We start from the raw sequence: 54,797 nt of genomic DNA on the forward strand, positions 1-54,797 counted from the left end.
TGAGCGTCATCGCCGGATCGAGGCCGACCAGCGCGACACCCGAGCGCGCCAGCGCGGCCAGCTGCGTCGCGTTGCGAATCGCCGCCTTCTCGAATGCGCGGAGAAAGCCCTGTACGTGCAGCGCCTTGCCGTTCGGCGCGAGCGGAGCGAGCCACACCTGGAAACCCACGCGCGCCGCCAGCTCGATCAGCGTCGCCAGTTGCTCGGTATCGAAGTAGCGCGTGAACGTGTCCTGCACGATGACGACGCTGCGCGCGCGCTGCGCATCGGTCAGCGCCGCGAGCGCCTGCGGATCGGCAGGCCGCACGCGCCATTGGCGAATGACGCCCGCGAGATCGAAGCGGCTCAACAGCGGGCTGTCGACCATGCCGACGTGCCGCTCGAGCACCGTGCGCACCCAGCCGGCGCGCATCAGCCCGTTGTACAGCGCAGGCACGCGCGCCATCCACGGCATCGTGTATTCGAGCGAGCCGATCAGGTAGTCGCGCAGCGGCCGCAGATAGCGCTGGTGATACAGCTCGAGAAAGCGCGAGCGGAACTCGGGCACGTTGACCTTGACCGGGCACTGCCCCGCGCACGACTTGCAGGCGAGACAGCCGGCCATCGCGTCGTACACCTCGTGCGAGAAGTCGGCTTCGCCGTTGCGCGCGGCACGGCTGTTGCGCCAGCGGGCCATGAGCCCGCTCACGAACGGCTGCCGCGCACGCGCCGCCGCGACGACGTCCACGCCGGCCTGTCCTTGCAGGCGCAACCATTCGCGCATCAGCGACGCGCGCCCTTTCGGCGACTGCACGCGTTCGCGGGTCGCCTTCCATGACGGGCACATCGCGTCGTCCGGATCGAAGTTGTAGCAGGCGCCGTTGCCGTTGCAATGCATCGCCGTGCCGTAGCTCTGCCACACGCGCTCGTCGATCTGCCGGTCGTGGTCGCCGCGCGTGGGCACCTCGTCGATCTTCAGCAGCCGCATCGTGTTGTCCGGCGGCGTCGCGATCTTGCCCGGGTTGAACTGGTTGTGCGGATCGAATGCGGCCTTCAGTTGCTGCAGCGACGGATACAGCTCGCCGAAGAACGCCGGCGCATATTCGGAGCGCACGCCCTTGCCGTGCTCCCCCCATAACAGGCCACCATGGCGCTGCGTGAGCGCGGCCACCGCGTCCGACACCGGCCGCACCAGCGCGGCCTGCTTCGGGTCCTTCATGTCGAGCGCCGGGCGCACGTGCAGCACGCCGGCGTCGACGTGGCCGAACATCCCGTACTGCAGCCCGTGGCCGTCGAGCAGCGCACGGAATTCGGCGATGTACGCGGCGAGGTTCTCGGGCGGCACCGCGGTGTCCTCCACGAACGGCTGCGGACGCGCCTCGCCCTGCACGTTGCCGAGCAGGCCGACCGCGCGCTTGCGCATCGCATACACGCGCTTCACCGCATCGTCGCCGCTCGCCAGCGTATGGCCCAGCCGCTCGACGCTCGTATCGATGCGCAGATGGTCGACGAACGCGCGCACCTGCGCATCGACCTCTTGCGCGTCGTCGCCGCTGAATTCGATCAGGTTGATGCCGAGCGTCGGACGCTGGTCGTCCTGCGGGAAATACTCGGCGACGCTGCTCCACACGAAGTCCTTCATCGCGAGCATCAGCACCTTCGAGTCGACCGTCTCGATCGACAGCGGCTTGAGTTCGAGCAGCGCGCGCGCATCGCGCAGCGCGTCCATGAAGCCCGCGTAGCGCACGTTCACCAGCACCGCGTACTTCGGGATCGGCAGCACGTTCAGCTTCGCTTCGACGACGAAGCCCAGCGAGCCTTCCGCACCGCACAGCACGCTGTTCAGGTTGAAGCGGCCATCCGGCTCGCGCAGGTGCGCGAGATCGTAGCCGGTCAGGCAGCGGTTGAGTTTCGGAAACTTCGCGTCGATCAACCCGGCCTTCTCGTCGCTGATGCGGCGCGCGGTGCGATACACCTTGCCGACCCGGTCCTGCCGCGCGCAGCGGCGTTCCAGTTCGTCGTCGGCCAGCGCGTCGCTGTGCAGCTGCTCGCCGCCCATCAGCACGAAGTCGAGCGCGAGCACATGGTCGCGCGTCTTGCCGTACGTGCAGCTGCCCTGCCCGCTCGCGTCGGTGTTGATCATCCCGCCGACCGTCGCGCGATTCGAGGTCGACAGCTCCGGCGCGAAAAAGAGGCCGTGCGGCTTCAGCGCGGCATTGAGCTGGTCCTTGACGACGCCCGCCTGCACGCGCACCCAGCGCTCGTCGGCATTGATTTCCAGGATCCGGTTCATGTTGCGCGACAGGTCCACGACCACGCCGTCGGTCAGCGACTGCCCGTTGGTGCCGGTGCCGCCGCCGCGTGCCGCCACCGCGACGTCGCGATGCGCGGGCTCGGCCAGCAGCCGCGCGACGAGCCGCACGTCGTCCGCATGCGCGGGACAGATCATCGCCTGCGGCAGCCGCTGGTAGATCGAGTTGTCGGTCGCCAGCACGGTCCGGTTCGCGTGATCCGCACGGATTTCCCCGGCGAAGCCGGCGGCCTGAAGGGCAGCGAGAAAATCGCGGTAACGGCTTTCGGGCTGGCTGGCGGGACGGGGCAACGGGGCGATCGACATGGGATAAACGCGAAATGTGGGGGAGCCGGTGCGCCACCTCGGCCAAAACATGAGTTTTGAGCAAGATTCCACGCACGCCGGAAATCCAGTATCTTGCTAATCAGCGCGAGAAACAAACGAATTCTCCTCCGGCAAAACTTGCATAAAACTCATGAATTACCGCCACCTGACCCCGTCCATGTCGCTGCTGCTGGTGTTCGAGGCCGCCGCGCGGCATGAGAGCTACACGCGCGCGGCCGACGAGCTGTCGCTGAGCCAGAGCGCGATCAGCCGGCAGGTCCAGACGCTCGAGGATCAGCTCGGCGTGGCGCTGTTCCGGCGCGAGGGCCGCTCCGTGAAGCTGACCGAAGTCGGGCGGCGCTACTGCGTCGAGCTAAGCGGCGCACTGGGGCGCATCCGCGGCGCGACGCTGCAGGCCATGTCGCACCAGGCCGGGGCCGGCACGCTGCGGCTGGCCACGTTGCCGACCTTCGGCTCGAAATGGCTGCTGCCGCACCTGCACGACTTCTATGCCGCGCATCCGGGCGTGACCGTGCACCTGCATTCGCGGATCGGCGGCATCGATTTCCATACCGACGATCTCGACGCGGCCATTACCGTCGGCGCGGGCGACTGGCCCGGCCTGCACGCGCACCGGCTGTACAACGAGTTCCTGATCGCGATCGCGAGCCCCGACGCAGGCGGCGGCCGCGCGGCCGACCTGCATGCGCCGGCGTGGGCGGCCGGGCAAACGCTGCTGGGGGTGACGAGCAATCAGCATGCGTGGGCGGAATGGTTTGCGCATTTCGGGCTCGATCATCGCGAGATGCGGATCGGCCCGAGCTTCGAGCTGACGTCGCACCTGATCCAGGCCGTGCGCGCCGGAATGGGCATCGGCCTCGTGCCGAAGGTGCTGGTGGAAGACGAGCTGAGCCGCCGCGAACTCGTGACGATCGGCGACGCGATCACGAGCCAGCGCAGCTACTACCTCGTGTATCCGCCGGAAAACGACACGCTGCCGTCGCTCGTCGCGTTCCGCGAATGGCTGCTGAAATCCTGCTGAAACGCGGTCGCCGACGGGCCGCTCAGGTGCGCCATTCGCCCAGAATCTGCTCGGCCAGGTAGTCGCACGGCGGGCGCGCGGACTGCGCGCTGCGCGCGAGCACGACCTCCATTTCGCCGAGCGGCGGCAGCCCCTGGCTTTCCGACAGCTGCACGAGATGATCGGGAATGCAGCAGCGCGCCAGCGGCGCGACCGCGAGCCCCGCCTCCACCATGCTGAGCAGGCCGAGGTGGCTCGGGCTTTCGTACGACATCCGGTACGGGATCTTCCGCCGGTTCAGCGCCTTGACCGCGTGATCGCGCGCCATGCTGCCGCCGTGCGTGAAAAAGGCCACCGGCAACGGCCGCTCTTCCCATACGTTGCGCTTCGGCGACCCGGCCCAGACGAGCGGTTCGAGCCGGATCAGCTCGCCGGTCACGCCCTTGATGCGCGTGAGGCACGCCAGGTCGACGGTGTTGTCCTTGAGCATCGGCACGAGCGCGCTGCTCGGCTGGCCGATCACGCGCACTTCCACGCGCGGATGCATCGCGGCGAACTTGCCCAGCACCTGCGGCAGCAGCGACGAGATGTAGTCGTCGGGCACGCCGATCGTCACGCGGCCGCTGATCTCCGGGCGCACGACCGACGCCCACGCCTCGTCGCGCATCGCCAGCATCCGGCGGCCGTACTCGGCGAGCATGCGGCCGTCGTCGGTCGCCGTGACGTTGCGCGTATCGCGGATGAACAGCGGCTTGCCGAGCGCGTCTTCCAGCGCCTTGATCTGCATGCTCACCGCCGACGGCGACCGGTGCACGGCCTGCGCGCCCTGCGCGAACGAGCCGGACTCCGTCACGGCCACGACCATCGCCAGCACATCGAGATCGAGCTTTTTCATTTTCCTCAGAAAATCTGATCAATCGATTCAGTTTATCCCGTTTTACTGTTCGCCTCCATGATCGGACAATGAATCCCATCGACGTTCATTGCAGGAAACGGCAACCATGCACACCTCAGGCTCGCTCTACGGATTCCTGGTTATCGGCGGGATGCTCGCGGTCACGCCGGGGCCGAACATGGTCTACGTGATGTCGCGCTCGATCGCGCAGGGGCGCACCGCCGGATTGATCTCGCTGGCGGGCGTGATGGTGGGCTATCTGTTCTACATGTTCGGCGCCGCGTTCGGCATCACCACGCTGTTCCTGAGCGTGCCGCATGCGGGCACCGTGCTCGGCGTCGTGGGCGCCGCGTATCTGCTCTTCCTCGCGTGGCAGGCCGTGCGGCCCGGCGGCCGTTCGCCGTTCGAGGTGAAGGCGCTGCCGAGCGAGCAGCCGATACGGCTGCTCGCGATGGGCGCGACGACCAGCGTGCTGAATCCGAAGCTCGCGATGCTGTTCGTGTCGCTGCTGCCGCAGTTCATCGACTACCGGCAAGGCAGCGTGTTCGGCCAGTCGCTCTTTCTCGGTTCGCTGCTGATCGCCGCGTTCGCGTCGGCCAACGGGATGGTCGCGATCTGCTCGAGCGGCATCGCGAAGTTCCTGCACGGGCGGCCGGCGCTGCTGCTGGCGCAGCGCTGGGCGATGGGGATGGTGCTGGGCGGCCTCGGCGTCGAGATGCTCGTCGATGCGTCGAGGATGGCGGGCGCGGCGTGATGCGCGGCGGCGCCTCGCGCTTCTGCGATGCGGATTGATGGATAGCGGTCACGCCGCCTCACCGCGATTCGTTCGCGGTGGTGGGCGGTGAAACCGCTGCGAAGCGCGATCTCGTCGCAAAAAACGAAAGGCGAAAGCAGTGAGCAGTGAGCAGTGAGCGATCAGCAAACCGCGTCGCCGCTCACCGCCCGGTGCACCGCTACTTCCCGACGCCGCCGAGCGCGCCGCCCAGCAACGACGTCACCGGCGCGAGCGGATTCGCCGCGGAACCGCCGCCCGCCGCGCTGCCGAGCGTGCCGGTGACCGTCGACACGAGGTTCGTCACAGGCGCCAATGGACTCGCCCCACCCGCGCCGCCAAGCGTACCGGTCACCGTCGACACGAGGCTCGTCACAGGCGCCAACGGGCTCGCCGCGCCGCCACCGGCCGCGCCGCCGAGCGCGCCCGTCAGCGCCCCGACCGGCGTCGATCCAGGCCCCGACAGCAAGCCGCCCAGCGGCCCCGCCGCGCCTGCATTGCTCGGCGCACCGACCGGCGGGCCGTTCTGCACCTTCCCGACCGACGCACCGGCGATGCTCATGATCAGGCCGGGAATCGGCGCGATGCCGTTCGGGCCGTTGTAGTCGACGAGTCCGCCCGCGTTGATCACCGTATTGCCGAGCGCACTGACGACCCCGCCTGCCGCACCGGCAAGCAGGTTGGCCGGCCCGGGGGACGACTGCGCCGGGATCCCCAATCGCCAGCCCGCCTCGACTATCGCACCGCCGACTTGCCCGAGCAGCCCGGCCACCGGTTGCCCGAGGCCCGTCGTCGCGCCGATCTGCTGCGTGGTGCGGCCGGCCGTGAGCACGAGCGGCGCGACGGCCGAGCTGATCTGCTGCGTGACCTGCTGCACGGGGCTCGACGACAGCGTCGAGCCGACGGTACTGCCCGCCGCGCCGAGGCCGCCGGCCACCGTGTCGAGCACCGCGCCGACGGGTGTCGTGACCGGCGCGAGCGGCGCCAGCGGCCCCGAGCCGAGCGCGCGGGCCGTCTGCGCGAGACCCGCCACCGGATTCGCGGTCGCGCCGACGACGTTGCCGAGCTCGGCCACCGTCGTGCCGACCGGATTGGCGCTCGAGCCGATCTGCCCGAGCCCGTCGCTGAGCGCATTGGCGGCCGCGCGCGTGACCGTGCTGACGCTGGCAATCGCGTCGCCGGCGCTGCGCGTCGCGCCATTGCCGAGCCCTGGCACCGTCACGCCGCCGACGGTCGAGCCGAGGGCCATCGCGAGGCCGCCGGCCGTATTGACGACGCCGTTCGTGCCGGGCGCGCCGCTCGTGCCATAGCCGCCGCCGGCCACGCCCGCGCCGGGTTTGTTGTCGGTCACGCTCGCGCCGCTGCTGGCCGCGCTCGATGGCGCTGCGACGTCGCTGCCGCCACAGGCGGTCAGCACGCCGGCCGCGGCCAGCACCGCGGCGGACGTGAAGATGCGGGTTCGATACATGGTGGTCTCCTCGCGGTCCGGGCGATGGAATGTTCGAAGCTGGACCGAAGGATCAAACAGCATTTTCCATGCCATTCGCACGCGCGAATGCGCGTCGCGCCCGCCAGGCCGGCCTCCGCACGCGCGGGCGCCGTCTGGCCGCGCTCCTGGCCCACGCGTTTCGGGCCCATGAGCGGCGCCGTTGCCGTTACATTCGTGCTACGAATGCATCGATGTTACGTAACGCCGACTGTGTGGCGCACCGTTTTCGAATCGCGCCGCCTACCATCCACAGTACGTCGCCCGGCCGGCACCGCACACGTGCCGCCCGGCTCCGTCCCACCGTCAGGAACCGTCGTCATGAAAAAGCTCGTGAACCGCCCGTCCGATGTCGTGCGCGAAATGCTCGAAGGCATCGCGCGGCAATCGCCGCATCTCGCGATCCTCGGCGACGAGCACGTGCTCGTCCGCCAGCCGCTGCCCGAGCCGTCGGAGCGCCCCGTCGCGATCCTGTCCGGCGGCGGCAGCGGCCACGAACCCGCGCATGGCGGCTATGTCGGCGCAGGGATGCTGAGCGCGGCCGTCTGCGGCGAGGTGTTCACGTCGCCGTCGACCGACGCCGTGCTCGCCGCGATCCGCGCGAGCGCCGGCCCGAACGGCGCGCTGCTCGTCGTGAAGAACTACACCGGCGACCGCCTCAATTTCGGACTGGCCGCCGAACTCGCGCGCGCCGAAGGCATTCCGGTGGAAACGGTGATCGTCGCCGACGACGTGTCGCTGCGCGGCCGCGTCGAGCGCGGGCAGCGCCGCGGGATCGCGGGCACCGTGCTGATCCACAAGCTGGCCGGCGCGGCCGCCGCGCGCGGGCTGCCGCTGGCCCGCGTCGCGGCAATCGCGCGCGACGCAGCCGCCGAACTCGGCACGATGGGCGTCGCGCTCGACGGCTGCACGCTCCCCGGCGCCGACCAATCGGGATTCAGCCTCGCCGATCACGAGATCGAGCTCGGCCTCGGCATCCACGGCGAGAAAGGCGTCGAGCGCACCGCGCCGCTGCCGGCCGACGCGCTCGTCGAGACCCTGCTGTCGAGCATCGTCGCCGATCTCGTACTCGATCGCGGCGAACGCGTCGCGCTGTTCGTCAACGGTCTCGGCGCGACCCCGGACATGGAGCTGGCCATCGTGCTGCGCGCCGCCTACGACAACCTGAGCCGGCGCGGCATCACCGTCGCACGCGCGTGGGCCGGCACGTTCCTGTCCGCGCTGAACATGCCCGGCTGCTCGATCTCGCTGCTGCGGCTGAACGACGAACGCGCCGCGTTGCTCGACGCGCCGACGCAGGCGCGCGCATGGCCGGGCGGCGGCGCCGTGAACGCACGGATTCGCGCGGAAGCAACCGCCGTGCAGGATCAACCGCTGCCGCCGCTCGACGCAGCCGGCCGCGCCTGGGCCGCCCGGTTGCAGCCGGCACTGCACGCGGTCGCACAGGCGCTGATCGACAACGAAGCGACGCTGACGGAACTCGACACCGCGGCCGGCGACGGCGATCTCGGCGCGAGCATGCATCGTGCCGCGCAGGCGATCCTCGAGTTGCCGGACGCCGCGTACGGTACGCCGGCGGGCATGCTCGCCGCGCTGGGCGCGGCATTGCGCCGCGCAATCGCGGGCAGCTCGGGACCGTTCTATGCGACCGCGCTGCTGCGCGCGTCGCGGCGCCTCGCCGAAGCCGCCGATACCGCCGAACCGTCGGCGCGCGACTGGGCCGCGGCGTTGCGCGGCGCGGTGGAGGCGATCGGCGAACTGGGCGGCGCTCGCGCCGGCGACCGGACGATGCTCGACGCGCTGGTGCCGGCCGCCGCTGCGTTCGACCACGCGCTCGATCACGAGCGCGACCACGCGAGCGCATGGACGGCCGCGGTGGAAGCGGCGGAACACGGCGCACGGCAAACGGCCGGCATGACGCCGCGCGCGGGCCGGGCCAGCTATCTCGGCGAGCGCGCGATCGGCACGCCGGACGGTGGCGCGGTGGCGGTCGCGTACTGGCTGCGCGCGTTGGTGCCGCACGTACGGTAAGCGGCGGTTCGTGCGATGCGTCGCCGTGCATGCCGGCGCATCGCCATCGCCATCGCCATCGCCGGCAAGCGGGCGAGCGGGCGAGCGGCGCCGCACATTCCACATTCCATTCGGAGACCTGATCGCTGCGCCGCACGATCGCGCAAGCGGGCGCGGCAACCGCCCGGGAGCGGCCACGCAATACCGGACAATCACGTGCGTTGTGCATCGCGAACCGGGGCATGAACAGGCGCGCGCGTCGACTTGCCGGGCCATCGCGCCACCGCGCGCCCCTTCCCCGCACGGGGAAAACCCCGATCCCCACATCGTCCTATGACATCGGGCATCGCCAATTGGCGGGATTACTTTGATCCTCGTCGGCGCCCGCCCGGGCGCATGCTGATAACGAGGACCCCTCATGCGATACGTGCCATCGTGGACTTCCGTTTCCGCCGCCGCGTCCGTTCCGGACGAGACGGCTTCCCGCGGCGACGAGCCGCACAGCCTGCCGCGCGTCGCGATCGCGGCCGCCGCGCTCGGCAATGCGACCGAATGGTTCGATTACGGCATCTACGCGTACGGACTCGCGTACATCTCCGCCGCGCTGTTTCCCGGCAACACGGCCAGTGCGACGTTGTTCGCGCTCGGCACGTTTGCGATCTCGTTCCTGATCCGCCCGCTCGGCGGCCTGTTCTGGGGCCCGCTCGGCGACCGCCTCGGCCGCAAGCGCGTGCTCGCGCTGACCGTGCTCACGATGTCCGGCGCGACCTTGCTCGTCGGCGTGCTGCCGACCTTCGCGACGGCCGGCTGGCTCGCGCCGGCGGCGCTCATCGTGCTGCGCATGGTGCAGGGCTTCTCGACCGGCGGCGAATACGGCGGCGCGGCGACCTTCATCGCCGAATACGCGCCGGATTCGCGACGCGGCCTGTGCGGCAGCTTCCTCGAATTCGCGACGCTGGCCGGGTTCTCGCTCGGCGCGCTGCTGATGCTCGGCTTCGCGCTGCTGCTCGGCGACTCGTCGATGCACGCATGGGGCTGGCGCCTGCCGTTCCTCGTCGCGGCACCGCTCGGGCTGATCGGTTTCTATCTGCGTTCGCGTCTCGAGGAAACGCCGGTGTTCCGCGAACTCGAGGAGCAGGCTCATCGGCGCGAGCAGAGCACCGCCGCCACCGCGCTGCCGATCGGTCAGTTGCTGGTCCGCTATGCGCGGCCGCTGCTGTTGCTCGGCGGGCTCGTCGTCGCGCTGAACGTCGTCAACTACGTGCTGCTCGCGTACATGCCGACCTACATGCACAAGGAACTCGGCGTCAGCGAGAACATGTCGCTGCTGATTCCGCTGATCGGCATGCTCGCGATGATGGTGCTGCTGCCGTTCGCCGGCTGGCTGTCGGATCGCGTCGGCCGCAAGACGATGTGGTGGATCTCGCTCGTCGGGCTGTTCGTCGCGGCCGTGCCGATGTTCACGCTGATGACGCACGGCGTGCTCGGCGCCTTCGTCGGCTTCGCGGTGCTCGGGCTGCTGTATGTGCCACAGCTCGCGACCATTTCCGCGATGTTCCCGGCGATGTTCCCGACCCATGTGCGGTATGCGGGAATGGCGATCGCGTACAACGTGTCGACGTCGCTGTTCGGCGGCACCGCGCCGATCGTCAACGACTGGCTGATCGGCAAGACCGGCAACACGATGATTCCCGCGTACTACATGATGGCGGCGTGCGCGGTCGGGCTGGTGGCGCTGGCCGGTGTGATCGAGACGCGCGGGTGCTCGCTGCGCGGGGAAACGGTGCCGGGGAAAGCGGGCTGATGCCCAAGGGGACGGTGATTAGCGTCCCATAAATGGCATCCTTTGCATCGCCCGCCGTCCGGCAACGGATCGCGGGCGATGGGTGTGGCGGAGGCGGTGCACGTCGGCCGCGCGTGGCTGTACGCAAGTGGACGGCGAAGCGCATGCCGAAGATCGGACATAGGGACGCGGAAACGGATTCTTCGGAAACCCGTGGCGCATAATCTGGGTTGACCGGCGTTCCCTTCGGTCGCCGGACGCGATGCAAGCGGTGTTTTCCTTGCGTATCACGTTGACGGATTGATGAAAATCCTTGATGTGCAGGAGTCTGAAAATGATGCTCAGCGGCACGGCGGCACGCGAACCCATCATCATTGGTCAGTTGAGCATTCAGTACCTGATAGATGGGACTGCTACAGGCGGAATGGGTGTTTTTGAGCTGACTGTCCCCCCTGATTCGCAAGTTCCGCCACCACACAGCCATACACGTAACGAAGAATGCGTCTATGTCCTTGACGGCGTGCTTCGGTACACGGTCGATGGGATAGTCCGGGACCTGGCGCCAGGAGAATGGATGTTCACCGCACGAGGATCGGTCCATCACTTCAGCAATCCGCACAATGGCACAGCCCGCGCATTGATCGTCCTTACGCCCGACATTGGTGCTCAATATTTTCTGGATGTCCAGGCAATCGTGAATGCTGGCGGGCCGCCCAGTCGCGAGAAACTTGTCGACGTCATGTCCAGGTACGGGCTCGTGCCTGCGCCGCCACAATGAACGACGGTCGTCCACCTCCACTCGATGGCATCGATTCGTACGATCAAACGCTCTTCGCCCGCCGAGCCCAGCGGCACCGCTGGGACTCCGCGCGTGCCACCTCGGATCGCTAGCGGCTACCGGTGGGAAACGGCCACGCAGCAGCAGGATTGAGTGCCGTTTTCGCACTTGCGGCTGCTGGTTCAGCTACTTCTTCAGACTTCTTGGCCACCGTGGTCTGTTCCACGGTCGGTTTGGCAGCCGCGGCTCCTTTGGCTATCCGCGTACGCTGTTTCGGAGCATTCACCTCAGCAGACTGAGAAATCAGATGGACAACGTCCTCATTTTTTCCCTGGACGAACTCGGCGATTTTCACCCACGGCACGTTGCCGCTTTCGACGAGCGACTGAGCGCTGTAATCGAGAATGCTCAGTCGGAAAGCGTGCGCTTCGCTTTGGACGAGTGCATGCGCCCTCTCGGATGAAGCCAGGCGGCTGAGCGCGATGATGCGGACCGACTCCGCCATCAGCCATGGGCCGAGCCATTCCTGCTTGCCTTCCGTGATTCGGTTCTTTGCGTAAGCGATCAGCTCCATGATGCGCGATACCGCGGGCCCCAACATGGCATCGTTGTCGAACTCGAAAGCGAAGTGAACCGACTTCACTTGGGCCGTGAGCAGCTCCAACTGGTCGCGTTCGAGCTTGTCGATAATCGTGCCGACGATGTTCTGAACCGCCCCATCCAATTTTCGCGCGACGTCGTCAACCGCACTTGCGAGCCTTGCATTCGCTTCCGTCGATGCGGCCGCAACGGTTACATTCATCTCGTGACTGCGCGCGCCGTTCTCGCGCAAGTAGGAGAGGAAATCTCCCGCAAGGTTCAGACCTTTATCCAACAAGCCGGCATACCAGACCATGTGTGCTCCCAATTTGAAAATCCCCGCGGGCCGATTGAGTCGACCCGGGTCGTCCATTGGTATATCGGCAATTCTCGCCAGCAACTTTATGGGGATGCACCATGAAATGTGAAGGCTGCCAGGGCCATGGCTATCGCCAGCGCTGTTTCGCCGTCCGGATTCCCGGCACCTGCCCGGGCGCGGCCCGTGCGATGATGTGCCATGACCGACATGAGAGATGGAATGACCACACCGTTTGACGCGGCAACCACGGCCGCAATCGCCGCGTTTGCCCAACTGGATTTCTACACGGCTGTGCAAGCGATGCGCGCCGAGGCCGATTACGACCACGAACGTGACCAGTGGATCTCGCGCTATATCGACGAGCGCGGCGGCGCGGACGATGCAGAATACGACGCCTTGCACGCGCAGGCCCAGGCATCCCCGGAATACGCGCAGTTCGTCGATGCGATTCGCCGGGAAATCCTGGAATACTTCGGCGTGACCGACGATCAACTGGACGGGATGGTCATGCTGCGCAGTGACGACAGCGATGAGCTTTGGGCGGAAGTGAACCGGCAGCGGAGCGCGCTGGGAACGGGGGAAGTGCGCGGAGACCTCTGACCATTGCTTGCCATTGGGGTCTCAAGTCGTGCCGGGTGCGGGGCTGGCGTCAGGTCAGTCACGTGGTGCGCAGGGCTCCAGGTTGCTGCAACCGATCCGCCAACGGAGAACAAGCTCTCGGATCTTCGGAACGCGTGATCGTTGTGCTCTGCGGATCCAAACCGTCGAGGCAACGGCTCGAATGGCAGCAAGGGGGCGGCTACCGACACCCACGCCCGCCGAATAAGCCCGAAACGATGCGCCGCCGCACGCCCGTGCGACGGCGTCACGTCGCGCGCCTGCGCGCGCATCAAGACCGCAAGCACCTCAGGCGACGCTCGAAAGATTCCGTTCCGCCACCTCGTCCACCGCTTCCTTCACGATCCCGACGATCTCGTCGGCTTCCGCGCGCGTCATCACGAGCGGCGGCGCAAACCCGAGAATGTCGCCGTGCGGCATCGCACGCGCGATCACACCGCGCTGCAGCGCCGCGGCCGATACCTGCGCGCCGATCTTCAGCGCCGGATCGAACGGCGTGCGCGCGTCCTTGTCGGCCATGAACTCGAGCGCGGCCAGCATCCCGACGCTGCGCACCTCCCCGACGAGCGGATGCGTGCCGAACGCATCACGCAGCTTCGCGCCGAAATACGCGCCCACTTCCGCGGCGTTGCCGACCAGGTTCTCGCGCTCGAGAATCGCGAGGTTCGCGAGCGCGGCGGCCGCACATACCGGGTGCCCCGAATACGTCCACCCGTGCCCCATCGGCCCGTGTTCCTGCGAACCTCGCGCGATCACGTCCCACACCTTCTCGCCGACGATCACGCCCGACAGCGGCGCATACGCGCTCGTCAGCCCCTTCGCGACCGTGATGAGGTCCGGCTGGATGTCGAAGTGCTGCGCCCCCATCTTCGAGCCGAGCCGCCCGAACCCGCACACGACCTCGTCCGAGATCAGCAGGATGTCATGCTTGCGCAGCACGGCCTGGATCGCGGGCCAGTAACCGGCCGGCGGCTCAATGATGCCGCCCGTGCCCATCACCGGTTCGGCAATGAACGCGGCGATCGTGTCGGCGCCTTCGCGCGCGATCAGCTTCTCGAGCGCGTCGACGCAGTACGCGACGAACTGCGCTTCGCTCATGCCGACCGGCGCCTTGCGATACCAGTGCGGACACACCGTGTGCTTCACGCGATCGATCGGCAGATCGAAATGCTGATGAAAACTCGGCAGGCCCGTGAGGCTGCCCGTCACGATGCCCGAGCCATGATAGCCGCGCTCGCGCGAGATGATCTTCTTCTTGTTCGGGCGGCCGAGCACGTTGTTGTAGTACCAGACGATCTTGACCTGCGTCTCGTTCGCGTCGGACCCCGACATCCCGTAGTAGACCTTCTTCATCCCGGCCGGCGCCCAGTCGATGATGCGCGACGACAGCTCGATGATCGCATCCGACGCGTGGCCGACATACGTGTGGTAATACGCAAGCTGCTTCGCCTGCGCGTACATCGCATCGGCCACTTCGGTGCGGCCGTAGCCGATGTTCACGCAGTAGAGGCCGGCGAACGCATCGATATAGCGCTTGCCCTCGTGATCCTCGATGCGGATGCCTTCGGCGCCGCGCACGATCCTGCCCGGCAGCGCGCCGGTCTCGTGGTCGTACGCGTGCGTCGACGGATGCATGAAATGGGCGCGGTCCTCGCGCAGCAGTGCGTCGATCGATTGTTTCATGATGAGCTCCTTTGAATGAGTCAGGCCGTCGCCGCGACGGGCAGGCCGAGATTGCCGAGGCAGAAGTACTTGGTTTCGGTGAACGGTTCGAAGCCTTCGGCGCCGCCTTCACGACCGAGGCCCGACGCCTTCATCCCGCCGAACGGAATCGGCGCACCGGTGAATTTCACGCCGTTGACCGACACCATCGCGAAATCGAGCCGCCGCACGAGCTGGAAGATCGTGTCGATGCGCGTCGCGCAGACGTACGCGGCAAGGCCGTATTCGGTGTCGTTCGCTTTTTCCACGACTTCGTCGAGCGTGTCGAACGCGCACACCGCCGAGATCGGCGCGAAGTTTTCCTCGTCGACCACGCGCATGCCGGGCGCCGCGTCCGCGATCACGGTCGGTTCGTAGAACCAGCCGCCGAGCGCATGCGGCCGGCCCCCGGCGACGATGCGCGCACCGCGCGCACGTGCATCGTCGACGCGTGCCACCGTTGCGTCGAATGCAGCCTGGTGCATCAGCGGACCGACGTCGACGCCCGGCTCGAACGCGGGGCCGGTCTTCAGTTCGCGCACCGCATTCGCGTAGCGGCCGACGAATGCGTCATACAGCGGACGGGCAACGAAGATCCGGTTCGCCGCGCAGCAATCCTGCCCGGAGGTCTGGAACTTCGCGCCGACGGCGATCCGCACCGCCTGGTCGAGATCCGCGTCCTCGGTGACGATGAACGGCGCGTTGCCGCCCAGTTCGAGCGCGATCTTGCGAATGCCGGCCTTCGCGGCGGTTTCGGTGACGAGCCGCCCGACGCGCGTCGATCCGGTGAAGCTCACCGCACGCACGCGCGCATCGCCGACGAGCGTTTCCATCGCCATCTGCGGTTCGCCGAGCACGACGTTGAACACGCCGGCCGGGAAGCCGGCCTCGTCGGCGAGCTGCGCGAGTGCGAGCGCCGAGAACGGCGTCTCGTGCGCGGGCTTCACCACCACCGCGCACCCTGCCGCAATCGCGGCCGCGGCCTTGCGCGTGATCATCGCGGCCGGGAAATTCCACGGCGTGATCAGCGCCGCGACACCGACCGGCTCCATCACCGTGCCAAGATGCGCGCCGTCGATATGCGTCGGGATCGTGCGCCCCGCGACGCGCTTCGCCTCGTTCGCGAACCATTCGACGAAGCTCGCCGCATAGCGGATCTCGCCGCGCGATTCGGCGAGCGGCTTGCCCTGCTCGAGCGACAACAGCGCGGCGAGATCGTCGAGATGACGCAGGATCAGCGCATGCCAGCGCAGCAGCGCGGCGCTGCGGAGCGCTTGCGGCGTCCAGCGCCACGTGTCGAACGCACGCTGCGCGGCGTCGACGGCCGCGACGATCTGCGCGCGCTCGAGCATCGGCACATGGCCGATCACGGCCTGGTCGGCGGGGTTCACGACGGCGACCGTCGCGGCACTGTCGCTATGGATCCAGCGACCGTCGACATAGCACGTCGACTTGAACAGTACGGGGTGTCCGGGCAACATCCTGCGTCTCCTCGTTTGGGTGGGCACGAGCTTCATTCTGGCGTGCCGCCGGGCGCGGAAATTTCGGTTTCGGCGCCCGGTTCTTGCGGTTTTTTCCGTATTGCCGCGCGTTCGCGCGAAGTTTCAGAGCCAGTCCGGCGCGCCGCCCGATTCGCACTTCACGACCTTCGTCACGATGTACGTGAAGTAGCGCTCGATGCCGAGGTCGTCCATCAGCAACGCATCGATGAAGCGCTGGTAGTGATCGATGTCGCGCGCGACCACGTGCAGCACGTAATCGACGCCGCCGCCCGTCGCATAACACTGCGCGACTTCGGGCGCCGCGCTCACCCGTTCCTCGAAACGCCGCATGTCGGGCGCGGTATGACGCGACAGCGTCACCTCGACGACGATGCGGCTGCCCGAGAACGCGCCGATCCAGTCGACGTCCGCGCGATAGCCGCGGATCACGCCGCTCTCCTCGAGCTTGCGCACGCGCTCCCACGCGGGCGAGATCGACAGGTTCACGGCCTCCGCGAGCTTCGACTTCGTGATGCGCCCGTCGCGCTCGAGGAGGCGCAGGATCGCCAGGTCGTATCGGTCGAGCTTGATCACGGCGTGCGCATCCTCATGCTGCCACCGGCATGTTGCGCTCGACGATGTCGGCGACCACCGCGATCGTGTCGCCGGCCTGCACGATGCCCGGGAAATGCCGGGCCGCGAGCAGCCCGCGCCGCCGCGCGACGTATTCGACCGGCGCGACGCCCGTGCGATCGATGTCGTGCACGCGCGCGAGCACGTCGCCGGCGTCGACCTCGCTGCCGAGATCGCGGCACATCTCCAGCAGCCCGCGATGCTCGCTCGTCGTGAAGCACGAGCCGTCCGGCATGTCGAGCAGCGTCGTCGTGCGCGGCGCGGTGCGTGCGCCGCCGCCATCGTCACGACCGTCGCCCTTCGCGAGCACGCCCGCATGCGCGAGGAACCCGCGCACGCCGCGCTCGGCGATTGCAACGCTCGCGGCCGTCGACGATCCGCCGCCGCCCAGCTCGGTCGACACGAACACCTTGCCGGCCGCCTCGGCCGCGGTGTCGAACAGCCCGACGCTATCGAGCTCCAGCATGCGCATCGAGTACGGTGCGCCGAATGCACGCATCGCGCGCTCGCAGCGGGCTTCCTGGTCGCGATCGTCCAGCACGTGGATCGCCGCGAACGGCACGAAGTCGAGCGTGCGGCCGCCCGCGTGAATGTCGAGCACGTGCGTCGCGAGCGGCAGCAGATGACGCTGGAAATAGTCGGCGATCTTCTCGGTGACGGTGCCGTCCGGCCGCCCCGGAAAACTCCGGTTCAGGTTGCCCGCGTCGATCGGCGACGTACGGCAACCGGCGCGGAATGCCGGGTAGTTCATGAACGGCACGACGATCACGCGGCCGGTCACGTCGGCCGCCTTCAGCGAACCGGCAAGCTTCGACAGCGCGACCGGCCCTTCGTATTCGTCGCCGTGGTTGCCGCCGGTCAGCAACACCGTCGGCCCGTCGCCGCGCTTCACGACGCTCACCGGAATCATGATCGCGCCCCACGCGGAATCGTCGCGCGAGTAAGGCAGCTTCAGAAAACCATGCTGTTCGCCGTCCGCGTCGAAGTCGACGGTCGGCGTGATCGGAGAAGCACGCATCGCCCTACTCCTTCACGAACAGCTTGCGCGGCGTGTTGCAGAACGTCTCGACGCCGGTTTCGGTGATCAGGATGCTTTCCGTGATCTCCAGCCCCCAGTCGTCGAGCCACAGCCCCGGCATGAAGTGGAACGTCATGCCGGGTTCGAGCACCGTGCGGTCGCCCGGGCGCAGGCTCATCGTGCGCTCGCCCCAGTCCGGCGGATAGCTCGCGCCGATCGGGTAGCCGCAGCGGCTGTCCTTCTCGATGCCCGCGCGGCGCAGGACCGCGAAGAACGCATTCGCGATGTCCTCGCACACGTTGCCGGGCTTCGCGGCCGCGAGCCCCGCCTCGATGCCCTCGACCACCGCGCGCTCGCCTTCGATGAAGTGCGCGGGCGGCTTGCCGAGATAGACGGTGCGCGACAGCGGGCAGTGATAGCGGCGGTAGCAGCCGGCGATCTCGAAGAACGTGCCGGCGCCGCGCGCGAACGACGTGTCGTCCCAGGTCAGGTGCGGCGCGGCCGCGTCGGCACCGGTCGGCAGCAACGGCACGATCGCCGGATAGTCGCCGCCGAAGCCGTCCGCGCCGCCGATCCCGGTCGCATAGATCTGCGCGACGAGGTCGCTCTTCCTCATGCCCGGCTCGATCGTGTCGACGATGTGCGCATGCATGCGCTCGACGATCCGCGCGGCGATCCGCATGTACTCGATTTCGCGCGGCGACTTCACCGCGCGCTGCCAGTTCACGAGCGCCGTCGCATCGACCCAGCGCGCGGCCGGCAGATGCTTCTGCAGCGACGCGTAAGCTGCCGCGCTGAAGTAGTAGTTGTCGAGCTCGACACCGATGCGCAGCGTGCGCCAGCCGCGCGCGGCGATCACTTCGGTCGACAGGTAGTCCATCGGATGACGGGCCGTCGACTGCACGTAGTGATCGGGATAGCCGACGATGTTGTCGTGCGCCATGAACACGGTGCGCTTCGCGCCGTTCGCGTCCTGGCCGCGGCCGTACCAGACGGGCTCGCCGTCCATCGGCAGCAGCACGCACTGGTGCACGTAGAACGACCAGCCGTCATAGCCGGTGAGCCAGGCCATGTTGGTCGGGTCGGTGACGATCAGCAGGTCGATGCCGGCCCGCTGCATCGCCGTGCGCGTCTTCGCGATGCGCGCAGCGTATTCGCTGCGCTCGAACGCGAGACGCGGCACGGTTTCGTGGGTTTCGATGACTGCGGACATCTGTCTCCTCTCAAGTCGTGAGGTCGTTGTGGAAAATCGTGCCCGCCGCTGCCGCGCGGGCGCGCCGCAGCGCGAGCACGGCAATGGCGGTGTCCTGCGCGCCGGTGCCGGTCAGGTCGCAGATCGTGATGTCGTCGCGATGCGTGCGGCCGTCGCGCTGCCCGGCGATCACCTCGCCGAGTTCGGGAAACACGGCGTCGGCCTCGACCGCACCGGCAGCAATCGCATGCGCGAGTTCGCCCGCCACGCGAGTCTGCTGCAGCCGGTCGCAGAAGTAGCGCGCCGCGCCGAACACGGACGGCGCGAGCTCGGTCTTGTAGTCGGCGTCGGCGCCCATTGCCGTGACGTGCAGCCCCGGATGCAGATCCTCCGCATGCACGAGCGGCGCGCGGCTCGGCGTGGTCGTGACCGCGATGTCCGCGTCGGCAAGTGCCGCATGCACCGAGCGCGCGACGATCGCATCGATCCCGTGCGCGGCCCGCACATCGGCCGCGAACCGCGCCGCGCGCCCGGCGTCGCGCGCCCAGACCGTCACATGCGTGATGTCGCGCACGAGCATCAGCGCGTCGAGCTGCAGCCGCGCCTGTTCTCCCGCGCCGACGATGGCCGCGCGGCGCGCATCGGCACGGGCGAGCCGGCGTGCGGCCACTGCACCGGCCGCTGCGGTGCGCACGGCCGTCAGGTAGCCGTTGTCGAGCAGCACGGCCTCGGTCAGCCCGGTGCGCGCGGATAGCACGAGCATCAGCCCGTTCAGGCTCGGCAGTCCGAGCGACGGGTTGTCGAAGAAGCCCGGGCTCACCTTGATCGCGAAGCTGTCGAAGCGCGGCAGGTACGCGGTCTTCACGTCGACTTCGCCGTGACGCGCCGGCAGCGCGAGATTGAGGATCGGCGGCATGACGACCGCATCGGTCGCGAGCGACGCGAACGCGGCTTCTACCTGGTCGATCGCGGCGAGATCGAGCGGAACCAGCGCACGCAATTGCGCCTGCCCGATCAGCGTGACGGGATAATTCATGTCAGTTCTCCGAAACGATCCGCCGATGCATGGCCATGTCGATGTTCGCGCCGCTCACGACCACGACGATCGGGCCGCCGCGATCGCGGCGCGCGATCCGTTCATCGAGCAGCGCGGCGATGCCGACCGCGCCCGCGCCTTCCACGACGAGGCGTTCGTCGCGATACGCATGTGCGATGCCGCGCGCGATCGACGGCTCGTCGAGCAGCACGACGTCGTCGGCGAGTGCACGCGTCATGTCGAACGTGTAGCGGTTGTCGAGGCCAATGCCGCCGCCGAGCGAATCGGCGAGCGTCGGCTGTTCGTCGACGTCGACCGGGCGCCCGGCCGCGAGGCTCGCATGCATCGCGGCGCCGCGCGTCATCGACACGCCGATCACTTCGATCGCCGGCCGGATCGCCTTCGCGGCGAAGGCAACACCGCTGAACAGCCCGCCGCCCGACAGCGGCACGACGAGCGTGGCCGCGTCGGGCAGCGCTTCGAGAATCTCGATGCCGATCGTCGCCTGCCCCGCGATGATCCGCGGATCGTCGAACGGCGGCACGTACGCATAGCCTTCGTCGCGCACGAGCCGCCGTGCCTCGGCCTGCGCATCATCCTGACTGTCGCCGGCGATCACGACGCACGCGCCGAGCGCGGCGACCGCATCGACCTTGTTGGCCGGCACGCGCGACGACATGCAGACCGCGGCGTCGATGCCGAACGTGCGCGCCGCGTGCGCGACCGCACGGCCGTGATTGCCGGTCGATGCGGTGACGACGCGCGTCACGCGCTGCGCGGCGAGTTCCGCGAGCGCGTGGGTAGCGCCGCGCAGCTTGAAGCTGCCGGTCGGCTGCAGCGTTTCGAGTTTCAGATGGACGGGTGCACCGGTGCGCGCGGACAGCGCGGCGGATGCGACGAGCGGCGTGACACACGCATGCCCGGCGATGCGTCGGCGCGCGCGGTAAACGTCGGACAGCGACAGGAAGGACATGGAACACACGCCTCATTGATGTGGTGCGATCCAGTCTAATGTTCCAAATTGCGCTTTCGAATGTCCTGATACATTGTGCGTCGCGAACGCGACGCCGATGGCGATTCAGTGAAAATCGTGCACGTGCGGATACTGCTCGAACACGCCCGCGATCGTCTCGAGCGCGGCGTTGCATGCGGCATCCGTCGTCTCCGCGCCGATGCACACGCGCACCGCGTTCGGCCGCTCGGTCCCGCCGACGAGAAACGGATCGGGCGACGTCACCGCGATCTTGCGGGTCCGCAACTCGCGCACGAGCCGGTCGGCCTGCCAGTAGTCGGGCACGCGCAACCACGCCGAAAGCGCGTTCGGATGCGCACCGAGCACGTAAGGGCCAAGCGCGGCCTTCACCATCTCCTGGCGCGCCGCGAGCCGCTGCCGCTGCAGTTCGACGAGCCGTCGCGCGGTGCCGTCGGCGATCCAGCGCGTCGCGATCTCCGCGATCGGCGACGTCGCCATCCAGCTGCTCACGCGCAGCACGCTCTCCACCCGCAGCGCGAGCCGTCTCGGCATCGCGAGATAACCGGTGCGCAATCCCGTCAGCACGGATTTCGTCATGCTCGTGCAGTAGAAGCCGAGCTCCGGAATCAGGCTCGCGATCGGCGTGGCCGTCTTCGCGGGCAGCGGGCCGTACACGTCGTCCTCGATCACGTACACGCCATAGCGCGATGCGATGCGCGCAATCGACTTGCGGCGCGAATCGGACATCATCGATACCGTCGGATTATTGAGGGTCGGCGTGCAGACGAGCGCGCTGATCTTCTCGCCGTCGCACATTTCCTCGAAGTGTTCCGGACGGATCCCGTGCTCGTCCATCTCGAGCCCTTTCAGCGTAAACCCGAGCACGTTCGCGGAGCCGATCACGCCATGGTCGGTCAGGCTCTCGCACAGCACGGTGTCGCCCGGCCCGACGATCGAGGCAAGCGCAAGGAAGATGCCGTGCGCGGCACCATTCGTGATCAGCAGCGACTCGGGATGAACCGGCAGGTTCAGCGAGGCGAGCCAGGCGGCGCCGGCCTCGCGATGCGCATCGAGCCCGGCGATCGGCCGGAACGAGCGGATCCACGGCTGATCGTCGGCGACGGCCAGCGCCGCACAGACGGATCGCCACGCGGCGTCGTGCTCCGGCGTATGCACGATCCGCGCGATCGAAAAGTCCACCAGTTCGCGCTCGGCCGTATCGAGCATGTAGTTCGACATCGATTCGGTCACACGCGCGGCGACGAAGCTGCCGCGACCGACTTCGCAGCGGATCAGGCCCTGTCTTTCGAGTTCCTTGTACGCGTTGGTGACGGTCTGCACGCTGACGCCGAGGCTCGACGCGACGTCGCGCTGCGGCGCGAGCCGCGCGCCCGGAGCGAGCGCGCCGCTTTCGATGTCGGCGGCGATTGCCTTCACGAGCCGCTTGTATTTCGACTCGATGCCGTGCACCGCGCCGATCGCGTCGTGCCAGCGCGCCGATACCTCGGTCCGTCCCATCTCGATGTCTCCGTCGTTGCTTTCGCATGGTCGCTCAGAAAGACACCCGGAAATTATTGTCCTAGTGCAATCGCGTGCGTAAGCAGGACGATGCGGCGCGCATGACGCGCTACATTCATTCGGCGTGGCCGATGTGCGCCCGTCCAAAGTCGGCACCGCGTCGATTCTTGCAACGACCCTACACTTCTGGCCCCGACACCTCGCACACGGATCGGCCAACCGCCCACGGCGATTTCCATCGTCCCGACCCGACCGTATTGTCCGATCCGATCCGCCGCGCGTTCACAACCTTACAGCTTGACCGGCCCCGCACCCGCCGCCTAAATTGCTCGTTGAAGGTCGGCGCCCCGGCGTGCACAGTGACACCCGGGTAACAAAATCCGATAGTTTGCTATCGAATGTTTTTACCCTATCATCTCGCCCATGACCCATCTGCACGACCTTCGCCTCGCCGTCAGCAGCCTGCTCGTGCTCACCGCCCGCAAATGGCGGCGCACGAGCGATGCGGTGCTGACCGCGTACAACGTATCCGAAGCCTGCGCGACACCGCTGCTGATCGCCGGCCGCCTCGGCGAAGGCGTGCGCCAGGGTACGCTCGCCGAGCACGTCGGCATCGAGGGGCCGTCGCTGGTGCGCCTGCTCGACCAGCTGTGTGCGGCCGGCCTCGCACGCCGCGACGAGGATCCGCACGATCGCCGCGCGAAAACGATCTCGCTGACGGCCGCCGGCCGCGCGGTCACCGCGAAGATGGAAGAAGACCTGCGCGTGCTGCGCGCCAGGGTGCTCAAGGGCGTCACGCGCGCCGATCTCGAGGCGACACTGCGCGTGCTGAACGCGTTCAACGCGGCCGATGTCCCGCATCCGGCGTCGCGTTCGTCCCACCCCGCCGATTCCGCATCATGACCTACCCGAGCCTTCGCGACTGGCTGTTCTCGGGCAAGACGTTCGCCGCGTCGATGCTGGCGCTGTACCTCGGCCTGTATTTCCAGCTGCCGCGTCCGTACTGGGCGATGGCGAGCGTCTATATCGTGTCGAACCCGTTCGTCGGCGCGACGCGCTCGAAGGCGCTGTATCGCGCGCTCGGCACCGCGCTCGGCGCCGCCGCGGCGATCCTCTTCGTGCCGCCGTTCGTCGAAACGCCGTTCCTGTTCAGCATCATCGTCGCGACCTGGTGCGGCACCCTGCTCTATCTCGCGATCTCCGACCGCACCGCGCGCAGCTACGTGTTCATGCTCGCCGGCTATACGATGCCACTGGTCGCGCTGCCCACCGTCACCGATCCGTCAACGATCTTCGACGTCGCGATCGCACGGACCGAGGAAATCGTGCTCGGCATCGTGTGCGCGAGCGTGGTCGGCAGCGCCGTGTTCCCGAACCGGCTCGCGCCGACGCTGATCGAGCGCACCGACGCATGGTTCAGGGATGCCGCGTTCTACGGCCGCGAGACGCTGTCCGGCCACCTCGCGGGCAAGGCGCTGTCCGCATGCCGGCAACGCCTCGCCGCGACCATCACCGGCCTCGAATTCCTGCTGAGCCAGCTGAGCTACGACCACGCGCACCCGCGCGTGCTCGCGCGCGCGCAGGCGCTCGCGGGCCGGATGCAGTTGTTCCTGCCGCTGATGTCGGCGCTCGCCGATCCGCTGATCGCGCTGATACGCGACCTGCACGTGCGCCCGCCGGCGCTCGACGCGCTGCTCGCCGACACCGCGAAGTGGTTCGACGCGCCGCTGCCGGCCGTGACGGCCGGCAGCGACGGCGCGATGACCGACGACCCCGTCGCGGACAACCTGCGCGCGCGCATCGCGTCGCTGCAACCGCCCGACAGCGCGCTGACGAGCTGGGACGGCGCGCTGCTGTCGAACGCGCTGTGGCGGCTGCACCAGGTCATCGACATCTGGCAGGACTGCCGCGCGCTGCGCGCGCTGATCGCGAACGAGTCGGGCGTTTGGCAGCCGCGTTACCGGCACTGGCGGCTCGGCGGCACCGAGCGCTTCTTCGATCGCGGGATGATGCTGTTCTCGACGTTGACCGTCGTCGGCGCGATCGTGTTCGCGTGCTGGCTGTGGATCCAGTCCGGCTGGCACGACGGCGCCGGCGCCGTCACGCTCGTCGCGGTCGCGTGCAGTTTCTTCGCGGCACTCGACGAGCCCGCGCCGCTGGTGTTCAAGTTCTTCCTGGCCACCACCGCGAGCGTCGTGTTCGCGGGGCTGTACCTGTTCGTCGTGCTGCCGCACGTGCACGACTTTCCGATGCTCGTGCTGATGTTCGCCGGCCCGTTCATCCTGATCGGCACGCTGCTGCCGCGCCCGCAGTTCAACATGGTGACGATGCTCGTCGCGGTGAACACCGCGACCTTCGTCAGCATCCAGAGCGCGTATGAAGCCGATTTCTTCGTGTTCCTGAACAGCAATCTCGCGGGCGTCGCCGGGTTGTTGTTCGCGTACGTGTGGACGCGCGCAACGCGGCCGTTCGGCGCCGAACTCGCGGTACGGCGCCTGCTGCGCTCCGGCTGGGAGGATGTCGCACGTTCCGCGTCGACGCAGCCGCTCGACGATCAGCGCAACCATGCATCGCGGATGCTCGACCGCGTCACGCAGCTGCTGCCGCGCCTCGGCGCGTCGGACGACCACCGTCATCCGTCGATCGAGAGCTTCCGCGACCTGCGCATCGCGCTGAACGCACTCGACCTGCGCCGCACGCGCCGCAAGCTGTCAGGCGACGTGCCCGACGCGATCGATCGCGTGCTGGCCGGTGTCACCGATCACTACACGCGCTGCGCGGCCGCGAACGCGCGCCAGCCCGCGCCGCCGGCGCTGCTCGCGTCGATCGACGACGCGCTGCAGCGCGTGGCCGGCCGCAATCTGCCCGGCGCTTCAGCGGCACCGTCACCGGCGGACGACGGCACGACGCCGGCCGCTCCTGCCGCGCCGGCCACGCCCGCGACGCACCGCCGGCTGCGCGACACGCTGCACGCGCTCGTCGGCCTGCGGCTGTCGCTGTACCCGGCCGCGTCCGCGCAACCGCCGCAAGCCGCACCGGACGGAGCACGCGCATGACCCCGCTTTCCAACCTGTCTTTCCGACCGCGACCATGATCGGCGAAATCGACATCTTCGGCGTATTCGTGCCGGCTCCGCTCGTGCTGATGCTGATCGCCTACCTGATCAACATCGTCGTGCGCGCGCTGCTCGAGCGCGTCGGCTTTTACCGCCTCGTCTGGCACCGTTCGATCTTCGACCTCGGCATCTACGTGTTCGTGTTTGCCGCCGTCGTCATCGTCTCTCACCATCTCGTGGCTAGCTAACCGTGAAAAAAACCTGGCTCTCGGCAGGGCAGATCCTGCTCACCCTGATCGTCGTCGTCGTGGCCGCCCTCGTGCTGTGGCGGATCGTCAACTACTACATGTTCTCGCCGTGGACGCGCGACGGGCACGTGCGCGCCGACGTGATCCAGGTCGCACCCGACGTGTCGGGGCTCATCACCGCGGTGCAGGTCGCCGACAACCAGGAGGTCAAGCGCGGCCAGGTGCTGTTCGTGATCGACCAGGCCCGCTACACGCTCGCGGAACGGCTGGCCGAAGCGACGCTCGCGCAACGCCGCGCGACACTCGCCCAGGCGAAGCGCGAATACGCGCGCAACCTGCAGCTCGGCAACCTGGTCGCCAGCGAACAGGTCGAGGAAAGCCGCACGCGGGTCGAACAGGGCGAAGCCGCCGTCGCCGATGCGCAGGTGTCGCTCGACACCGCGAAGCTGAACCTGCAGCGCACGACGATCGTGAGCCCCGTCGACGGCTACCTGAACGACCGCGCGCCGCGCGTCGGCGAATACGTGCCGGCCGGTCGCGCGGTGCTGTCGGTCGTCGACCGCAATTCGTTCCGTGTCGACGGCTACTTCGAGGAAACCAAGCTGCGCGGCATTCATATCGGCCAGCCGGTCGACATCGTCGTGATGGGCGAGCCGCATCCGCTGCGCGGCCACGTGCAGAGCATCGTCGCCGCGATCGAGGATCGCGATCGCACGCAGGGCGCGAACCTGCTGCCGAACGTGAACCCGGCCTTCAGCTGGGTGCGGCTCGCGCAGCGCGTGCCGGTGCGCGTCGTGCTCGACGAGGTGCCCGACGACTTCCGGATGATCGCCGGACGCACCGCGACCGTCGCGATGCGCACCGACACGCGCCGCGACGACAAGACGAAGCCGGCCGCCGGTGCGTCCGCGGCAATCGTGCCAGCCTCGTCGGCGGCGACGGCATCGGCACCCGCGGCCGTCAGCGCCACGGGAGCGTCGCAATGAAGCGGCACGGCCTGCGCCTCGCGGCGGCACTTGCGCCGCTCGCACTCGCACTCGGCGCGTGCAAGTCCGTTGGCCCCGACTACACGCTGCCCCAGCAGGCGTATGTGAACTCACCGCTCGCGAACCATGCGCTCGACGACGCGAACGGCACGCTCGTGTCGCGCGGCGCGGTGCCCGGCAACTGGTGGCAGCTGTACGACGATCCGGTGCTCGACGAACTCGTGCGCGGCGCGCTGAAATCGAACACCGACCTGCGCGTCGCCGCGGCCAATCTCGCGCGTTCGCGCGCGGCGCTGGAAGTGGCGAACGAGCAGGGCGGCTTCTCCGGCAGCGCGGAAGCGGCCGTGCAACGTGCGCAGGAATCGGCCGAGCAATATCTGCTCGAGAACAAGCTGCCGGTCGTGAACGAAGGCACGGTCGGCATCAGCGTGTCGTATGAACTCGACCTGTTCGGCAAGTTGCGGCGTGGCGTCGAAGCCGCGCGCGCGGACAGCGAAGCCGTACAGGCGGCCGCCGACCTCGCGCGCATCACCGTCGTCGCCGATGTAGTGCGCGCGTACGTCGAATCGTGCTCCGCGGGCGACGAGCTCGCGATCGCGAGGCAGTCGCTCGCGCTGCAGCAGCAGCGTGTCAGGCTGTCGCAACGGCTGCGCGACGCCGGGCGCGGCAACCAGACCGACGTGACGCGCGGCGTCACCCAGGTGCGCACGCTCTCCGCCGACATCCCGCGTTTCGAAGGCCGCCGCAAGATCGCGCAATACCAGCTCGCCGCGCTGCTGGCGCGGTCGCCGGCCGACCTGCCGAAGGCGGTTGCCGAATGCGAGCGCCTGCCGAAGCTGCGCCAGCCGATTCCGATCGGCGACGGCGCCGCGCTGCTGCGCCGCCGCCCCGACGTTCGCGAAGCCGAGCGTCAGCTCGCCGCCTCGACCGCGCGGATCGGTGTCGCAACCGCGGCGCTGTACCCGTCGATCAGCATCGGTGCGTCGGCCGGTTCGGTCGGCGTCGCTGCCGACCTGTTCTCATCCAACACGAATCGCTGGTCGTTCGGACCCCTGATCAGCTGGTCGTTCCCGGTCAACGGCCAGCGTGCGCGCGTGCGCGAGGCCGAAGCCGCGACCGGTGGCGCGCTCGCGCATTTCGACGGCGTCGTGCTGAATGCGCTGCGCGAAACGCAGTCGAGCCTCGCGACGTATGCAGCCGACGTGCAGCGCACCGACGCGCTGCGCACGGCCTACGAATCGGCGCGCAGTTCCGCGGATGAAACGCACCGGCTCTATCAGGCCGGTCGCGAGTCGTTCATCTCCGATCTCGATGCGACGCGCACGCTGACCAGCGTGCATGCGCAGGTCGCCGCGGCCGAAGGGCAAGTCGCCGCCGACCAGGTGAAGCTGTTCCTCGCGCTCGGTGGCGGATGGGAAGGCAGTGGGGCGCCCGCGGCATCGCAGCAAACGTCGACGGCCGACGCACCGGCCGCTGCATCGGCTGCAGTCAAATAGGCGCACGCGGGGCGGCCACGCGCATACGACACGCCTGCTGTCTCGCACCATCGTGCGCGGTCTCGCATGCCCGGTATGCCAACGCCGGCGTCGCGCTGCACCTGCGTTGCCGGTACACTCGTCCGTGGTTTCCGTCGTTCGCTCGCTGCCCGTCGGGCGGCCCCTTTTCCCGGAGAGTCATCATGCGAACCAGTGCCCGTAATCAATTCGCCGGCCAGGTCGGCACCGTCAAACCCGGTGCCGTCAACGACGAAATCACGCTGCGCACCCAAGACGGCCTCGACATCGTCGCCGTGATCACGCACGGCAGCGCCGCATCGCTCGGCCTCGCGGCCGGCACGAAGGCGTTCGCACTCGTCAAGGCATCGTCGGTGATCGTGATGGTCGACGTCGACAGCAGCAAGGTGTCGGCGCGCAACTGCGTCGCAGGCACCGTGTCGTCGATCGCGAAAGGCGCGGTCAATTCCGAAGTCGTGATCAAGGCGGCCGGCGGCGCCGAGATCGTCGCGATCGTCACCAACGACAGCGTCGATCGTCTCGGCCTCGCGAGCGGCAAGGCCGCGTCCGCGATCTTCAAGGCGTCGAGCGTGATCATCGGCGTCGAGTAAGCATCCGGTCGATTGCAATGACACCCCATCGTTCGCCGCGCCCGCACGCGGCGCGCCACGCTCGATCGGCGCCGGCGGGACAGCGCGCACGATGACGTCCGCGCTCGGGAAGTCGCCGTCTCGCTCGGCCTGCCGCCGGGCCCCGCCCGCGGATGTCCGGGCTGCGAGGATTTCGGGTTCTGCTTTCCGCGGGAACGATAGTCACGGCGACAGCCGGTGCGGCTTGCCTGTGCCCATCGTTTGACCAACGCATGCGCGACATGCGTCCGCGCCCGTTTCCGCGGATTCGTTCGATCGCATCGCCCCTCGAAGAAGCCGCCTTGACCGACCTCGCCGGCCCCAATCTGCCGTCGCGCGATTTCGAAGCCACGGCGCTTTTCTACGCGAAGCTCGGTTTCATCGAAACCTGGCGCGACGACGGCTGGATGATCCTGGGACGCGGCGACCGGCTGCCGGAGTCCTTTCCGCACCCCGGTCTCGATCCGGCCACGAGCGGGTTCAGCCGCTGTTTCCGGCGCGCCGACGTCGGCGCGTTTTTCGATGCCGTGCGCGCGGCCGGCATTCCGGAGCAAACGACCGGCTGGCCGCGCGCGCATCAGCCGAAACGCGAGGCACGGGGCGGCCTCGTCGGCGCGCTGGTCGACCCGAACGGCGCATTGATTCGGTTGATTCAGACGGAAGACTGAAGCCGTTGCCGGCTGCCGGAAGCGCCGAGCCGATAGCCGGGGCGCGCTCGAAACGACGCACCATAAACGGTTACCTTGCGATGCGCATTGCGCAGGCGATGCCGCCTCGATTCGCGGTGCGTTCAGTGTCGATGGCGGTGGTGAATGTCCGGGAAATGCGCGTGACTGTGCGTGATCGGCAGATGCACGTGCGGATGCGTGTGCGGCTCATCGCCGTCGTACGGAAAGTCGTGCGTGTGCTGATGATGTTCATCGTGCCGATGCCGGTGCGTATGCTCGAGCCGCTCATGCGCGTGCTCGTGTTCGTGCCGTTCGCGCACATGCAGCCAGATGCCGAGCGCCATCAGCGCGGCCGCGATCCAGAACGTGACGGACGGCAGCGCCGGCCAGATCAGCAACGACAACACGACGCCGAACAGCGGCGCCACGGAAAAATAGGCGCCCGTGCGCGCGCTGCCCAGATGACGCAGCGCGACGACGAACAACACGAGGCTGACTCCGTAACCGCCGAGGCCGGTCAGCATCGCCGCGGCCGTGACCGGGACGGCGGGCAGCGCCGCGCCGGTCGCGAGCGCGATGCCGATGTTCACCGGCCCGGCAACGAGGCCTTTCACGCACGCGATGACCATCGCATCGCTCGCGGCGACCTTGCGGGTAAGGTTGTTGTCGATGGCCCAGCACAGGCATGCACCGGCGATCAGCAGCGCACCGACCGGCACACCCGCGCGCCCCGGCACCCACGACAGCAGCGTGCCGCCGGCGACGATCGCAACCATGCCGAGAAACACCTGCAGATCCACGTTCTCGCGGAACACGACCCACGCGATGACGGCCGTCAGTACGCCTTCGAGATTGAGCAGCAGCGCGCTCGTCGCGGCCGGCGTGCTCGACAGCCCCAGCATCAGCAGCGCCGGGCCCGCGACGCCGCCGGCCGCGATCGCGCCGGCGAGCCACGGCAGATCCGCGCGTTGCATCGGCGCGGCATCCTCGGCCGGCGCGCGGCGATTGCGCAGTCCGCGCGACAGGATCCCGATACCGAGGCCGATACCGCTGCCGAGATAGAACAGGCCGGCGACCATGAACGGCGACATCGTACCGATCAGGGCCTTGGCGAGCGGGGTCGCCGCGCCGAACAACGCGGCGGCGGCAAGTGCGACGAGAATCGCGGAATGTCTCGGGTTCATGATGCGGTCTTTGCGCAGGGCTCGGGGTGTTGGGCTTCCGGAATCGGCAAACTTCGCGCGATGCCGTCGCGCGCAGGTTGGCCGGCTCCTTTCAGGATTGAGGATTGAGGATCGTGGGCCGAGTCGCGTCGGCTTTCAGCGACCTGTCGCGTGATACGTTGCCGGCATGGTCGGCCCGGTCATTCCGACTGCGGAGATTATCGCGTTTGTGTTACGGCTCGCCAACTGATGTGCTGGCACGCGCCGATCTCGCGGCTGCGGCTGCGGCTGCGGCTGCACTTCGTACCTGGCAACGGCGCTCGCGAAACATACAGGCGTGCGTGTGAATCGGGCGTTTCATCCGCAACCCTGCCACATTAGGAAAACGAATTATTTCGATTGAGCGAAAGCGGAGGTGCATCGGCGTACAAGATCGATGTCGGTTGCATCCGACGTCTGCCGTCTGCCGTCCGCCGTCTGCCCGGAATGCGACGCCCGTCCGCGAACGGTTCGCCGGCGGGATGGCACCTGTTCGATATTCCGTTGCCATGCTCGCTCGACCCGAGCGATGCATGGCACATGCCGTGTGCGCCGACGCGCGTTCCTCGTCGGATCGATTCGGCAGTTCGAGGCGGATTGGAGGGTGACTGACTGGCGGTGTCGCCGACAAAGGCAGTCCCGACCTGCCCCGAGCGGGGACAGGCCGGTCTGTCATCTGATGCGCTGCGTGCACAGGGCAGGCAGGCCGTCGCCGCGCGATCGCGCGGCGACGCATCGCGTGTTACTCGCTTGCGGCCGTTTGCTGTTCGGCCTGCGGTGCGGCGTCGGCCGGTGCTTCCGCGTTCGCCGGCTGCGGCGCGGCGGCTTCAGCCTGGGCTTCCGCCTTCGGCTGCTGCGGGGCTCCCTTGGCTGCTTGCGCGCCGCCCTTGTTGCCCGGACGGCGCGACTTCAGCCGGCGCGCACGCGCCGCGTCGTCGTGCGTCACGCGCCCGGCTTCGTTACCTTGCAGATCGACCCGCACCGCGTCTTCGACGAGACACGACCAGTAACGATTGCCGCGGCACCACGTGGACATCGCCTCGCGCAGCTCGGCTTCGCTCAGGCCGACGGCCTGCGCCTCGCGAGCGAGGTCGTCCCAGATACCGACCTTCAGCGGCACCTTCGGGGCCGGATTCTTCGGGAACGCGAGCGGGAACCGGCGCTGCAGCTTGCCGATCGCGACGATGACCGGATCGACAGGCGCCGACGGCTTCGCCGAAGCCGGCTTGGTATGGGCGCCCGACGGCGCCTTGCCCCCGGTACCCGATTTGGCCCCACGAGCGGGCCGGTCGCCGGACTTCGGCTTCGCGCCGGCGTCCGGTTGCGTAGCCGGTCGCTTCGCGTTGCGCTCCTGCTTGGCCTTGGCTGCGAGCTGCGCCCGCAATTCGGCAAGTTGTTCAAAACCCATAAATTCAATCCACCAGGAATATAAGGTGTGGTTCGTGCAGCCATTCCGCACGTCGGTGTTTCGCCGCATCGCCTGCGGCTTGCCGCCACCGATGCGAACCTTGCGGGGCCGCATCGCCACCATCACTGTTTCAGGCACCCGGCCACGATGCCGGACAAAGGCAGGAGTGGAAGTATACCGGTACGCGCGGCAGTCGGTTGACTCACCGGTTCGCATTTGACGGATCCGGTGAGCAGGCAATGCGTCCGCGCGGTCGTGCTGCGCATTATGGCGGCGTTTTCGGATGGCATCGACACACGCGTTACGTAGTGTCGCTTTCCGTACGTTCGGGCTTCCGTGCGGCAGGTCGTGCAATGCTGCGGCTATTCCACAGTACGGAAGGGGCAGCGACGGGACGGGTAAAGAAGACACCGGCCTTTGCGGATTTGCCCGGTCGGCAAGCGCGTGCCTTCGCACATAATCCGCGCGGCGCGGCCGAGCGGGCGTGGATCACCGCCGGTGCCCTATTAGTTGCGGCCGCATCGATCGTCGATCGTACGCCGGCACCGGAAAGTGCGTAGTATGGCCGGAGCGACAGCGTCGGCCGCCTGTCGTGGCCGGTTTCGCTACGTGCCGCCTGGCCGACGGCGTCGTTGCTGAATGCAACAAGACCCGGTTGTACGGAGCGACCTATGCATCCCCGACACGACTTCCCGCACGACGGCATGACGCGCGAAGAGATTCACCATCGGCAGATCGACATGCGCGGCTATCGGCGCAGCGACGGCCTGTTCGAAGTCACGGCCTGTCTCGCGGACCGCAAGACGAGCGATTTCACCCCGCCGGGCGGCACGCGCACGGTCGCGGCGCTGGCCCCGATTCACGATCTCGGCGTGACGCTGGTCTTCGATGCCGACATGATCGTGCGCGCGGTATCCACGTTCATCAGGTCGCATCCTTATGCGCAATGTCCGGGCGGCGGCGATACGCTGCAGGCGCTCGTCGGGCTGCGCATCGGTGCTGGCTGGAACGGCGAGGTTCGCAAGCGCCTGCCATCCTGCGACACGTGCACCCATCTGAAGGAAATTCTCGGTCCGGTCGCGACCACGGCCTATCAGACGATGGTCGGCATACGCCCGTCGTCGCTGAATACCCGCGACGGCGACGGAAAGCCGCTCAAGATCGACAGCTGTCATGCGTATGGTGCTTCGCGCGACCTCGTGAAAAGCCTGTGGCCCGAATATCATCAGCCACCGGTGTCGGGAAAGGGTGACTAGGGCGTCGAGATGCGATCGGCGGCGGTGCGTGTGGTGCGTGTGGTGCGTGTGGTGCGTGTGGTGCGTGTGGTGCGTGTGGTGCGTGCGGTGCACAGAAAGGTGGCGCTTGCGAAGTGCGCGTTGCCTGGCGCTTGAATTTACGGCAACCGGGCGCCGCATGGCTGGTGTCGCACTCCGATTCCTGCGTGCGGATGCGGCGGCGCTTCGCGCCGGCTCGATCGCAGATGAGCAGATCAGAACACGCCGAGCGCAAGCCCCGCGGCGAGCCCTGCGCCGATCTCCGCGCAGCGTGCGAGATCCTCGCTGCCGAGCGTCTTCGGCGCAAGAATGCGCTCCGGCGTCTGCGCATGGGTGCAGACGATCAGGCCTGGCGCCACATTCCTGAGCCGCCAGCCGGTCGCGATCCGGTCGATCTGGCGCAGCGCGTTCTGTCCGTCGCTGCCCGCGCAGATCATCGCTGCGTACGGGCGACCGTTCACGCGATCGAGCGCCGCGTAGTAGCAGCGATCGAAAAAATCCTTCATCAGCCCGGACATCGCGGCGAGATTTTCCGGCGTCGCGAACAGGTAGGCATCGGCGGCAAGCACGTCGTCCGCGCTCGTCGCGTCCGCACGCTGCAATCTGACGTCGACGCCGGGTTGCTCGCGTGCAGCATCCGCCGCCGCTTCGGCCATCTGCTGCGTGCCTCCGGTCATCGTGTGATAGACGATCAGCAGCGTCTTCATCGGTGTTCGCTCGCGTTGGGTTTCGTTTGACTTCGTTGGGTTTCGCATGCGCCGACGGTACGCATCGGTGCGGGTCAGACGGATTGCGTCGACCGATGTGCCCGGCTCTGCATTCGCCCGTTGTCGACGGGTCGGTTCTTGCCATTTCTTCAAGGTTCCGAGTAACGCACACGAGCCCGCTCCGCGTCGCGCTTCGCACGATGCGCCATCACCCCTGTTCGGCACCCGACGCAGTCGCATGATTCGGGCGCGCGTAGTACGCGAGAAACATGTCGGCGGCCGCTTCCGCGACCTTCTGCTGCTCCTGCACACCGAGCGGCGGCTGGCCCATCGTCACTTGCGGCCAGAACGCGAACGCTTTCACGATGCCATGCAGTTGATGCGCGGCGAATACGGGATCGGTCGCCGACAGACGGCCAGCCGCCGCCGCGGCGCGAATCCAGACCGTCACGTCTTCCTCGCGCTCGCCCATGCGTTCGACCATGTCACGCGCACGCTCCGGCGAGTGGATGGCCGCGCCGATCGCGACACGTGCGAGCGCGAGAAATGCTTCGTCGTTCAGCAACCGCAATTTGCGGTCCAGCAGCGCGAGCAGTTGGTCGCGCAGCGGCACGCTGGCGCAATAGGCCGGCGCGCCGGCGGTAAGCGTCGCATCCCACAGCTGATGCAGGATCGCGGCGAACAATGCTTCCTTGCCCGGGAAGTGGTTGTAGACGGTGCGCTTCGACACATCCGCGCGCGCGGCGATGCGATCCATGCTGGTCGCGTCGTAGCCGGCCGCGAGAAATTCCTCGATCGCCGCGGCGAGAATGGCCGCGCGCTTTCGATCGGTCAGGCGCTGTGGGGAAGTGCTCGTATCCATACAAAAATTTTACACCGCCGAGTTTACTTTTCCCAGGGATAAACTACACTGCGCGGTGTACTTTCAATTCCGGACACATCGACATGGCTTCGCCGCTCGTCTTTCTTCATCGTGTATTGGGTTTCGCCGCCGCAAGGCGTGGTCGCACGCTGTCCGGCGAGTCGCCGCAGCACAACGGCGAGCGCTTCAGCAATGTCGCGCCGCGGCCGGTCGAAGGTTTCGGCAAGACGCTCGGCATTGCGTGGAACATGCTCGTCAACAAGCCGCGCAACACGGTTCCGACAGGTATATTGCCCATCGATTCACTCACTCGCGAACAACTCGACGCGGCCGCCGATCGGAGCCTGTATCGGCTCGGACATTCGACGCTGCTGTTGAAACTGCGCGGCGAATTCTGGCTGACCGATCCCGTATTTGCCGAACGTGCATCGCCGTTCCGGCACATCGGACCCAAGCGCTTCCATGCACCGCCGATCGCGCTCGAGGATCTTCCACCGTTGCGCGGCGTGATCCTGTCGCATGATCATTACGATCACCTCGATCGTGACACGGTGCTCGCACTTGCGGCCACCACGGGCGTATTCGTCACCACCCTCGGCGTTGGTGACCGCCTGATCGACTGGGGGATCGACGCGAAGAAGGTTCGGCAGCTTGACTGGTGGCAGAGCATCGATATCGATGGCCTGACGCTCACCGCGACACCGGCCCAGCATTTTTCGGGACGTAGCCTGTTCGACGGCAACAGCACGCTGTGGGCGTCATGGGTCATCGTCGACGACGATTTGCGCGTGTTCTTCAGCGGCGACACCGGATATTTCGACGGCTTCCGGACCATCGGCGAGCGTCTCGGGCCGTTCGACGTGACGCTGATCGAAACCGGAGCATACGACCCGCAATGGCCCTATGTGCACATGCAGCCGGAAGAAACGGTGCAGGCTCACATCGACTTGCGCGGCCGCACGTTGATGCCGATTCATAACGGCACGTTCGACCTTGCAATGCATCGTTGGCAAGAGCCGTTCGAGCGCGTCACCGCATTGGCAATGGTACGTGGCATCGAGCTGTCGACGCCCAGGATGGGCGAGCGACTCGATCTGAATCAGCCGCAGCGCGGCGAGCGGTGGTGGCGAACGGTCGACGAATCCGTGAAAACGCCCGCAACGAAGGCGCGCTGGTGGCAGCCGTGCGCATCGCAGCCCACAAAGTAAGTTGGCGGACCTCCGCGATTTCTTGCCGGAAGCGTCAGGGCGATGGTGGGCCAGGTTGCCTCCATCGTGCGATGGACTGCGGCCGATGCTTCGGGTGACGACCAACGATGACGATCGACCGGCCCGGAAGCCGACATTCAGTGCCCGTCAAGATACAAACGGTTAGTCCAACGATCGTAATGCGCTTGGCATCCTCGGGCCAGATTCCATGGATTTCCCGATCCGGACACGCTGCGACAGGCACAGGCTGTACCGGACGATCCCCGTCCATCGAGAGCATCGCCTTTCGTCCAATGCCGTCTTCGGCACCCTGTAGACTCAAAGTCGACAGGCGCCCGCTTCACTTTCTCCCAACATCCGGAAATTCGCAATCCAGGGCGCCAGCGTTGCGCGTTGTCACGTGACAACTGGCGACGAAGTGACGCGGAATCCATTGGATTTTCCGTCGATCGGGTTGGCACGATGAATCCAATCGCAATCGTAACGATCCGCCCATTTTCCGTGCTCACTCAAAAACGTACCAATTACTACATAATACGTTCTATATGATACGAATTTGGGCCAAGCATCGTTATTCCACGCCGATCCTCCATTCGAGATTCATGCGCCCCCATTTTGCCAGCCTCTCTCTCGCATTTCGCGTGAAACAACATGAAGAATGGGGCGCAACCCATTGCCAGACAAGGGTTTACGAAGACGTCCCTTTTTTCGAATATGTTTCACGGCCGTGCATATTCTGGTCGACACATAGCTTCGAGAACCCGAATTCGCGCCGATCGCCATAGCGTCGCATGTGCAAGCAAAGAATGTCGACATCCACGCCCATCTAGTCACTCACCACGCAAGAGAACACCGAGTATCAATCTACCCTCCCCCGCCATCGCTATGACAACGGGCCGGCCGACTTGTCCTATTTATTAGGGTCATATCAAGTGTCCTCAGACCGAGCCTGGATGCTGCGTTGAAGTTGAACACGCTCCGCCGTTCTGTTGTTCCAAGAGAAGGCCCAGGCCGGCCCAAATATTCCGCGGCCTGCACATTCCAGATCTGCGCACATATCCTTTCCCGGTGCCCGTCAACGTGTCGCATCGTTATGAGATTTCCCGACCGCTCAAGAGGCCACTGCGGTTGTCACGTGACAACCGCTCAACGCGAGCCGCATGCCAATCGAAGTCTTGACTCGATTGACCTTCACCATCCGGCATATCGCGCGAATTTCATCGCATTAGGTGTCTCGACAGTGGGCCCTTGAGGGCGTCGAGACCGGCAGTTACCGTCCAGCCTGATACTGATGTGGATTGTCACGTGACAACCGATTCCGAGCAGTCGCAGTCGCAGTCGCAGTCGCAGTCGCAGTCGCAGTCGCAGTCGCACCTGCACCTGCACCTGCACCTGCACCTGCACCTGCACCTGCACCTGCACCTGCACCAGTCGTCATATTCGAACGCAGATCGCCATCTTGAAGACGGCGGCATCACCGACATCGCGGTTGAATATCAAATTCGAACGTTCCCACGGACGCGTAATAGTGGGCCTCATCCAACATATCGACTTGTCACGTGACAACCGCTGAATTCGACTTCAATTGGGCCTCGAAGCCGTCATCAAATTGCGCAAGCACGTCCAAATCGATAGCGAATCCACGTCCAGGATCAGAGCTGTAAGTTCATGACGCGAAAGCAGCCAGAGTCGATCAGAGCGTCCCACTCGAATGAAATTGCCATCATATTTTATTTATCACTCGACTTAAGATACGAATAACTTGCTAGCCGTTTGGCCTGCTTGTCACGTGACAACAACATCCTCCGTAATTTCATCTTTTCATCGAATGCTTTTTCTGGACTTTTCAACAACAACTGCATATATTACGCAAAACTCCTTGGAGGAATTTAATGGCTTTCAAGATCGCCGTCAGCAATCAAAAAGGTGGTACGGGAAAGACGACCATCTCGGTCAATATCGCGGCGGCCTTTGAGGCAGGCGGCAACAAGGTCGCCTTGATCGATGCCGACCCTCAAGGCACTTCGGTCAGGTGGGTCACGAGTGGAGAAAACACGCTCCCGATGACGGTCCTGTCACTCGCCCCTGCGGGCCGCGGTATCGGCGGCGAGATCAGGAAGCAGGATGCGAATTTCGATGTGATCGTCGTCGACTGTCCCGGCAACCTCGAAGACCCTCGCATCGCGTCCGTGCTAGAAGTCGCCGATTTCTGCCTCGTGCCGTTGTCGCCGTCGCCGGCCGACTTGTACAGCACGGTTGCGATGATTCGCATGATCGAGTCGATGCGTGCCGTTCGTAACCCGAATCTTTCTTCTGCGCTGATGCTGAATAGTGTCAATGGAAAAACTAAAATGCGTGAAGAAATTTTAAAAATTCTAAGGGCAGAAGAAATAGGGGAGCATCTGCTCGACAGCCAGATCGCCCAGCGCGAGGTCTACCGGCAGACGTTCGCCCTCGGCACCACGATCCATCATCACAATCGATACCTGAAGGGGCTGAAGGAGGCCCGCGCGGAAATCGAGAGACTGGTCACCGAAATGGCCCAATACATCGCGTCGACGCGCGCAACCGGAGCCGCTCATGGCTAAGGACACATCGAAAGAGAAGAAGCCGACCGGCAACCTGCATCTTGCGGCCGGCTTGCTGCGCGGGCTCGCGCAGGAAAACGCGGCGCTCGAAACGCGCCTGCCCGAGCCGACACCTGCATCGAATCCTGCCGCCGAAGCGTCAGCCCCCATCGCGGCCACGCCTACCGACGCGCTCGATCTCGGCGCGCCGCAAAAGGTCGCCGTCAAGGACTGCATCCCGAACCCGTTCAACCCGCGCGTGTTCTATTCGGAGTCGAGCCTGCACGAGCTCGCGCTGACGCTGAAGCGGGAAGGGCAGATCGAGCCGATCAAGGTCACGCGGCTCCCGGATTTCCCCGGCAAGCTCGTCGTCATCGACGGGCAACGCCGCTTGCGCGCGACGAGCATCAACGGCGACGAGACGATCACCGCGACGTTCCGCACGGACCATACGCCCGAGCAGCTCTATACGATCGCGTATCGCGCCAACCACGACCACGAACGCCAGACGATCTTCGACGATGCCGTCGCGTGGAAACGTCTTCTCGACGAAAAGGTCTTCCCCGACCAGAACACGCTCGCGGAGAAGATCGGCAAGGACAAGGCATCGATCAGCAAGACGCTGTCGCTCAACGCACTGCCGAACACGCTGCTCGAACGGATGGCCAACGCGAACGACGTGGTCGGACTGCAGGCAGCCTATTTCCTGAAGCTGATTTTCGAGCGCCTGGGTGAACCGGCCGCCGATCGTCTGCTCACGGCCGTCATCGACCGGAAAAAGTCGGTGCGCGACCTCGAGAATTTCCTGCGAGCGCAGAGCGACGGCAACAAGAAGACGGGACGCACGCGCTACAGCGTTCGCCACGATTTCGCGCTCGAATCGCGCGCGGTGGGTCAGTTGAAAACCTATCCGGACGGGCGTCTGGATCTGCAACTGAAGGGCGTGGACGCCGCTCATCAGGAAGCGCTCGCCGATCAACTCAAGACGGTGATCGACGCCTACGTCGCGGAGCTGGCGACAGCCGCGCAAAAGTAAGCACCAAAAGCAAAGGCCTCGCAACCGGATCGCGCCGCGCAGCCGGATCAAATCCGGCGCCCGACGCATCTCGGGCTGCGAGGCCTTGATCAGTCAGCTCGTCGCGAGGTTGCTTTTCAGCAGGAATTCCAGCAAGTCGTCCGAGGTCGGTTCGCCCCAGGTATCGAGTGCCAGCCACCGGAAGAAACTGGTTTGCGCCAGCTTGCTCGCCTTCTTCTTCGGCGACAGCGTGAGATCCTTCGAACCGGCCACTGTCTCGTTGTAGCGCTCGATCAGCGTGGTCTGGTCGTCGATCTCCAGCTCGCGGAAATAGGCACCGGCTTCGTCGACCTTCGCCGCCAGGTATTTGTCGCGGATCTGTTCCTGCTTGCTCTGCGCGGATTCCTTCGCCGGCGCGGTGGTTTCGGTCCCTTGCCCGTCGGCCAGCGTATAGCCGTGCGTCAGCGCCTTGCGGAAATACGCGGCCACGTTGTCGACCGGCGCCGCGTTCTTCTTCGTAGTCCGATTGAGCGTATAGGCAATTGCCGCCTTGATGCGCTGCACGCCGTACTGCGTGATCAACCGGCGCGCTTCCGAACGCGGGATGCCGAACTTGGCAACCTCGTCGACCAGCGCTTCATTCTTGACGTCACCTTCCTCGACCGTATCGGCGCTCTGCTTGCGCGTCACCTTGAACTGAACGGCTTCCACGCTGCGCCCGGACTTGTGTTCGATCAGTTCGAGCGTATGGTCGGAAACTTCGTTCACCTCCTGAATGCACGGCACCAGGACCTTGCTCTTGAAGAGCTTGTACTCCTTGTACGACTGCGATGCCTTGTCCTGACCGAGAATGAGATCGCGGAATTTCGGCAGCGGAATCTTCGCCGTAATGCCGATCCCCTCGTAGCGCACCGTGTTTTCCCACAGGGCCAGCGAGTGCGAGCGCCGAAACTCGCGCGCGATCCGCATATCGATAAGCGCGTAAATCTCCGGATTGAGCAGCTCGCTGCGAATCTGGTCGGAGAAACTGTACTTCAGCACCGATTGCTCGAGCTCGGCGCCGGCGAGCAGGCCCGACGCCTTCCACACCGTCGAGCGGTCCGCGGCCAGGTAGTCCCAGTTGACGACAGTACTGATCAGCGAGTTGACCGTGTCCTTCACGTACTTCGTGTTGTTGCTGTTCAATCCGCTCTCGTGCGAGAGCGCCGCGATCGAGATCGAGAAACTCGTCCGGCCGGGCTCGAACGCCTCCTGACGAAGGGCGTTCTTGATCAGCGAGCTGAACATCTTGCGCTGCTGCAGACCGATCTTTCCGGACTTCGGAGCGATATGAATTGCCTGAACCGCCTTGCGCAGCAGATCGGGGGGCTCGGGCGTCTGAAATAGCGAAACCTGCTTGTCGGAGCCTTTGATTGCGGGCTTGCGCGGCATCGTGTTGTCCGGAGAAGGTGACCTTGGTGATGGCGGACTTTATACCTTTTCACGCCACCGGGCAACGCCTCTTTCTCCAGCATCACTTTCACTATCTCTGCTAACTCACTACAGAAAAAGGAAAATTTCCTTTTTCCATATTTTTACGGAGCCCCATATCCATATACCTTTCAGCCAAAAATAGCTCCCAGAACTCGCTACCTGTGCCGCCTTCCACCGGGATCCGGCACGGGACTTGCCCTACTGAAGGTACCCATTCATGGGAAGCAATCCACCGAAACAGGATTCATGAGCCCGATTCGTGGTGCCATGCAACATGATCGGCTTTGTTCCCCATAACGCACTACCTTTCAAGCTTCCCATGGAAGGGTACCTGTCGAGATCGGGCAGCATCGCATTTTGTCGTTACGCCCACCCAAACGCTCAAAATCTCCCCCATGGATGGCTACCTGGAGATTCCCCCACAGGTGGTAACCTGTGCGCCGCCCTGATCCTGTTTATGGGAGCCCGCATCTCAAGGGCCGATCAAAACGAGATCACAGCGTCTGCGCAGACACCCATAAACGGCTACCTGAGATCCATCCCATAACCGGCAACCACACATAAAATGCCGTGAGGAGGACCACGGACGAACCGCCAGGAGCGCCCCATAAATGGCTACCAGCGTATTCCCCCATAGAGGGCTACCTGAGGCATTTTTGGGCGGAAATCCCATAACAGGCTACGCGTACCCCATATCCACAACCCCTGTTTCCCACAACGCGGTACCCGATTCCCCAAATCCACAGACCTGAAACCCCATACTCTTCCGCCTGTGCCCCCATAAATGGGTACCGAACACCCGTCAAACCCTTGCCAGACAAGGCTGTGGGCCGTCTAAAAGTAGTTAAAGAAGTAAACGTTGTTTACCAAAGATGTAAACACACGTGTGCCTGTGCAGAAAAACAACCCCCATAAACCGCTACCAAAGCGAACCTCCTGTGCCCAACACCCACAGCAATTCCAGCCTGCAGCCTGTGGAACTCCCGAGAATCCCCTTGTTCTGCAAGCCCCCCAGGCCTGACAAGGCTTCCCACGGAGGTGAGTACATACTCACAAACGCCCAAACGTAGAAACTTATGGGAAGAAATCCTCGTTTTCAGGTTATAGGTTCCCACTTATGGGACCCGAAAACGTCCACAGCGACCTATGTCCAGCACGGGATTACTCGTAGGCGCCAGTCACCGAAGCCGGTACGGGAATATCGTCGCATTCCCTCCCGGCAGTAAGAAATCGCCAAAATCCATCCACAAGCGGATTTTTTGGCGTCTGCGCTGCCGCTTCCATGGATAAGTCTTCGGCGATCGCATGTCGGACCATTCGGCACCTCCCAGTCTGTAGTCTGTGCGCAGACGAAATTGCCTGACGAAAGCTTCGCTCGGTTGAGCGCACAGTTTTCTACCTTTGGATCGGTGCCGAAATCGGTACGTGGTGGGATTGGCAGGACTCGAATTGAACTCCTGTGCAGGGGGGCGACGATGGTCGTGGGCAGTTCGGTCACGACAACCGGACCGGACCATGGTCCGGAACGTGAGGCTCGCACCGCGAATCGCGCTCACCCTCATCGAACCCGTACCCGGATCCCGAATATCCTCACCTGCCGAAATTGTCGAGTCCTGTAAAAGCTCACCAGTGGAGCGGCCGCGCAGATTGGCAACTCGCATGCGGAATACGCCCACGGCGGATGCAGTCACGGGATGGAAACGCTGTGACGCACGGGCGACGCCCGACATGCGCGCACTCCTGCCGCACAGGTTCAAGACTCTTCGCTGTATCGACACAACGGCGAACCTCGCGCATCAATCGGTCAGATGTAACGCCTCACCCGATGCCGGTGCGCAATCGTGAACGAATGCCGATCGGAACGTTCACTTTATCCAGCGATGTCATCTCTGAACACACACGTGATATCCCGCAAGCGGCACCGAAAAAGCGCTGAAAGGTAACCAGGCACGCAGCGATCGGGTACCCGATCGTTCGCGCGGCATCAGGTCGACGAGCCGGCGATCAGGTCGCGCTCGACACAGAATGAATCGTGGTCGTTTATGGGACGAATCGGCGTTCACGCAGCGGCAAGGAACGACATCGCACACAGGTCCGCGACTGCGTTGACGACCGCGCGCATGAAGCGCCGATTACGTGGCGCGAGCGGAAAATTCCAGGGGTGAAACAACCAGCATCGTCCCGGTGCGCGACGTGCCGAAGCGGATCTCATCCTCATCGGCAATCGGCATTGCATTGACGTGACAAACCGGTGCGTCAAACGGTTGCCGCGATCGTGCACGCCGCGTCGTTGCCAAAGTGCTTGTATCGGCGCGGTCCCAGCGAAGCGAGGACCGGCGCTGGCGCTGGAACGCGTTGCAATAAGGCGTATCCCATACGTGTATCCCCAAGAATGTATGCACGATGGCTCCACATTGTTCACAACGCGGTTATGATGCAAAGGCCCTGTTCGCGACACGAAGACCGACCAGGGGCAGGGGCGGTATCTCTATGTACGTTCACTCCGTGACCAATCAGAAAAGAGAGCTCAGCGATGCGAATCCAGTTCAGAAAACTCACGCTGGCTGCTACGGCAGCCGCTTTCCTCTTCGGCTCGGCAGCTCCGGTGTTCGCGCAGACTGACGCCAGCGCACCGGCTGCATCTGCGGCACAGGATGCGAAGGCCGCGAAGCGTGAAGCACACAAGGCCGCACGAGCAAAACGCAAGGCCGAACACAAGGCGGCGCGCGCGAAGAACAACGCCGAACTGAAGAAACTCGAAGACGCTGGCTACAAGCCGGCGGCCAACGATCCGAACTACCCGCAGAACCTGCAGAACGCTCAGAAGAAGGCGGCCGCTGCTGGCGCAAGCCAATAAGTGTCCACCGCGCGATAAACCCGGGCCCCGAGCCAGGGTTTATCGTTTGTGCCGCGGAAATGCAGTGCGCATCCGCGGTACCATGCCGGCATCACGTTCACCCAAATTACTTAGGCATCCTTCTATCGAGGTTGATCTGGGCCACCTCTTCCTCGAAGCGCCTTTCCGATCTTTTAAAAATTTGATCGCCATGGATTCGCTTGCGCTGCGGATCATGAACGATCATCATTTGTATTCCTGAATGGTCGGCTGGCGCGGCCGGCCTTGTACTCGTCGCCAATGACGATGCAAGTCGCCATGCATTGAACCTTTCTGCTCTCAATAGACCAGATTGGTGTCGAGCATTCCCGATCTAAAAGGAATCCTGCGGAATCAGCCGAATCGCCGGATGAATCATGCGACGATAAGCGGTCGGACGCGGGCGTGCCGAGTCGGCCAACCGCAGCCGCACACCGAGCCAACGTACCAACGGCCGCCATCATGATCAGCGCCGCGCGTTCACCGCTGCCGCGCTCCCCGTCGTCTTCAGCCAGTCCTTGAATGCCCGCACGGCTTCGTCTTCCGCGCGCGCGGCCGCCACGTAAGTGAAATAGCGCCACGGCGGCAGTGCCGGCTCGCTGAACGGCTGCACCAGCCGGCCTTCGGCAATGTCGTCCGCAACGAGCGCGATCGGCCCCATCGCGACGCCGAGTCCGTCGAGCGCGCCTTGCAGCGTCAGATAGAAATGCTCGAGCGTGAGCGAGTGCCGCGGCACCAGATTCGCGTGCCCGGCCGCCGCGAGCCACTCGGGCCACATGCCGGGATAGGTCGCCGCATGCAGCAGCGTGAAGCCGGCGAGGTCGGCGGGTGTAAGCAACGGCCGGCTCTCGAGCAGCTTCGGCGCGCAGACGGGCAGCCGGACTTCGGACAGGAATTCCTCGGCGACGTAACCGTCGATTGCCTGCGGGCCGCCGCGGACGATCAGGTCGACCTTGTCGCGCAACTTCTCGATCGGCTCGTTCGACGTCGACAGCCGTACCTCGATGGCCGGATGCGCGACCTGGAACGACGACAGCTTCGGCACGAGCCAGCGCAGCGAAAACGTCGCGGGCGCACTGACGCGCAGTACGCGCTGCTGCCCCTGGCCGAAATGTTGCGCGGTGGCGAGCGCGATCCGGTCGAACGATGCGCCGACCTCGGCGAGGTACGCGCGGCCCGCTTCGGTCAGTTCGACCCGCCGGTTGTGTCGTTCGAACAGCGGTCGGCCAAGCCATGCCTCCAGTTGCTGGACATGCCGGCTGATCGCGCCATGGGTGACACACAGTTCGTCGGCGGCAAGCGTGAAACTGCCGAGCCGGGCCGCGGCTTCGAACGCTCGCAGCGAATTCAACGGAGGGAGTCGTCGGGCCATTCATCGTTTCGCGTGAGATTTATTCACGCGAATGCTCAGGTTTAATCGTTTGATCGGGCGATCATGCTCCGACAATATGGCACACAAACGGCCGAAGCGGCCGGACGATATGTCTGAATTTCTCACATGGAGTATCGAGCATGCCGAACGTGGTGGTGGTGGGCGCCCAATGGGGCGACGAAGGCAAGGGGCGCGTCGTGGACTGGCTGGCGGCGCAGGCCGATCTCGTCGCACGCTACAACGGCGGCCACAACGCCGGCCATACGCTGGTTGTCGACGGGAAGACGTACAAGCTCGCGCTGCTGCCGAGCGGCATCGTGCGCGGCAAGCGCGGCGTGATCGGCAACGGCGTGGCGCTCGATCCGGAGGCGCTGCTGGCCGAGATCGGGCGGATGGCCGAGCTCGGGCTGTCGGTGACGCCGGACAATCTGTCGATCGCGGAGAACGCAACGCTGGTCCTGCCGATTCACCGTGCGATCGACCAGGCCCAGGAGCGTCTGCGTCGCGAACCCATCGGCACCACGCTGCGCGGCATCGGGCCGGCCTACGAGGACAAGGTCGGCCGCCGCGGGCTGCGGGTCGCCGATCTGGCGGAACCGGGCCGGCTTGCCGACAAGCTCGACGTGCTGGTCGATCACCATAACGCGTGGTTTCGCGGGCTGGGGCTCGAGCCATGCTCGCGCGACGCGATGCTCGCAACGCTGACCGACATCGCGCCGAAGATCCTGCCGTTCGTGCGTCCCGTGTGGGCTGATCTCAACGACGCGACCGACCGCGGCGAGCGCATCCTGTTCGAGGGCTCGCAGGCCGTGATGCTCGACATCGACTGGGGCACCTATCCGTTCGTGACGTCGTCGGGCACCGTCGCGTCGGCCGCCGCGGCCGGCACGGGTCTTGGCGCGTCGAAGCTCGGTCACGTACTGGGCGTGACCAAGGCGTACGCGACGCGTGTCGGCGGCGGCCCGTTCCTGACCGAGCTGACCGACGCAACCGGCGAAACGCTGCGCGCGCGCGGGCAGGAATTCGGCGTCAACACGGGCCGGCCGCGCCGCTGCGGATGGCTCGATGGCGCGCAATTGCGGCAGGCCGTACGGATTTCGGGTATCGATTCGCTCGCGCTCACCAAGCTCGACGTGCTCGACGGCTTCGAGGCGATCGAGCTGTGCGTCGGCTATGAACTCGACGGCGCACGCGTCGATCATCTGCCCGCGAGCCTCGCTGCGCAGTCGCGCGCGATGCCTGTCTACGAACGATTCGCCGGGTGGGAGGGCACCGTGAAGGGCGTGCGCGAGCGGGCGGCGCTGCCGCGGGCTGCACAGGATTTCATCGCGCGCGTCGAAGCCATCGCGGGCGTGCCCGTGTCGATGATCACGACGGGCGCCGAGCGCGACGACACGATCGTGCTGAGCAACCCGTTCGACCCGGCCCGAGCGTGATGCGGCACGTGCAATGCGTGCCCGGCGATCCGTCGCCGCGCGGCCTGCACCGAGCCGGTGTCGGTCGTTGATCGACACGGGTTGCCGCGTGATCGACGGCCCGCCGCCGCGCACGGCAAGCTGGACACGTCCGCACCGCTGCGGTACTGTTCCGCACAATTCGCGCCAGGCCGGACCGTGCCGGGACGGGCGCCGCTGCGAAGCGATTTCAATCCCGGGGACATGTCGATGGACACGTTACAGATGATGCGCATTTTCGTGCGGGTCGCGGAGGAGGGCAGCTTCACGAGCGCGGCCCAGCGCCTGGACATCACCACCGCCTACGCATCGCGTTCGGTTGCGCAACTCGAAACGCATCTGCGCACGCGTCTGCTCAACCGGAGTACGCGCCGCATCGCATTGACCGATGCCGGGCAGCGCTATCTGGACCGGTGCCAGCGCATCCTCGGCTATATCGACGAAGCGGAGGCCGAGGCGGCGGACGCGCAGGCGAAGCCGTCCGGGCGCCTGCATGTCCACGCGACGACCAGTTTCGGCCAGGCGTATCTGGTGCCCGCGGTCGTGCGTTACCGGGAACGGTATCCGTCCGTGGCGGTCGAGCTCACGCTGTCGCAACACGTGCCCGACATCATCGACGAAGGCTACGACGTGTCGCTGCAATTGAGCACGACGGAGCTGCCCGATTCGGGGCTGGTATCGCAGCGGCTCGGCGACGTGCACAGCGTGCTATGCGCGTCACCCGCGTATCTGAAGGAGCGCGGCACGCCACGCACCGTGCGCGATCTCGAAGCGCATTCGTGCCTGCAGATCGTCACGCCGATCTTTCCGCGCGATCGCTGGCATCTCGACGGCCCCGCCGGCCGCGAGACATTCGAACTGCCGCTGCCGGATTTCCAGGTGAACATCGCCGACGCGCTGGGCGCCGCGCTGCGCGCGGGTCTCGGGATCGGCTCATTGCCGATGTCGACCGCGGTGCCCGCACTGGCGAGCGGTGCACTGGTGCGCGTGTTGCCCGAGTACCGGTTGCAGAAGCTGACGGTCTACACGCTGTACGCATCGCGCCAGTACCTCGATGCGAAGATCCGGACATTCATCGATTTCCTGCGGGAATGCGTGCCTGAAATGCTGTCCGCGGACGAGGCGGCGCTGCGTGGCTCCTGCGAGTCCTGAACGAAGGTGGCCGGCGTGTGCCGGGTCGAGCGACGCGGCACCGGCTACGTAGTCGACGAATCGACATTCGGCTGTGCCAGATACTTCGCATACCGAAGTTGATGGCAGGGACGGCGGCATGCGGCGTCTCCGATCGGCTGCATCGCTCGATGCTTGCCGTTATGAAAACCCCTGCTTTCGATATCGAGCATCGTTGGTTCGGCGCGAAGCGACGAACTCATAGAATCGGTTCGACTCGCGCTGGCGCATCGACGCGACAGCTTTTTGTCGTGAACCGGACGCGCGCGACCCGCTTCTCCGCTTTCTTCCCATCGAACCCAGGACATCATGGCAGACCGACTATCCAGATCCCGCCGCCGGCTCATCCAGGCCGGTCTGGCGATCGCGGCGGGCGCTGCCGCCCAGCCGCGCTTCGCGCTTGCCGATGCCGCCGGCACGCGCACGTTGCGCATCGGCTATCAGAAGGGGCCGCTCAGCCTGCTGAAGGCGCGCGGCACGCTGCAGGGCAAGCTCGCGGCGCTCGGCGTGAACGTCACATGGACCGAGTTCCCGTCGGGGCCGCCGCAGCTCGAAGCGCTCAACGCGGGATCGATCGATTTCGGCGATGTCGGCGAGGCACCGCCGATCTTCGCGCTCGCGGCCGGCGCGCCGCTCGTCTATTACGCGCAGACGCCGGCGGGACCCGCGACCGAGGCCGTGGTCGTCGCGAAGGATTCGCCGGTCAGGACCTTCGCGGATCTGCGCGGCAAGCGCATCGCGCTGGTGAAGGGATCGAACACGCACTTCCTGCTGGTGCGCTTGCTGCAGGCGGCGAAGCTTGGCTACGCGGACGTCAAGCCGGTCTGGCTGGCGCCGTCCGATGCGCGCGCTGCGTTCGAGAACCGCTCGGTCGACGCGTGGATCATCTGGGATCCGTATCTTGCGGTTGTCCAGCAGACCTTGGGTGCACGCATCGTCGCGGATGGCACGGGGCTCGTCGAGAACCGCAGTTACTATTTTGCGTCGCGTACCTACGCGCAGCGCAACGCCGATGTGCTGGGCGTGGCCGTGGTCGAGTTGACGGCGATCCAGCGATGGCTCGATGCGAATCGCGCGCAGGGCGCGGCCGAGTTCTCGAAGCTGTGGGGCATTCCCGAGTCGGCCGTGGCGCTCGCATTCCGTCGCGCGCGCTTCGGTGTCGAGCCCGTGACGCGCGAGACGCTCGCGTACCAGCAGCGCATCGCGGACGTGTTCTATCAGGCGGGCATCCTGCCGAAGCGCGTCGACGTCAGCCAGGCAGCGCCGCCGACGCTCGCGTAACGCATTCATCGCCGCAAACGACAACGCCACGGATGGAAGTCCGTGGCGTTTTGCTTGACGTGCATCGCTGCACGGCAGCGGGGCGGGCCTGCTGCTGCGTTGCTGCTGCTACTTGTTCCAGAGCGTGCGCCCGAGGAACGTGAGCGTGCGATCCCACGCGAGCTGCGACCACACCGGATCGAACTGCGTGCCGCCGATACGGCCCGGGCCGACGGCCGTTTCATTCGCGAACGCGTGATGCGCGAGATAGCGGTGGAATTCGACGTCGACCTTCGCATCGGCCAGCTTCTTCTCCAGCGCATCGACCTGGTCGATCGCGAAGAACGCATCTTGCGTAGCCCAGTGCCCCATCAGCGGCACCTTGAGCTTCGACGGATCGAGGTAGTCGAGCGGCGGGAAGCCGTACCATGTGACGCCGGCGTCCGCTTCGGCGAACTGCAGCGACAGTAGCGTGAGTGCGCCACCCATGCAGAAGCCGGTGACCGCCACGCGCGACGCGCGCGTCTTCAGGTATTGGACTGCGCCCGGAATGTCCTGCGACGCGGCGTCGCCGAAATCGAGGCCGGTCATCAGATGGTGTGCTTCTTCCTCCTCGACCGTCGACTTGCCGCGATACAGGTCGGGCACGAGCGCGAAGTAGCCGCAGCGCGCGAGGCGATCGGCGACGCCGCGGATCTGGTCATTCAGGCCCCACCACTCCTGGATGACGACCACCGCGGGTGCGCCTTCGGTCTGTTCCGGCGTCGCGAGGTAGCCCTGCAGTTCCTGGCCGTCCGGGCGGCGAAACGCGATCATGGAACCGGATGTTTGAGACATGAAACCGCTCCTTTTCGAAAAATGCGATGAGTGCGGCATCGGATCGGCCAGCGAGTGCGGTATGCCCGGTGACTCGAGGTTTCGCTCGCGTTCGCTTCGGCCGGCGCCGACCACGCGGCCATTCTATGCGCAAACGCCGGCGATCAGCGTGAACCGGGCGGTGCGACGCCCGATCCGCGCGTTCTCGCATCGATCGTGCTTCGCGCAGCGCGCATGTCAGGTGCCGAAAATGCCACACCCCGCCCCGATGAACGGGAGCGGGGTGTGTCGTCGGCAGCGGACGTATCGCAGTACGCCGCGTGCGGTCGGTCTTACTGACCGAAATAGACCGAGTCGCGAGCGTCCTGCTTGACCGCGATCGCGCGGCCGGCACGCACGCCGGCGGCCGCTTGAGCACCGTAGCCGGTTTCGTCGCTGTTCGTCACGCGTGCCTGCGCGGTTTGCAGCGCGTTCGGATAGTGGGCGTCGGCGAGTTCCGGCTTGTAGCCAGCCTGTTCGAGCTGGACGAGTTCCGCGCGGACCTGGGCGCGTGTCAACTGGCCCGACGCGTTCGACTGGGCGAATGCGCCAACGGATGCGGTAAGGGCGGTGGCAGCGGCGATTGCGTAGATGAACGACTTCATGGTGACCTCCGGTTTTTCGTAGATGTCGCGCTTCGCTTGTTGCGTTGAGCGGTTGATTGCATCGTAGCGATAGCGATACCGGTCGGAAATACGCGTTCCAGCGAATAATTATTGCAACTGGGTAAACGATTCGGCGGCAAAGCGGATTTTGTCTGATGATTGTTGGCGTGCCTGACGGTAGTGAGGATGCCGATGCCGGTGCGCAGCTCGCCACCAGAAGTTGTTACGTGACAAGCGTGTGACTGCGCGTCACTCCGACACCGCATGATGAGGCGGCGGTGCATGCAAGGTCCGCTACGCCAGCCGGAACGCGGCGCCATCGAAATGCCGACGACCGAACCTGCTCCGGTTCGGCAAAACGCCTATAATGATTGGGCAAATTGCCGGAGAAGAGCCATGAGCACGATCGCGTTCCACCCTTCGGGCGTCGCACACCCGCGCCAGGCAGAATTCACGATACTCGAGCAGTTGCTCGCGATTCGCGTGCGCTCGGGTGCCGATCTTGCCGAACTGGCGAGCGCGCGCGTCGACGTCGCGGTCATCGACCGGCTGTCGGAGCGCGGTCTGAAGTCGGACGAACTCGCTTTCATCATCCCGCGGCGCACGCTGAGCCATCGCCGCCAGGCGCACGAGCGGCTGTCGCCGGAGGAGTCCGACAAGGCGATCCGGCTCGCGCGCATCGTCGCGCAGGCGACGGCCACCTTCGGCGACCAGGACAAGGCGATGGCGTGGTTGCGCAACGGGCTCCAGCGCTTCGGCGGCCGCACGTCGCTCGACATGTCGAGCACCGAGCACGGCGCACGACTCGTCGAGGAGGTTCTCACGCAGATCGACGAGGGGTACTTCGCTTGACGACGCTGTGGCGGATCAGCAATTACGCGGATCTGAAAGGCATCGGCGGATTGCGGGCCGGCGGGCGCTGGCATTTTGCCGGGCAGCCCGTCGTGTACCTCGCCGAGCATCCGGCGCTCGCGCTGCTCGAGACACTCGTTCACTTCGAACTCGCGACCGTCGCGCAATTGCCGAACGGATACCAGCTGCTTCGCGTCGAGGTGCCTGAGTCGGTCGACGTTGCCGAGATCGCGGAAGGCGATGCGCCGGCCGACTGGCGAGACAACGTCGACTGGACTCGCGGCGCCGGCACCGAGTGGCTGCACACGCAGCCGAGCGCCGTGTTGCGCGTACCGAGCGTCGTCGTGCCGCATGCGCATAACTTCCTGTTGAATCCGCTGCATCCCGCCGCGTCGGCAATCCGCATTGCCGAAGTCATGCAGTCGCCCTACGACAGCCGGATTCTGCGGCTGATCCAGTCGGACAAGCGCGAATAGGGTCTGTTGCGAATCATCGCATGCGCAAGACCGAGCAGCATTCGCGCACAGTGACGTTGCACACACAACGGCCGGTCGCATCGCACGATTCTTCGATTGCAAAAAAATCTGCGCACACGCTGACGCTGATGGCGCAGTCCGGCGCGAGCGCACTGTACACGGGGCAGATCGCACAGGACATCGTCGCGAAGATCACGACGACCAAAGGCGCCGACGGCTCGACGATCGCGCCGGGCAAGACGACCGTCGCCGATCTCGGCGCGTACCAGGCGAAGCGCCGCGAACCCGTGTGAACGACCTACCGCAGCTAGTGGTTATGCGGGATGCCGCCGCTGTCGCGCGGCGGCGGTACGATTCCGCAATACGTGGTCAAGACGCTCGTCGGCGTGCTCGACTGGGGGCTCGATGCGCAGCAGTCCGCGGCTCTGGTCGACTTCGGTGTGAGCAACAGCCCGACGATCAACGTCGGCGGCGAGCATCCGGACGTCGATGCGTCGAACAACGGCGTCCATGCGTCATACCGGGCGCGCCGGTGCATGCCACCGGGCGACGCCGATCACGAGTCGATCGCGATGATTGTCAAACAGTGTGAGTCAATCGTCAGCATTTGCAACCGAAGTAACAGTCCCCGCAATTCGATGGTTTTGGACGTTGGCGCCGCTACATTAGCTCCACCTGCCGCACGTCGCGGCAAGGCATGCGACAAGCCGCACGAAGGCGGCCCGCAGCAACAACGTCTTTGGGGAGAATGAACATGAACAAGATTCGTACGATTCTGCTTGGCGCCGCGCTGACGGCAATGGCATCGGCTGCTTTCGCACAAACGGCTCAGACGGGCGCGGACGGTTCCGCCGGCGTCGGCGCACACGTCCAGACGCCGCTGCTCGGCGGCGGCGTGGGCTTGCAGGCAGGTGCAGGCGCAGGCGCGAATGCCGCGGGCTCGGGTTCGGGCGCGGGCAACCTCGTCGGCGGCGCGCTGCACGGCGTCGGCAAGACGGTTGGCGGCGTCGGCTCGGCGGCTGGCAATGCGGTCGGCGGCGCGACGCAAGCGGTCGGTTCGGCTGCCGGTTCGGCCAAGGATGCCGCAGCATCGGCTGCGCATGCGACGAAGGCACACGTGAAGCATGTCGCATCGTCGGCAAAGAGCCACGCGCAAGGCGCGGTGTCGACGGCGGGTGACGTCGCAGGCGGCGCGAAGGCGAAGGCCGGCGAAGCGCTCGAGGGCGCGGCGAACTCGGTGCAGGGCGGTGCATCGGTCGGCGTGAAGGGTTCGGCGTCGGCACAAGGCGGCGCGCTGTAAGCGAGACGTTTCCAGCGAAAGCCCGGCCCGCTTCGATGCGGGCCGGGCTTTTTTGCTGTGTGTGACCCGTCCTAGAATAGGTTGACACTTTTTCGCCGAAGCGAAGAGGTGCCAAGTGGAGCAAGGGAACAAGCGGACGCAGCGGGACTACAGCCTGGCTTTTAAACTGTCGGTGGTGGCGCAGGTCGAAAAAGGCGAACTGACGTACAAAGAGGCGCAGCAGCGCTACGGCATCCAGGGACGCTCGACCGTACTGGTATGGTTACGTAAGCACGGCTTGCAGGATTGGGCCGATCCATCCGGCCGTGCGCGATCGGGTTGCACCATGCCAAAGCCAGACTCAAAGCCACTCACACCGGAGCAGCGCATCAAGGAGTTGGAGACGCAGTTGCGCGAGGCGCAGGAGAAAGCGGCGCTGTTCGAGGCCGTGCTCGACGTGATGCGCAAGGACTACGGGATCACCGTAAAAAAGCCTTCGGGCAGGTCGTTGCGCAAAAGCGGATCGAAAAGCTGAGCGTCGAGCGAGCCTGCCGCTACATGGGCATCAGTCGCCAAGCGTATTACAAGCGATGTCGCAGCGAGGCGCGCCGCTGCTCGCAAGCCGAGACCGTGACGGCATTGGTGCGCGACGTGCGACTGCGCCAGCCTAGGCTTGGGGCACGCAAACTGCATCACCTGCTTGGGCCGGCGTTGGTCGAGCGCGGCATCAAGCTGGGGCGAGATGGGCTGTTCGATGTGCTGCGCGCCGCGCGACTGCTGGTCGTGCCGCATCGGGCGTATCACAAGACAACGCAAAGCCACCATCACTTCCGGCGCCATCCGAATCTACTGAAACCCGGGCCGGATCAAATCGTGCCGAGCGGCCCCGAGCAGGTGTGGGTAGCCGACATCACGTACCTACCCACAGCGGGTCGGTTTGTGTATCTGAGCCTGGTCACGGATGCGTACTCGCGCAAGATCGTTGGACATCACGTTCACGACAGCCTGCAGACCGAACAGGTTAGCCAGGCGTTGAAGAAGGCGTTGCGCAGGCGCCAGAGCCGCCAGCCATTGATCCATCACTCCGATCGCGGGGTGCAGTACTGCTCGACCTACTATCAGGACATCCACCGGCGCCACGGCCTGCGCTGCTCGATGACGGACGGCTACGACTGCTATCAGAACGCGCTGGCCGAGCGAATCAACGGCATCCTTAAGGGCGAGTTCTTGTTGCAACGTCCCGCCGACCTTGCTCAGGCCGTCAAGATGGTCGAGCAGTCAGTGCGCATCTACAACCAGGAGCGGCCACATGCCGCCCTGAAATACAAAACGCCCGATGCGGTGCATCGGGCGTTTTAGCGCTTGGATACTGTCAACCTATTCCAGGACTTGACA

General features: G+C 65.8%; 46 protein-coding genes and 2 pseudogenes (1 of these 48 running past the window's edge). 28 read left to right on the forward strand and 20 right to left on the reverse strand.

Going from position 1 to position 54,797, the window contains the following annotated elements; translation table 11 throughout:
* On the reverse strand, window positions 1-2,596 hold the 5' portion of the coding sequence (gene ydiJ, locus ACTJKF_RS21155; RefSeq protein ID WP_440625786.1) for a D-2-hydroxyglutarate dehydrogenase YdiJ. The gene continues 452 nt to the left of window position 1, outside the view; the window shows 2,596 of its 3,048 coding nt (coding positions 1-2,596); it begins with the start codon at window positions 2,594-2,596; the stop codon falls past the left edge of the window.
* 151 nt (window positions 2,597-2,747) lie between these two features.
* On the opposite strand from ydiJ, the gene ACTJKF_RS21160 reads away from it, so the two are divergent.
* Window positions 2,748-3,638, forward strand: a complete 891-nt coding sequence (locus ACTJKF_RS21160; protein WP_440625788.1) for a LysR substrate-binding domain-containing protein — start codon at window positions 2,748-2,750, stop codon at window positions 3,636-3,638.
* 22 nt (window positions 3,639-3,660) lie between these two features.
* Here ACTJKF_RS21160 and ACTJKF_RS21165 read toward each other — a convergent pair whose 3' ends face one another.
* On the reverse strand, window positions 3,661-4,512 hold the full coding sequence (locus tag ACTJKF_RS21165) for a LysR substrate-binding domain-containing protein (RefSeq protein WP_440625789.1): 852 nt from the start codon (window positions 4,510-4,512) through the stop codon (window positions 3,661-3,663).
* Window positions 4,513-4,618: 106 nt separating this feature from the next.
* Between ACTJKF_RS21165 and ACTJKF_RS21170 the strand changes: the two genes are divergently transcribed.
* Complete coding sequence (locus tag ACTJKF_RS21170) at window positions 4,619-5,266, forward strand: LysE family translocator (RefSeq protein WP_440625791.1); 648 nt, start codon at window positions 4,619-4,621, stop codon at window positions 5,264-5,266.
* A 199-nt stretch (window positions 5,267-5,465) separates the two neighbouring features.
* On the opposite strand, the gene ACTJKF_RS21175 is transcribed toward ACTJKF_RS21170, so the two are convergent.
* Entirely contained in the window at window positions 5,466-6,752 is a 1,287-nt protein-coding gene (locus ACTJKF_RS21175; protein WP_440625792.1) for a collagen-like triple helix repeat-containing protein, read from the reverse strand.
* Between the two features lie 339 nt (window positions 6,753-7,091).
* On the opposite strand from ACTJKF_RS21175, the gene ACTJKF_RS21180 reads away from it, so the two are divergent.
* From ACTJKF_RS21180 to ACTJKF_RS21190, 3 genes are all read left to right on the forward strand, one after another.
* A complete protein-coding gene (locus tag ACTJKF_RS21180; RefSeq protein ID WP_440625794.1) occupies window positions 7,092-8,801 on the forward strand; it encodes a dihydroxyacetone kinase family protein in 1,710 nt (569 codons plus the stop codon).
* Between the two features lie 397 nt (window positions 8,802-9,198).
* A complete protein-coding gene (locus ACTJKF_RS21185; RefSeq protein WP_440625795.1) occupies window positions 9,199-10,584 on the forward strand; it encodes an MFS transporter in 1,386 nt (461 codons plus the stop codon).
* A gap of 313 nt (window positions 10,585-10,897) precedes the next feature.
* On the forward strand, window positions 10,898-11,341 hold the full coding sequence (locus ACTJKF_RS21190) for a cupin domain-containing protein (RefSeq protein WP_440625796.1): 444 nt from the start codon (window positions 10,898-10,900) through the stop codon (window positions 11,339-11,341).
* A 109-nt stretch (window positions 11,342-11,450) separates the two neighbouring features.
* Here ACTJKF_RS21190 and ACTJKF_RS21195 read toward each other — a convergent pair whose 3' ends face one another.
* A complete protein-coding gene (locus tag ACTJKF_RS21195; protein ID WP_440625798.1) occupies window positions 11,451-12,236 on the reverse strand; it encodes a hypothetical protein in 786 nt (261 codons plus the stop codon).
* 222 nt (window positions 12,237-12,458) lie between these two features.
* On the opposite strand from ACTJKF_RS21195, the gene ACTJKF_RS21200 reads away from it, so the two are divergent.
* Entirely contained in the window at window positions 12,459-12,839 is a 381-nt protein-coding gene (locus tag ACTJKF_RS21200) for an ATP-dependent protease (RefSeq protein ID WP_440625799.1), read from the forward strand.
* A gap of 306 nt (window positions 12,840-13,145) precedes the next feature.
* Here the strand turns inward: ACTJKF_RS21200 and ACTJKF_RS21205 are convergent, their stop codons facing one another.
* The 8 genes from ACTJKF_RS21205 to ACTJKF_RS21240 all read right to left on the reverse strand — a co-directional run bounded on the left by ACTJKF_RS21205 (window position 13,146) and on the right by ACTJKF_RS21240 (window position 22,409).
* A complete protein-coding gene (locus ACTJKF_RS21205; protein WP_440625800.1) occupies window positions 13,146-14,540 on the reverse strand; it encodes an aspartate aminotransferase family protein in 1,395 nt (464 codons plus the stop codon).
* A gap of 20 nt (window positions 14,541-14,560) precedes the next feature.
* Window positions 14,561-16,039 carry an NAD-dependent succinate-semialdehyde dehydrogenase gene (locus tag ACTJKF_RS21210; protein WP_440625801.1) on the reverse strand — a complete coding sequence of 493 codons (1,479 nt, stop codon included), beginning with the start codon at window positions 16,037-16,039 and terminating at the stop codon, window positions 14,561-14,563.
* A gap of 123 nt (window positions 16,040-16,162) precedes the next feature.
* Window positions 16,163-16,633 carry an Lrp/AsnC family transcriptional regulator gene (locus ACTJKF_RS21215; RefSeq protein WP_440625803.1) on the reverse strand — a complete coding sequence of 157 codons (471 nt, stop codon included), beginning with the start codon at window positions 16,631-16,633 and terminating at the stop codon, window positions 16,163-16,165.
* A 13-nt stretch (window positions 16,634-16,646) separates the two neighbouring features.
* Window positions 16,647-17,690: a N(2)-acetyl-L-2,4-diaminobutanoate deacetylase DoeB gene (gene doeB / locus ACTJKF_RS21220; RefSeq protein ID WP_440625805.1), complete on the reverse strand. Its 1,044-nt coding sequence runs from the start codon at window positions 17,688-17,690 to the stop codon at window positions 16,647-16,649.
* A 4-nt stretch (window positions 17,691-17,694) separates the two neighbouring features.
* On the reverse strand, window positions 17,695-18,903 hold the full coding sequence (doeA, locus tag ACTJKF_RS21225) for an ectoine hydrolase DoeA (RefSeq protein ID WP_440625807.1): 1,209 nt from the start codon (window positions 18,901-18,903) through the stop codon (window positions 17,695-17,697).
* Window positions 18,904-18,913: 10 nt separating this feature from the next.
* A complete protein-coding gene (locus tag ACTJKF_RS21230; protein ID WP_440625808.1) occupies window positions 18,914-19,918 on the reverse strand; it encodes a cyclodeaminase in 1,005 nt (334 codons plus the stop codon).
* A 1-nt stretch (window position 19,919) separates the two neighbouring features.
* Window positions 19,920-20,891 carry a hydroxyectoine utilization dehydratase EutB gene (gene eutB / locus ACTJKF_RS21235; RefSeq protein ID WP_440625809.1) on the reverse strand — a complete coding sequence of 324 codons (972 nt, stop codon included), beginning with the start codon at window positions 20,889-20,891 and terminating at the stop codon, window positions 19,920-19,922.
* A gap of 105 nt (window positions 20,892-20,996) precedes the next feature.
* Window positions 20,997-22,409 carry a PLP-dependent aminotransferase family protein gene (locus ACTJKF_RS21240; RefSeq protein WP_440625810.1) on the reverse strand — a complete coding sequence of 471 codons (1,413 nt, stop codon included), beginning with the start codon at window positions 22,407-22,409 and terminating at the stop codon, window positions 20,997-20,999.
* A 423-nt stretch (window positions 22,410-22,832) separates the two neighbouring features.
* Here ACTJKF_RS21240 and ACTJKF_RS21245 point away from each other — a divergent pair, with 423 nt between their 5' ends.
* The 8 genes and pseudogenes from ACTJKF_RS21245 (at window position 22,833) to ACTJKF_RS21280 (ending at window position 29,488) form a co-directional block, all read left to right on the forward strand.
* Window positions 22,833-23,312: a MarR family winged helix-turn-helix transcriptional regulator gene (locus tag ACTJKF_RS21245; protein ID WP_440625811.1), complete on the forward strand. Its 480-nt coding sequence runs from the start codon at window positions 22,833-22,835 to the stop codon at window positions 23,310-23,312.
* Window positions 23,309-25,465 carry an FUSC family protein gene (locus ACTJKF_RS21250; RefSeq protein WP_440625813.1) on the forward strand — a complete coding sequence of 719 codons (2,157 nt, stop codon included), beginning with the start codon at window positions 23,309-23,311 and terminating at the stop codon, window positions 25,463-25,465. Before ACTJKF_RS21245 ends, ACTJKF_RS21250 begins: the two co-directional genes overlap by 4 nt.
* A gap of 34 nt (window positions 25,466-25,499) precedes the next feature.
* Complete coding sequence (locus tag ACTJKF_RS21255) at window positions 25,500-25,712, forward strand: DUF1656 domain-containing protein (protein WP_006755496.1); 213 nt, start codon at window positions 25,500-25,502, stop codon at window positions 25,710-25,712.
* Window positions 25,713-25,714: 2 nt separating this feature from the next.
* Entirely contained in the window at window positions 25,715-26,698 is a 984-nt protein-coding gene (locus tag ACTJKF_RS21260) for an efflux RND transporter periplasmic adaptor subunit (protein ID WP_440625815.1), read from the forward strand.
* Entirely contained in the window at window positions 26,695-28,194 is a 1,500-nt protein-coding gene (locus ACTJKF_RS21265) for an efflux transporter outer membrane subunit (RefSeq protein WP_440625816.1), read from the forward strand. The genes ACTJKF_RS21260 and ACTJKF_RS21265 overlap by 4 nt, the downstream gene beginning before the upstream one ends.
* A gap of 182 nt (window positions 28,195-28,376) precedes the next feature.
* Window positions 28,377-28,802, forward strand: a complete 426-nt coding sequence (locus ACTJKF_RS21270; RefSeq protein WP_440625818.1) for a TOBE domain-containing protein — start codon at window positions 28,377-28,379, stop codon at window positions 28,800-28,802.
* Window positions 28,803-28,904: 102 nt separating this feature from the next.
* Window positions 28,905-29,003, forward strand: a pseudogene (locus ACTJKF_RS21275) (nitrogen fixation protein NifQ); the annotation flags it as partial.
* A gap of 119 nt (window positions 29,004-29,122) precedes the next feature.
* Window positions 29,123-29,488 carry a bleomycin resistance protein gene (locus ACTJKF_RS21280; protein ID WP_440625820.1) on the forward strand — a complete coding sequence of 122 codons (366 nt, stop codon included), beginning with the start codon at window positions 29,123-29,125 and terminating at the stop codon, window positions 29,486-29,488.
* Window positions 29,489-29,610: 122 nt separating this feature from the next.
* On the opposite strand, the gene ACTJKF_RS21285 is transcribed toward ACTJKF_RS21280, so the two are convergent.
* Together ACTJKF_RS21285 and ACTJKF_RS21290 are read right to left on the reverse strand one after the other, a co-directional pair.
* Window positions 29,611-30,672, reverse strand: a complete 1,062-nt coding sequence (locus ACTJKF_RS21285; RefSeq protein WP_440625822.1) for a DMT family transporter — start codon at window positions 30,670-30,672, stop codon at window positions 29,611-29,613.
* A 760-nt stretch (window positions 30,673-31,432) separates the two neighbouring features.
* The gene (locus tag ACTJKF_RS21290; protein ID WP_440625856.1) at window positions 31,433-32,098 is read right to left on the reverse strand and encodes a ProQ/FinO family protein; all 666 of its coding nucleotides are present in this window, start codon (window positions 32,096-32,098) and stop codon (window positions 31,433-31,435) included.
* A 671-nt stretch (window positions 32,099-32,769) separates the two neighbouring features.
* Between ACTJKF_RS21290 and ACTJKF_RS21295 the strand changes: the two genes are divergently transcribed.
* Window positions 32,770-33,354 (forward strand): DUF2889 domain-containing protein, encoded by a 585-nt coding sequence (locus ACTJKF_RS21295; protein ID WP_440625824.1) that lies wholly within the window; start codon window positions 32,770-32,772, stop codon window positions 33,352-33,354.
* A 233-nt stretch (window positions 33,355-33,587) separates the two neighbouring features.
* Here the strand turns inward: ACTJKF_RS21295 and ACTJKF_RS21300 are convergent, their stop codons facing one another.
* Together ACTJKF_RS21300 and ACTJKF_RS21305 are read right to left on the reverse strand one after the other, a co-directional pair.
* The gene (locus ACTJKF_RS21300) at window positions 33,588-34,079 is read right to left on the reverse strand and encodes a flavodoxin family protein (protein WP_440625826.1); all 492 of its coding nucleotides are present in this window, start codon (window positions 34,077-34,079) and stop codon (window positions 33,588-33,590) included.
* Between the two features lie 208 nt (window positions 34,080-34,287).
* A complete protein-coding gene (locus ACTJKF_RS21305; RefSeq protein WP_440625828.1) occupies window positions 34,288-34,941 on the reverse strand; it encodes a TetR/AcrR family transcriptional regulator in 654 nt (217 codons plus the stop codon).
* 83 nt (window positions 34,942-35,024) lie between these two features.
* Here ACTJKF_RS21305 and ACTJKF_RS21310 point away from each other — a divergent pair, with 83 nt between their 5' ends.
* From ACTJKF_RS21310 to ACTJKF_RS21325, 4 genes are all read left to right on the forward strand, one after another.
* Window positions 35,025-36,149, forward strand: a complete 1,125-nt coding sequence (locus ACTJKF_RS21310; protein ID WP_440625857.1) for an MBL fold metallo-hydrolase — start codon at window positions 35,025-35,027, stop codon at window positions 36,147-36,149.
* 1,305 nt (window positions 36,150-37,454) lie between these two features.
* Window positions 37,455-37,712: a hypothetical protein gene (locus ACTJKF_RS21315; protein ID WP_440625829.1), complete on the forward strand. Its 258-nt coding sequence runs from the start codon at window positions 37,455-37,457 to the stop codon at window positions 37,710-37,712.
* Between the two features lie 329 nt (window positions 37,713-38,041).
* Window positions 38,042-38,737, forward strand: coding sequence for an AAA family ATPase (locus tag ACTJKF_RS21320; protein WP_440625831.1), 696 nt, complete (start codon window positions 38,042-38,044; stop codon window positions 38,735-38,737).
* Window positions 38,730-39,752 (forward strand): ParB/RepB/Spo0J family partition protein, encoded by a 1,023-nt coding sequence (locus tag ACTJKF_RS21325; RefSeq protein WP_440625833.1) that lies wholly within the window; start codon window positions 38,730-38,732, stop codon window positions 39,750-39,752. Before ACTJKF_RS21320 ends, ACTJKF_RS21325 begins: the two co-directional genes overlap by 8 nt.
* Before the next feature lie 93 nt (window positions 39,753-39,845).
* Here the strand turns inward: ACTJKF_RS21325 and ACTJKF_RS21330 are convergent, their stop codons facing one another.
* Window positions 39,846-41,162, reverse strand: a complete 1,317-nt coding sequence (locus ACTJKF_RS21330; RefSeq protein ID WP_440625834.1) for a replication initiation protein — start codon at window positions 41,160-41,162, stop codon at window positions 39,846-39,848.
* Between the two features lie 2,575 nt (window positions 41,163-43,737).
* On the opposite strand from ACTJKF_RS21330, the gene ACTJKF_RS21335 reads away from it, so the two are divergent.
* Window positions 43,738-44,061, forward strand: coding sequence for a DUF4148 domain-containing protein (locus tag ACTJKF_RS21335; protein WP_440625836.1), 324 nt, complete (start codon window positions 43,738-43,740; stop codon window positions 44,059-44,061).
* 484 nt (window positions 44,062-44,545) lie between these two features.
* On the opposite strand, the gene gcvA is transcribed toward ACTJKF_RS21335, so the two are convergent.
* Window positions 44,546-45,451 (reverse strand): transcriptional regulator GcvA, encoded by a 906-nt coding sequence (gene gcvA, locus ACTJKF_RS21340; protein WP_440625838.1) that lies wholly within the window; start codon window positions 45,449-45,451, stop codon window positions 44,546-44,548.
* Window positions 45,452-45,591: 140 nt separating this feature from the next.
* On the opposite strand from gcvA, the gene ACTJKF_RS21345 reads away from it, so the two are divergent.
* From ACTJKF_RS21345 to ACTJKF_RS21355, 3 genes are all read left to right on the forward strand, one after another.
* Window positions 45,592-46,887, forward strand: a complete 1,296-nt coding sequence (locus tag ACTJKF_RS21345; protein WP_440625839.1) for an adenylosuccinate synthase — start codon at window positions 45,592-45,594, stop codon at window positions 46,885-46,887.
* Window positions 46,888-47,115: 228 nt separating this feature from the next.
* On the forward strand, window positions 47,116-48,057 hold the full coding sequence (locus tag ACTJKF_RS21350; protein ID WP_440625841.1) for a LysR family transcriptional regulator: 942 nt from the start codon (window positions 47,116-47,118) through the stop codon (window positions 48,055-48,057).
* 327 nt (window positions 48,058-48,384) lie between these two features.
* Complete coding sequence (locus tag ACTJKF_RS21355) at window positions 48,385-49,356, forward strand: aliphatic sulfonate ABC transporter substrate-binding protein (protein ID WP_440625842.1); 972 nt, start codon at window positions 48,385-48,387, stop codon at window positions 49,354-49,356.
* Window positions 49,357-49,464: 108 nt separating this feature from the next.
* On the opposite strand, the gene ACTJKF_RS21360 is transcribed toward ACTJKF_RS21355, so the two are convergent.
* Together ACTJKF_RS21360 and ACTJKF_RS21365 are read right to left on the reverse strand one after the other, a co-directional pair.
* Window positions 49,465-50,172 carry a dienelactone hydrolase family protein gene (locus ACTJKF_RS21360; RefSeq protein WP_440625844.1) on the reverse strand — a complete coding sequence of 236 codons (708 nt, stop codon included), beginning with the start codon at window positions 50,170-50,172 and terminating at the stop codon, window positions 49,465-49,467.
* Window positions 50,173-50,483: 311 nt separating this feature from the next.
* Complete coding sequence (locus ACTJKF_RS21365) at window positions 50,484-50,795, reverse strand: DUF4148 domain-containing protein (RefSeq protein ID WP_440625846.1); 312 nt, start codon at window positions 50,793-50,795, stop codon at window positions 50,484-50,486.
* 396 nt (window positions 50,796-51,191) lie between these two features.
* Here ACTJKF_RS21365 and parS point away from each other — a divergent pair, with 396 nt between their 5' ends.
* The 5 genes and pseudogenes from parS to ACTJKF_RS21390 all read left to right on the forward strand — a co-directional run bounded on the left by parS (window position 51,192) and on the right by ACTJKF_RS21390 (window position 54,761).
* Window positions 51,192-51,647: a type II RES/Xre toxin-antitoxin system antitoxin gene (parS, locus tag ACTJKF_RS21370; protein WP_124497121.1), complete on the forward strand. Its 456-nt coding sequence runs from the start codon at window positions 51,192-51,194 to the stop codon at window positions 51,645-51,647.
* A complete protein-coding gene (locus ACTJKF_RS21375) occupies window positions 51,644-52,123 on the forward strand; it encodes an RES family NAD+ phosphorylase (protein WP_440625849.1) in 480 nt (159 codons plus the stop codon). The genes parS and ACTJKF_RS21375 overlap by 4 nt, the downstream gene beginning before the upstream one ends.
* Window positions 52,124-52,143: 20 nt before the next feature.
* Window positions 52,144-52,518 (forward strand): annotated as a pseudogene (locus ACTJKF_RS21380) (gamma-glutamyltransferase); the annotation flags it as partial.
* Window positions 52,519-52,877: 359 nt separating this feature from the next.
* Window positions 52,878-53,423 carry a hypothetical protein gene (locus tag ACTJKF_RS21385; protein ID WP_440625851.1) on the forward strand — a complete coding sequence of 182 codons (546 nt, stop codon included), beginning with the start codon at window positions 52,878-52,880 and terminating at the stop codon, window positions 53,421-53,423.
* Between the two features lie 115 nt (window positions 53,424-53,538).
* Window positions 53,539-54,761, forward strand: a protein-coding gene (locus ACTJKF_RS21390; protein WP_440623306.1) for an IS3 family transposase whose coding sequence is annotated in 2 segments (ribosomal slippage) — window positions 53,539-53,904 and window positions 53,907-54,761 — 1,221 coding nt in all. Because the reading frame shifts where the segments join, the coding sequence is not laid out codon by codon here.
* Window positions 54,762-54,797 lie beyond the last annotated feature (36 nt).

Origin of the sequence: Burkholderia sp. 22313 (assembly GCF_052045245.1) — a bacterium.
Classification (GTDB): domain Bacteria; phylum Pseudomonadota; class Gammaproteobacteria; order Burkholderiales; family Burkholderiaceae; genus Burkholderia.

Coding starts and splice junctions, on each gene's coding strand:
- ACTJKF_RS21360 (WP_440625844.1), bottom strand. CDS start 50,172: ATGTCTCAAACATCCGGTTCCATGATCGCGTTTCGCCGCCCGGACGGC.
- ACTJKF_RS21325 (WP_440625833.1), top strand. CDS start 38,730: ATGGCTAAGGACACATCGAAAGAGAAGAAGCCGACCGGCAACCTGCAT.
- ACTJKF_RS21175 (WP_440625792.1), bottom strand. CDS start 6,752: ATGTATCGAACCCGCATCTTCACGTCCGCCGCGGTGCTGGCCGCGGCC.
- ACTJKF_RS21295 (WP_440625824.1), top strand. CDS start 32,770: ATGCATCCCCGACACGACTTCCCGCACGACGGCATGACGCGCGAAGAG.
- ACTJKF_RS21200 (WP_440625799.1), top strand. CDS start 12,459: ATGACCACACCGTTTGACGCGGCAACCACGGCCGCAATCGCCGCGTTT.
- ACTJKF_RS21330 (WP_440625834.1), bottom strand. CDS start 41,162: ATGCCGCGCAAGCCCGCAATCAAAGGCTCCGACAAGCAGGTTTCGCTA.
- gcvA (WP_440625838.1), bottom strand. CDS start 45,451: ATGGCCCGACGACTCCCTCCGTTGAATTCGCTGCGAGCGTTCGAAGCC.
- ACTJKF_RS21170 (WP_440625791.1), top strand. CDS start 4,619: ATGCACACCTCAGGCTCGCTCTACGGATTCCTGGTTATCGGCGGGATG.
- parS (WP_124497121.1), top strand. CDS start 51,192: ATGAGCACGATCGCGTTCCACCCTTCGGGCGTCGCACACCCGCGCCAG.
- ACTJKF_RS21350 (WP_440625841.1), top strand. CDS start 47,116: ATGGACACGTTACAGATGATGCGCATTTTCGTGCGGGTCGCGGAGGAG.
- doeB (WP_440625805.1), bottom strand. CDS start 17,690: ATGCGTGCTTCTCCGATCACGCCGACCGTCGACTTCGACGCGGACGGC.
- doeA (WP_440625807.1), bottom strand. CDS start 18,903: ATGTCCGCAGTCATCGAAACCCACGAAACCGTGCCGCGTCTCGCGTTC.
- ACTJKF_RS21355 (WP_440625842.1), top strand. CDS start 48,385: ATGGCAGACCGACTATCCAGATCCCGCCGCCGGCTCATCCAGGCCGGT.
- ACTJKF_RS21245 (WP_440625811.1), top strand. CDS start 22,833: ATGACCCATCTGCACGACCTTCGCCTCGCCGTCAGCAGCCTGCTCGTG.
- ACTJKF_RS21300 (WP_440625826.1), bottom strand. CDS start 34,079: ATGAAGACGCTGCTGATCGTCTATCACACGATGACCGGAGGCACGCAG.
- ACTJKF_RS21240 (WP_440625810.1), bottom strand. CDS start 22,409: ATGGGACGGACCGAGGTATCGGCGCGCTGGCACGACGCGATCGGCGCG.
- ACTJKF_RS21335 (WP_440625836.1), top strand. CDS start 43,738: ATGCGAATCCAGTTCAGAAAACTCACGCTGGCTGCTACGGCAGCCGCT.
- ACTJKF_RS21185 (WP_440625795.1), top strand. CDS start 9,199: ATGCGATACGTGCCATCGTGGACTTCCGTTTCCGCCGCCGCGTCCGTT.
- ACTJKF_RS21345 (WP_440625839.1), top strand. CDS start 45,592: ATGCCGAACGTGGTGGTGGTGGGCGCCCAATGGGGCGACGAAGGCAAG.
- ACTJKF_RS21285 (WP_440625822.1), bottom strand. CDS start 30,672: ATGAACCCGAGACATTCCGCGATTCTCGTCGCACTTGCCGCCGCCGCG.
- ACTJKF_RS21265 (WP_440625816.1), top strand. CDS start 26,695: ATGAAGCGGCACGGCCTGCGCCTCGCGGCGGCACTTGCGCCGCTCGCA.
- ACTJKF_RS21160 (WP_440625788.1), top strand. CDS start 2,748: ATGAATTACCGCCACCTGACCCCGTCCATGTCGCTGCTGCTGGTGTTC.
- ACTJKF_RS21310 (WP_440625857.1), top strand. CDS start 35,025: ATGGCTTCGCCGCTCGTCTTTCTTCATCGTGTATTGGGTTTCGCCGCC.
- ACTJKF_RS21385 (WP_440625851.1), top strand. CDS start 52,878: ATGAACAAGATTCGTACGATTCTGCTTGGCGCCGCGCTGACGGCAATG.
- ACTJKF_RS21195 (WP_440625798.1), bottom strand. CDS start 12,236: ATGGTCTGGTATGCCGGCTTGTTGGATAAAGGTCTGAACCTTGCGGGA.
- ACTJKF_RS21250 (WP_440625813.1), top strand. CDS start 23,309: ATGACCTACCCGAGCCTTCGCGACTGGCTGTTCTCGGGCAAGACGTTC.
- ACTJKF_RS21365 (WP_440625846.1), bottom strand. CDS start 50,795: ATGAAGTCGTTCATCTACGCAATCGCCGCTGCCACCGCCCTTACCGCA.
- ACTJKF_RS21205 (WP_440625800.1), bottom strand. CDS start 14,540: ATGAAACAATCGATCGACGCACTGCTGCGCGAGGACCGCGCCCATTTC.
- ACTJKF_RS21230 (WP_440625808.1), bottom strand. CDS start 19,918: ATGAATTATCCCGTCACGCTGATCGGGCAGGCGCAATTGCGTGCGCTG.
- ACTJKF_RS21320 (WP_440625831.1), top strand. CDS start 38,042: ATGGCTTTCAAGATCGCCGTCAGCAATCAAAAAGGTGGTACGGGAAAG.
- ACTJKF_RS21305 (WP_440625828.1), bottom strand. CDS start 34,941: ATGGATACGAGCACTTCCCCACAGCGCCTGACCGATCGAAAGCGCGCG.
- ACTJKF_RS21290 (WP_440625856.1), bottom strand. CDS start 32,098: ATGGGTTTTGAACAACTTGCCGAATTGCGGGCGCAGCTCGCAGCCAAG.
- ACTJKF_RS21210 (WP_440625801.1), bottom strand. CDS start 16,039: ATGTTGCCCGGACACCCCGTACTGTTCAAGTCGACGTGCTATGTCGAC.
- ACTJKF_RS21270 (WP_440625818.1), top strand. CDS start 28,377: ATGCGAACCAGTGCCCGTAATCAATTCGCCGGCCAGGTCGGCACCGTC.
- ACTJKF_RS21255 (WP_006755496.1), top strand. CDS start 25,500: ATGATCGGCGAAATCGACATCTTCGGCGTATTCGTGCCGGCTCCGCTC.
- ACTJKF_RS21190 (WP_440625796.1), top strand. CDS start 10,898: ATGATGCTCAGCGGCACGGCGGCACGCGAACCCATCATCATTGGTCAG.
- ACTJKF_RS21165 (WP_440625789.1), bottom strand. CDS start 4,512: ATGAAAAAGCTCGATCTCGATGTGCTGGCGATGGTCGTGGCCGTGACG.
- ACTJKF_RS21180 (WP_440625794.1), top strand. CDS start 7,092: ATGAAAAAGCTCGTGAACCGCCCGTCCGATGTCGTGCGCGAAATGCTC.
- eutB (WP_440625809.1), bottom strand. CDS start 20,891: ATGTCCTTCCTGTCGCTGTCCGACGTTTACCGCGCGCGCCGACGCATC.